Source organism: Paraburkholderia sp. RL17-337-BIB-A, from assembly GCF_046025895.1.
Taxonomy (GTDB): Bacteria; Pseudomonadota; Gammaproteobacteria; order Burkholderiales; family Burkholderiaceae; genus Paraburkholderia; species Paraburkholderia fungorum_C.
In genome coordinates this window covers 3,849,133-3,906,803 of the sequence record NZ_JARESY010000001.1, presented here as the reverse complement: position 1 = coordinate 3,906,803, position 57,671 = coordinate 3,849,133, and the positions used below count along the sequence as shown (strand labels likewise).

At 63.2% G+C, this 57,671-nt stretch carries 48 protein-coding genes and 1 pseudogene (2 of these 49 only partly in view); 20 read left to right on the top strand and 29 right to left on the bottom strand.

Annotation, left to right across the window (positions count from 1 at the left end; genetic code table 11):
- From secD to queA, 4 genes are all read right to left on the bottom strand, one after another.
- Window positions 1–482 carry the 5' end (the start) of a protein translocase subunit SecD gene (gene secD / locus P0D84_RS17505; protein ID WP_408338360.1) on the bottom strand. Its footprint begins 1,567 nt before the window's first position, so only the first 482 of its 2,049 coding nucleotides appear in the window; the start codon lies at window positions 480–482; the stop codon falls past the left edge of the window.
- A gap of 118 nt (window positions 483–600) precedes the next feature.
- On the bottom strand, window positions 601–930 hold the full coding sequence (yajC, locus tag P0D84_RS17500) for a preprotein translocase subunit YajC (protein WP_007179286.1): 330 nt from the start codon (window positions 928–930) through the stop codon (window positions 601–603).
- Between the two features lie 206 nt (window positions 931–1,136).
- Window positions 1,137–2,354 (bottom strand): tRNA guanosine(34) transglycosylase Tgt, encoded by a 1,218-nt coding sequence (tgt, locus tag P0D84_RS17495; RefSeq protein WP_408338358.1) that lies wholly within the window; start codon window positions 2,352–2,354, stop codon window positions 1,137–1,139.
- 262 nt (window positions 2,355–2,616) lie between these two features.
- The gene (queA, locus tag P0D84_RS17490) at window positions 2,617–3,675 is read right to left on the bottom strand and encodes a tRNA preQ1(34) S-adenosylmethionine ribosyltransferase-isomerase QueA (RefSeq protein ID WP_408338356.1); all 1,059 of its coding nucleotides are present in this window, start codon (window positions 3,673–3,675) and stop codon (window positions 2,617–2,619) included.
- A gap of 148 nt (window positions 3,676–3,823) precedes the next feature.
- On the opposite strand from queA, the gene recG reads away from it, so the two are divergent.
- The 6 genes from recG to P0D84_RS17460 all read left to right on the top strand — a co-directional run bounded on the left by recG (window position 3,824) and on the right by P0D84_RS17460 (window position 10,064).
- A complete protein-coding gene (gene recG, locus P0D84_RS17485) occupies window positions 3,824–6,130 on the top strand; it encodes an ATP-dependent DNA helicase RecG (protein ID WP_408338354.1) in 2,307 nt (768 codons plus the stop codon).
- A gap of 215 nt (window positions 6,131–6,345) precedes the next feature.
- Window positions 6,346–7,305, top strand: coding sequence for a hydrogen peroxide-inducible genes activator (locus P0D84_RS17480; RefSeq protein WP_408338352.1), 960 nt, complete (start codon window positions 6,346–6,348; stop codon window positions 7,303–7,305).
- Between the two features lie 205 nt (window positions 7,306–7,510).
- Entirely contained in the window at window positions 7,511–7,651 is a 141-nt protein-coding gene (locus P0D84_RS17475) for a hypothetical protein (RefSeq protein ID WP_408338350.1), read from the top strand.
- Between the two features lie 71 nt (window positions 7,652–7,722).
- Window positions 7,723–9,177 carry a catalase gene (locus tag P0D84_RS17470; protein ID WP_408338348.1) on the top strand — a complete coding sequence of 485 codons (1,455 nt, stop codon included), beginning with the start codon at window positions 7,723–7,725 and terminating at the stop codon, window positions 9,175–9,177.
- An 86-nt stretch (window positions 9,178–9,263) separates the two neighbouring features.
- The gene (locus P0D84_RS17465; RefSeq protein ID WP_408338346.1) at window positions 9,264–9,425 is read left to right on the top strand and encodes a hypothetical protein; all 162 of its coding nucleotides are present in this window, start codon (window positions 9,264–9,266) and stop codon (window positions 9,423–9,425) included.
- 150 nt (window positions 9,426–9,575) lie between these two features.
- The gene (locus tag P0D84_RS17460; RefSeq protein WP_408338344.1) at window positions 9,576–10,064 is read left to right on the top strand and encodes a Dps family protein; all 489 of its coding nucleotides are present in this window, start codon (window positions 9,576–9,578) and stop codon (window positions 10,062–10,064) included.
- A gap of 24 nt (window positions 10,065–10,088) precedes the next feature.
- Here P0D84_RS17460 and P0D84_RS17455 read toward each other — a convergent pair whose 3' ends face one another.
- Window positions 10,089–10,385 (bottom strand): hypothetical protein, encoded by a 297-nt coding sequence (locus tag P0D84_RS17455; protein ID WP_408338342.1) that lies wholly within the window; start codon window positions 10,383–10,385, stop codon window positions 10,089–10,091.
- A 15-nt stretch (window positions 10,386–10,400) separates the two neighbouring features.
- Here P0D84_RS17455 and ubiA point away from each other — a divergent pair, with 15 nt between their 5' ends.
- Window positions 10,401–11,264 (top strand): 4-hydroxybenzoate octaprenyltransferase, encoded by an 864-nt coding sequence (gene ubiA / locus P0D84_RS17450; protein WP_408338340.1) that lies wholly within the window; start codon window positions 10,401–10,403, stop codon window positions 11,262–11,264.
- 40 nt (window positions 11,265–11,304) lie between these two features.
- Here the strand turns inward: ubiA and proC are convergent, their stop codons facing one another.
- The 6 genes from proC to P0D84_RS17420 all read right to left on the bottom strand — a co-directional run bounded on the left by proC (window position 11,305) and on the right by P0D84_RS17420 (window position 18,522).
- The gene (proC, locus tag P0D84_RS17445; protein ID WP_408338338.1) at window positions 11,305–12,120 is read right to left on the bottom strand and encodes a pyrroline-5-carboxylate reductase; all 816 of its coding nucleotides are present in this window, start codon (window positions 12,118–12,120) and stop codon (window positions 11,305–11,307) included.
- Between the two features lie 51 nt (window positions 12,121–12,171).
- Window positions 12,172–12,870 (bottom strand): YggS family pyridoxal phosphate-dependent enzyme, encoded by a 699-nt coding sequence (locus P0D84_RS17440; RefSeq protein ID WP_408338336.1) that lies wholly within the window; start codon window positions 12,868–12,870, stop codon window positions 12,172–12,174.
- Between the two features lie 157 nt (window positions 12,871–13,027).
- Window positions 13,028–14,254, bottom strand: a complete 1,227-nt coding sequence (gene glcF, locus P0D84_RS17435; protein WP_408338334.1) for a glycolate oxidase subunit GlcF — start codon at window positions 14,252–14,254, stop codon at window positions 13,028–13,030.
- 8 nt (window positions 14,255–14,262) lie between these two features.
- Window positions 14,263–15,351 carry a glycolate oxidase subunit GlcE gene (gene glcE / locus P0D84_RS17430; protein ID WP_408338332.1) on the bottom strand — a complete coding sequence of 363 codons (1,089 nt, stop codon included), beginning with the start codon at window positions 15,349–15,351 and terminating at the stop codon, window positions 14,263–14,265.
- Window positions 15,352–15,500: 149 nt separating this feature from the next.
- Complete coding sequence (locus P0D84_RS17425; RefSeq protein WP_408338330.1) at window positions 15,501–16,994, bottom strand: FAD-linked oxidase C-terminal domain-containing protein; 1,494 nt, start codon at window positions 16,992–16,994, stop codon at window positions 15,501–15,503.
- A 112-nt stretch (window positions 16,995–17,106) separates the two neighbouring features.
- The gene (locus tag P0D84_RS17420) at window positions 17,107–18,522 is read right to left on the bottom strand and encodes an FAD-linked oxidase C-terminal domain-containing protein (protein WP_408338328.1); all 1,416 of its coding nucleotides are present in this window, start codon (window positions 18,520–18,522) and stop codon (window positions 17,107–17,109) included.
- 317 nt (window positions 18,523–18,839) lie between these two features.
- On the opposite strand from P0D84_RS17420, the gene P0D84_RS17415 reads away from it, so the two are divergent.
- Window positions 18,840–19,394: a cob(I)yrinic acid a,c-diamide adenosyltransferase gene (locus P0D84_RS17415; RefSeq protein WP_408338326.1), complete on the top strand. Its 555-nt coding sequence runs from the start codon at window positions 18,840–18,842 to the stop codon at window positions 19,392–19,394.
- 98 nt (window positions 19,395–19,492) lie between these two features.
- On the top strand, window positions 19,493–20,698 hold the full coding sequence (hmpA, locus tag P0D84_RS17410) for an NO-inducible flavohemoprotein (RefSeq protein ID WP_408338324.1): 1,206 nt from the start codon (window positions 19,493–19,495) through the stop codon (window positions 20,696–20,698).
- 51 nt (window positions 20,699–20,749) lie between these two features.
- On the opposite strand, the gene P0D84_RS17405 is transcribed toward hmpA, so the two are convergent.
- From P0D84_RS17405 to P0D84_RS17380, 6 genes are all read right to left on the bottom strand, one after another.
- Complete coding sequence (locus P0D84_RS17405; protein WP_063494819.1) at window positions 20,750–21,082, bottom strand: helix-turn-helix domain-containing protein; 333 nt, start codon at window positions 21,080–21,082, stop codon at window positions 20,750–20,752.
- 13 nt (window positions 21,083–21,095) lie between these two features.
- A complete protein-coding gene (locus tag P0D84_RS17400) occupies window positions 21,096–21,428 on the bottom strand; it encodes a type II toxin-antitoxin system RelE/ParE family toxin (protein ID WP_408338322.1) in 333 nt (110 codons plus the stop codon).
- 199 nt (window positions 21,429–21,627) lie between these two features.
- Entirely contained in the window at window positions 21,628–22,701 is a 1,074-nt protein-coding gene (gene aroG, locus P0D84_RS17395; RefSeq protein ID WP_408338320.1) for a 3-deoxy-7-phosphoheptulonate synthase AroG, read from the bottom strand.
- Window positions 22,702–23,104: 403 nt separating this feature from the next.
- Complete coding sequence (gene tldD, locus P0D84_RS17390; protein WP_408338318.1) at window positions 23,105–24,571, bottom strand: metalloprotease TldD; 1,467 nt, start codon at window positions 24,569–24,571, stop codon at window positions 23,105–23,107.
- A gap of 112 nt (window positions 24,572–24,683) precedes the next feature.
- On the bottom strand, window positions 24,684–25,571 hold the full coding sequence (locus tag P0D84_RS17385) for a carbon-nitrogen hydrolase family protein (protein WP_408338316.1): 888 nt from the start codon (window positions 25,569–25,571) through the stop codon (window positions 24,684–24,686).
- Window positions 25,572–25,708: 137 nt separating this feature from the next.
- Window positions 25,709–29,938: a YhdP family protein gene (locus P0D84_RS17380; protein WP_408338314.1), complete on the bottom strand. Its 4,230-nt coding sequence runs from the start codon at window positions 29,936–29,938 to the stop codon at window positions 25,709–25,711.
- A 187-nt stretch (window positions 29,939–30,125) separates the two neighbouring features.
- On the opposite strand from P0D84_RS17380, the gene glnE reads away from it, so the two are divergent.
- Window positions 30,126–32,918 carry a bifunctional [glutamate--ammonia ligase]-adenylyl-L-tyrosine phosphorylase/[glutamate--ammonia-ligase] adenylyltransferase gene (gene glnE / locus P0D84_RS17375; RefSeq protein ID WP_408338312.1) on the top strand — a complete coding sequence of 931 codons (2,793 nt, stop codon included), beginning with the start codon at window positions 30,126–30,128 and terminating at the stop codon, window positions 32,916–32,918.
- A 101-nt stretch (window positions 32,919–33,019) separates the two neighbouring features.
- Here the strand turns inward: glnE and recN are convergent, their stop codons facing one another.
- Together recN and P0D84_RS17365 are read right to left on the bottom strand one after the other, a co-directional pair.
- On the bottom strand, window positions 33,020–34,690 hold the full coding sequence (gene recN, locus P0D84_RS17370; RefSeq protein WP_408338310.1) for a DNA repair protein RecN: 1,671 nt from the start codon (window positions 34,688–34,690) through the stop codon (window positions 33,020–33,022).
- A gap of 151 nt (window positions 34,691–34,841) precedes the next feature.
- Entirely contained in the window at window positions 34,842–35,744 is a 903-nt protein-coding gene (locus P0D84_RS17365; protein ID WP_408338308.1) for an NAD kinase, read from the bottom strand.
- Window positions 35,745–36,047: 303 nt separating this feature from the next.
- On the opposite strand from P0D84_RS17365, the gene hrcA reads away from it, so the two are divergent.
- The 3 genes from hrcA (at window position 36,048) to P0D84_RS17350 (ending at window position 38,730) form a co-directional block, all read left to right on the top strand.
- Window positions 36,048–37,067 carry a heat-inducible transcriptional repressor HrcA gene (gene hrcA, locus P0D84_RS17360; RefSeq protein ID WP_120346113.1) on the top strand — a complete coding sequence of 340 codons (1,020 nt, stop codon included), beginning with the start codon at window positions 36,048–36,050 and terminating at the stop codon, window positions 37,065–37,067.
- Window positions 37,068–37,243: 176 nt separating this feature from the next.
- Window positions 37,244–38,314 carry a ferrochelatase gene (gene hemH, locus P0D84_RS17355; protein ID WP_408338306.1) on the top strand — a complete coding sequence of 357 codons (1,071 nt, stop codon included), beginning with the start codon at window positions 37,244–37,246 and terminating at the stop codon, window positions 38,312–38,314.
- An 8-nt stretch (window positions 38,315–38,322) separates the two neighbouring features.
- Window positions 38,323–38,730, top strand: a complete 408-nt coding sequence (locus P0D84_RS17350; protein WP_408338303.1) for an RNA-binding S4 domain-containing protein — start codon at window positions 38,323–38,325, stop codon at window positions 38,728–38,730.
- On the opposite strand, the gene P0D84_RS17345 is transcribed toward P0D84_RS17350, so the two are convergent.
- Window positions 38,702–38,863, bottom strand: a complete 162-nt coding sequence (locus tag P0D84_RS17345; protein ID WP_012431795.1) for a hypothetical protein — start codon at window positions 38,861–38,863, stop codon at window positions 38,702–38,704. The genes P0D84_RS17350 and P0D84_RS17345 overlap by 29 nt on opposite strands.
- A 377-nt stretch (window positions 38,864–39,240) precedes the next feature.
- On the opposite strand from P0D84_RS17345, the gene grpE reads away from it, so the two are divergent.
- The 5 genes and pseudogenes from grpE to P0D84_RS17320 all read left to right on the top strand — a co-directional run bounded on the left by grpE (window position 39,241) and on the right by P0D84_RS17320 (window position 45,974).
- A complete protein-coding gene (gene grpE, locus P0D84_RS17340) occupies window positions 39,241–39,825 on the top strand; it encodes a nucleotide exchange factor GrpE (protein WP_408338301.1) in 585 nt (194 codons plus the stop codon).
- A 112-nt stretch (window positions 39,826–39,937) separates the two neighbouring features.
- Window positions 39,938–40,366, top strand: a pseudogene (locus tag P0D84_RS17335) (thioredoxin family protein).
- A gap of 143 nt (window positions 40,367–40,509) precedes the next feature.
- On the top strand, window positions 40,510–42,468 hold the full coding sequence (gene dnaK, locus P0D84_RS17330) for a molecular chaperone DnaK (protein ID WP_408338299.1): 1,959 nt from the start codon (window positions 40,510–40,512) through the stop codon (window positions 42,466–42,468).
- Window positions 42,469–42,737: 269 nt separating this feature from the next.
- The gene (dnaJ, locus tag P0D84_RS17325) at window positions 42,738–43,880 is read left to right on the top strand and encodes a molecular chaperone DnaJ (protein WP_408338297.1); all 1,143 of its coding nucleotides are present in this window, start codon (window positions 42,738–42,740) and stop codon (window positions 43,878–43,880) included.
- Between the two features lie 24 nt (window positions 43,881–43,904).
- Entirely contained in the window at window positions 43,905–45,974 is a 2,070-nt protein-coding gene (locus P0D84_RS17320; protein WP_408338295.1) for a chorismate-binding protein, read from the top strand.
- Window positions 45,975–46,133: 159 nt separating this feature from the next.
- Here P0D84_RS17320 and panB read toward each other — a convergent pair whose 3' ends face one another.
- The 7 genes from panB to P0D84_RS17285 form a co-directional block, all read right to left on the bottom strand.
- On the bottom strand, window positions 46,134–46,949 hold the full coding sequence (gene panB, locus P0D84_RS17315; protein ID WP_408338293.1) for a 3-methyl-2-oxobutanoate hydroxymethyltransferase: 816 nt from the start codon (window positions 46,947–46,949) through the stop codon (window positions 46,134–46,136).
- 36 nt (window positions 46,950–46,985) lie between these two features.
- Window positions 46,986–47,666 carry a deoxynucleoside kinase gene (locus P0D84_RS17310; RefSeq protein ID WP_408338291.1) on the bottom strand — a complete coding sequence of 227 codons (681 nt, stop codon included), beginning with the start codon at window positions 47,664–47,666 and terminating at the stop codon, window positions 46,986–46,988.
- A complete protein-coding gene (folK, locus tag P0D84_RS17305; protein WP_408338289.1) occupies window positions 47,663–48,211 on the bottom strand; it encodes a 2-amino-4-hydroxy-6-hydroxymethyldihydropteridine diphosphokinase in 549 nt (182 codons plus the stop codon). The genes P0D84_RS17310 and folK overlap by 4 nt, the downstream gene beginning before the upstream one ends.
- Window positions 48,212–48,259: 48 nt before the next feature.
- On the bottom strand, window positions 48,260–49,843 hold the full coding sequence (gene pcnB / locus P0D84_RS17300; protein WP_408338287.1) for a polynucleotide adenylyltransferase PcnB: 1,584 nt from the start codon (window positions 49,841–49,843) through the stop codon (window positions 48,260–48,262).
- Window positions 49,840–50,526 (bottom strand): histidinol-phosphatase, encoded by a 687-nt coding sequence (locus P0D84_RS17295; RefSeq protein ID WP_408338285.1) that lies wholly within the window; start codon window positions 50,524–50,526, stop codon window positions 49,840–49,842. Before P0D84_RS17295 ends, pcnB begins: the two co-directional genes overlap by 4 nt.
- A gap of 6 nt (window positions 50,527–50,532) precedes the next feature.
- Window positions 50,533–51,303 carry a DnaA regulatory inactivator Hda gene (hda, locus tag P0D84_RS17290; protein WP_408338283.1) on the bottom strand — a complete coding sequence of 257 codons (771 nt, stop codon included), beginning with the start codon at window positions 51,301–51,303 and terminating at the stop codon, window positions 50,533–50,535.
- A 74-nt stretch (window positions 51,304–51,377) separates the two neighbouring features.
- On the bottom strand, window positions 51,378–52,454 hold the full coding sequence (locus P0D84_RS17285; RefSeq protein WP_408338281.1) for an AI-2E family transporter: 1,077 nt from the start codon (window positions 52,452–52,454) through the stop codon (window positions 51,378–51,380).
- A 109-nt stretch (window positions 52,455–52,563) separates the two neighbouring features.
- On the opposite strand from P0D84_RS17285, the gene purM reads away from it, so the two are divergent.
- A complete protein-coding gene (purM, locus tag P0D84_RS17280; RefSeq protein WP_408338279.1) occupies window positions 52,564–53,631 on the top strand; it encodes a phosphoribosylformylglycinamidine cyclo-ligase in 1,068 nt (355 codons plus the stop codon).
- An 84-nt stretch (window positions 53,632–53,715) separates the two neighbouring features.
- Here purM and miaA read toward each other — a convergent pair whose 3' ends face one another.
- Window positions 53,716–54,669 carry a tRNA (adenosine(37)-N6)-dimethylallyltransferase MiaA gene (gene miaA, locus P0D84_RS17275; protein ID WP_408338277.1) on the bottom strand — a complete coding sequence of 318 codons (954 nt, stop codon included), beginning with the start codon at window positions 54,667–54,669 and terminating at the stop codon, window positions 53,716–53,718.
- Window positions 54,670–54,712: 43 nt separating this feature from the next.
- The gene (gene mutL, locus P0D84_RS17270; protein WP_408338275.1) at window positions 54,713–56,797 is read right to left on the bottom strand and encodes a DNA mismatch repair endonuclease MutL; all 2,085 of its coding nucleotides are present in this window, start codon (window positions 56,795–56,797) and stop codon (window positions 54,713–54,715) included.
- Window positions 56,798–57,136: 339 nt separating this feature from the next.
- Between mutL and P0D84_RS17265 the strand changes: the two genes are divergently transcribed.
- On the top strand, window positions 57,137–57,671 hold the 5' portion of the coding sequence (locus P0D84_RS17265; protein WP_408338273.1) for a DedA family protein. 137 nt of this gene lie beyond the right edge of the window; only the first 535 of its 672 coding nucleotides appear in the window; it begins with the start codon at window positions 57,137–57,139; the stop codon falls past the right edge of the window.

Sequence of the window (57,671 nt, the reverse complement as noted above, 5' to 3'; positions counted from 1 at the left end):
GATGCGTCGGAGTCGAGCTTCTTGTTCAGCGCGCCGGCCATGTCGACCTGCAGCAGGAAGTGCACACCGCCGCGCAGATCGAGACCGAGGTACATCGGCAGCGCATGCAACGCGGTCAGCCAGCGCGGCGACGCGCTTTGCAGGTTCAGCGCCACGATGAACTGCGGATCGGTCGGGTCGCTGTTCAGCGACTTCTGCAGCAGATCTTTCACACGCAGCTGCGTGTCGGTGTCGAGAAGCCGCACGCGAATGTTCGCGTTGGTCGACGAGTTGTCGAACGTGACTTCGTCAGGCTTGATCTGATTGGCGGCAAGCGCCGTTTCGACTGCCGACAGCGTGGTCGAGTCGAGCTTGACCGTTGCCTTGCCGCTCGACACCTGCACCGCCGGCGCTTCGCCGAACAGATTGGGCAGCGTGTACACGAGGCCGATGACCAGAGCCACCAGCATCACGGCATATTTCCAGAGGGGGTAGCGATTCATGAGTGGTCCAACGGGAAGGTTGGCTTGGAAGCGATGCGTCCGGCGATGAGCGCGGGCAGTTCAGCGTGGTTCCGCGAGAACTGCCGGCGAGGCCGCGCCGGACGCGAGAGAGCAGGCCTTACAGCGACTTGATCGTGCCCTTCGGGAGAATCGTCGTGACCGACGCTTTTTGCACGGTGATTTCCGTGCCTTCCGAGATTTCGACGCCGACGTAAGCTTCACCCACCTTGGTCACCTTGCCGACGATGCCGCCATTCGTCACCACTTCATCGCCCTTGGCCATGGCGGCGAGCATGTTGCGATGTTCCTTCTGGCGCTTCATTTGCGGGCGAATCATGATGAAGTACAGCACGCCGAACATCAGGATCAGCGGCAGGAAGCTCATCAGGTTCGATTCAATGCCACCTGTTGCTGTGCCTTGGGCGAAGGCATTGGAAATGAACGACACGTTGGTCTCTCCGTTATAAGTCAAAACGATCAAAAAAATCAGCCGGTTATTCTACCACCGGCCTGACAGGCGTCGGCGCGGCGAATCGGCTTTGCGATCAACCGTTTAAAGCCTTTTTCGCTGTTCGCGAAAGTTTATTGTAAGGTTTTCCGCGTCAAGCCGACGGATTCCTCCGGCAAATTCGTCGGCTGATTGCCGATCGCCGACTAGTCTATGCCGCGCGCGCGATTCTCGTGAAAGCGCTTGCGGAAAGGCTCGAACAGTTTTGCGTCGATCGCGTCGCGCATTTCCTGCATCAATTCGAGGTAGTAGTGCAGGTTGTGAATCGTGTTCAACTGCGCCCCGAGAATTTCTCCTACACGATGCAGGTGATGCAGGTAGCCGCGGGTGAAATTTCGGCAGGTGTAGCAACCGCATTGCTCGTCGAGCGGGCGCAGCGAGTTCTTGTGCGCGGCATTGCGGATCTTGATGTCGCCGAAACGCGTGAAGAGCCAGCCGTTGCGCGCGTTGCGGGTCGGCATCACGCAATCGAACATGTCGACGCCGGCGGCCACGCCCGCCACCAGGTCTTCCGGCGTGCCGACGCCCATCAGGTAGTGCGGCTTGTCGGCTGGGAGCTTCGGGCCGATATGGTTCAGCACGCGCATCATGTCTTCTTTCGGCTCGCCGACCGAGAGGCCGCCGATCGCGAGACCGTGGAAATCCATCTCCGCGAGGCCCGCCAGCGACTCGTCGCGCAGGTCTTCGAACATGCCGCCCTGGACGATGCCGAAGAGGGCATTCGGGTTGCCGAGGCGGTTGAATTCGTCGATCGAGCGCCTGGCCCAGCGCATCGACATGCGCATCGAATCGGCGGCTTCCTGATGCGAAGTCGGCACGTTGTTGGTCGCGTACGGCGTGCATTCGTCGAACTGCATGACGATGTCCGAGTTCAGCACCTTCTGGATCTGCATCGACACTTCCGGCGACAGGAAGAGTTTGTCGCCGTTGATGGGCGACGCGAATGTGACGCCATCTTCGGTTATCTTGCGCAGATCGCCGAGCGAAAATACCTGAAAACCGCCTGAATCCGTCAGGATCGGCTTTTTCCAGGCCATGAAGCCGTGCAGGCCGCCATGCGCTTCGATCGTTTCCAGACCCGGGCGCAGCCACAAGTGAAAGGTGTTGCCGAGGATGATCTGCGCGTGCATTTCCTCGAGCTCGCGCGGCTGAACCGCTTTCACCGTGCCGTACGTGCCGACCGGCATGAAGATCGGTGTTTCGACCACGCCGTGGTTGAGCGTGACGCGACCGCGCCGGGCCTGACCGTCGGTGCCGAGCAGTTCGAATTTGAGGCCGTTGTCAGGGCGCGAAGGGGCGCTCTTGTCGTGGCTCGCGCAAGTGTTGCAGGTACCGCTTGTATCGTGGGTATGACCTTCGGTCATTGGGGGGACTCCTGTGCCACCGGAAAAACAGTCCGGCGCAAATGATCAACGCCGCCGGGTAAGCCACGGCGGCCGGGTAAAGAAAACTCAAGATGCAGCGCAAGTCTGCCGCTGCGCACGCGGTAAAAACACGTACAAGCACGTACAAGCGGTGCGGCAACGACTGCCGCTACATCAAAGCAGCAAGGAGCGGCAGACTACCGCGCGCGCTACCTGCACGCAACGCTATCGCACGGAACCTCGCCGCACGACACGGCACGTATCAGGCATCGCGCCGCGTCAGCAGCATCGCGTCGCCATAACTGAAGAACCGGTAACGCTGCTCGATCGCATGCCGGTACGCTTCGCGAATCGTCTCGACGCCCGCGAACGCCGACACCAGCATCAGCAACGTCGACTTCGGCAGATGGAAATTGGTCACCAGCCGGTCGACCACGCGGAATTGATAGCCCGGCGTGATGAAAATGTCGGTTTCCGTACTGGCCGCACCGAGCGGGCGTCCGGCCGCTTCGGCATCGCGCGCGGCGGCTTCGAGCGCGCGCATCGACGTCGTGCCCACCGCGATCACGCGGTTGCCGCGCGCGCGCGTCGCCGCGATCTTGTCGGCGAGCGCTTGTGGCAGGTGATACCACTCGCTGTGCATCTTGTGCTCGGCGAGGTTTTCGACCCGCACCGGCTGGAACGTGCCCGCGCCGACATGCAGCGTCAGCGTCGCGCGCTCTACGCCGCGGGCGTCGAGCCGCGCGAGCAGGGCGTCGTCGAAGTGCAGGCCGGCGGTGGGCGCGGCCACCGCGCCCGGGTTCTGCGCGAACACGGTCTGGTAGCGGGTTTCGTCGATCGCGTCGGGATCGTGCTCAATGTACGGCGGCAGCGGCAGACGGCCGAATTGTTCGATCAGCGTCAGACAGTCGTCGGGGAAATGCAGCGTGTAGAACGGCTCGACGCGTTCGCCGACCGTCACGTCGAATGCGTCGGCGAGACGGATCGCGGTGCCCGGCTGCGGGCTCTTGCTTGCGCGGATCTGCGCGAGCGCGGTGCGTTCGCCGGTCAGACGCTCTACCAGCACTTCGATCTTGCCGCCACTGGCCTTCTGGCCGAGGAAGCGCGCCTTCAGGACTTTGGTATCGTTGAAGACCAGCAGATCGCCGGCCTCGATGCACTCAGGCAACTCAGCAAAGCGGCGGTCGATCAGGCGCGCGGTGTCGGTGCCATCAGCTGTGTTGGCCACTTCGAGCAAACGGCTGGCGCTGCGCTCGGGCAGCGCGACTTGCGCGATCAGTTCGGGTGGCAGATCGAAATCGAAATCGGAAAGCGTAAACATGCGGACGACTGGAAGCGAATTGGGACTGAATTGAGCCGAAGCCGGAGCCGGGCGGCTATGATTGCGGGACGCCAGAGCGGCCCGCGAGCCCGCGCGCTGCATGGCGGCGACACCTTTGACAGCCGATATTGTACTTGCGAAGCAACCCATGCCTTTGTCCGACCGCCGATTGCCTTCCGCCACCGATGAAGTGAGCACCGCGCCGAAGCGCCGCGTCTCGCGGGGCGAAGCAGCGGCGGCGGGCGTGAACGACCGCAGCGCGGGTGTCGGGCGGGAGAGCGGCAAAGCCGCGCGTGAAGATGAAATGGTCGACCCATTCGGCGACAAGCCCGCCGGCAAACCCGCGGGCAAAGCCACCGGGAAGCCTGCTGCCAAGGCCGCCGCAAAACCCGCGGCCAAGCCCGTCGACAAGCTCGCCAAACTCGGCCTCACGCGCGACATCGATCTCGTCCTGCATCTGCCGATGCGCTATGAAGACGAGACCTCGCTGACGCCGATCGGGCATTTGCTGCCGGGCGGCATCGCGCAGACCGAGGGGGTGGTATTCGACAACGAGATCGCCTATCGTCCGCGCCGCCAGTTGCTGGTGAAACTGCGCGATGACGCCGGCGACGAACTCATCCTCCGGTTTCTGAATTTCTACGGCTCGCAGGTCAAGCAGATGGCAATCGGCGCGCGGCTGCGAGTGCGCGGCGACGTGCGCGGCGGCTTCTTCGGCATGGAGATGGTGCATCCGGCGGTGCGTGTGGTCGACGAAGATACGCCGCTCCCGCAGGCGCTGACGCCGGTGTATCCGAGCACCGCGGGCGTGACCCAGGCCTATCTGCGCAAATCGATCGATAACGCGTTGTCGCGCACGTCGTTGCCGGAGTTGCTGCCCGGGCCGATCGCACAAGCTTATATGCAGCCGCTCGGCGTGCCGACGCTGATGGACGCGGTGCGCACGCTGCATCATCCGGGCGTGCAATCCGATGAGACCGCGTTGATCGACGGCACGCATCCGGCGTGGGTGCGTATCAAGTTCGAGGAATTGCTGGCGCAGCAGATGTCGTTGAAGCGCGCACACGAGGAGCGCCGCACGCGTGCGGCGCCGGCCATGCCGCGCCGGAAGCTGGGCGATGAATCCGCGCTGGTGGCGCGTTTGCTAAAGGCGCTGCCGTTTTCGCTGACGGCGGCGCAGGAGCGCGTGGGCGGCGAGATCGCGCTCGATCTGACGCAGCCTCACCCCATGCAGCGGCTGCTGCAGGGCGACGTCGGCAGCGGCAAGACGATCGTCGCCGCGCTGGCCGCCGCACAAGCGATCGACGCCGGCTACCAGGCCGCGCTGATGGCGCCGACCGAAATCCTCGCCGAACAGCACGCGCGCAAGTTGCGCGGCTGGCTGGAGCCGCTGGGCGTGAGCGTCGCGTGGCTCGCCGGCAGTCTGAAGACGAAGGAAAAGCGTGCCGCGATCGAAGCGGCGGCGCTCGGCACGGCGCAACTCGTGATCGGCACGCACGCGATCATTCAGGAAGCCGTCGAGTTCGCGCGACTCGGGTTGGTGATCGTCGACGAACAGCATCGCTTCGGGGTGGCGCAGCGGCTCGCCTTGCGCGCCAAGGCGCGCAACGCCGCCGACGGCGCGCGCGATTTCCAGCCGCATCAATTGATGATGTCGGCGACGCCGATTCCGCGCACGCTGGCGATGACCTATTACGCCGACCTCGATGTCTCGACCATCGACGAACTGCCGCCAGGACGCACGCCGATTCTGACCAAGCTGGTCTCGGACGCGCGGCGCGAAGAGGTGATCGGTCGCGTGCGTGAGGCCGCGTTGACGGGGCGGCAGGTGTATTGGGTGTGTCCGCTGATCGAGGAAAGCGAGACCTTGCAGTTGCAGACCGCGGTGGAAACCTACGAGACGCTGGTGGCCGCGTTGCCCGAATTGAATGTCGGGCTGGTGCACGGGCGTCTCGCGCCGGCGGAGAAGGCGGCGGTCATGGATGCGTTCACGCGCAACGAAGTGCAGTTGCTGGTGGCGACGACGGTGATCGAAGTGGGTGTCGATGTGCCCAATGCGTCGCTGATGGTGATCGAGCATGCCGAGCGGTTTGGTCTCGCGCAGTTGCACCAGTTGCGCGGACGGGTGGGGCGCGGGAGTGCGGCTTCGGTTTGCGTGTTGTTGTATACCGGACCGCTGTCGCTGACGGCCCGGGCGCGCTTGCAGACTATGCGGGAAACGACTGACGGATTCGAAATCGCCCGGCGCGACCTTGAGATTCGCGGTCCTGGAGAATTTCTCGGTGCCCGGCAGTCGGGTGCGGCCATGTTGAGGTTTGCCGATCTCGAGAATGATCAGTGGCTCATCGAGCCGGCCAGAGAGGCCGCGGCGGTTTTGCTCGAGAAGTATCCCGAGGTGGTGATGCAGCATCTGGCGCGGTGGCTCGGTGCGCGAGAGCAATATTTGAAGGCCTAGGATTGGGCTGTTGGCCGCGGCATGGCTCGTATGCGTACGCGGCTAGCCTTTGCTTGTGTCTCTTCCGGCGCGGCGCTTCGCGGCCGTCTGTATGCCCGCGGCAGTGCTCCTCTTGCCCGGGACGCCAGCCGCCAGGAAGACCAAAAGGTTGGCGAACCGACCCTATAGGTGTATAACTAGAACCTATCGAACTCATCGCACTGATTGGTCCCTTAATGACGCTCACCGAATTGAAATACATCGTCGCGGTTGCCCGCGAGCGCCACTTCGGCCGGGCCGCCGAAGCCTGTTTCGTCAGCCAGCCGACCCTGTCGGTGGCCATCAAAAAGCTCGAAGACGAGCTCAACGTCCAGATTTTCGAACGCGGCACCAGTGAAGTCAGTGTCACGCCGATCGGCGAACAGATCGTCACGCAAGCTCAGCGCGTCCTCGAACAAACGCTCGCGATCAAGGAGATCGCCAAACAGGGCAAAGACCCGCTGGTCGGGCCGTTGCGCCTTGGCGTCATCTATACGATCGGGCCGTATCTGCTGCCTACGCTTGTCAAACAGATGATCAAGCGTGTCCCGCAGATGCCGTTGATGCTGCAGGAAAATTACACGATCAAGCTGATCGAACTGCTCAAGCAAGGGGAAATCGACGTCGCCGTCATGGCGCTGCCGTTCCCGGAAACGGGTCTGATGCTGCGCCCGCTCTATGACGAACCGTTCGTCGTCGCGCTGCCGTCCGGTCATGCGTGGGAAAACCGCGCGAAGATCGACGCCGAGGACCTCAAGCAGGAAACCATGCTGCTGCTCGGCAGCGGTCACTGTTTCCGCGACCACGTGCTGGGCGTGTGCCCTGAATTGATGCGTTTCTCGCAGAACGCGGACGGCATCCAGAAGACTTTCGAAGGTTCGTCGCTGGAAACTATTCGTCATATGGTGGCGAGTGGTGTCGGGATCACCGTGCTGCCGCGCATGTCGGTGAATGAAGTCAAGCCGCATGCCGGCGGTATCGACGCGGGCCTGCTTAGCTACGTGCCCTTCGGCGAGCCGGTGCCGGATCGCCGTGTCGTGCTCGCCTGGCGTAAGAGCTTCACGCGCATGCCTGCGATCGAAGCGATCAGCGACGCCATCAGCGCCTGCGATCTGACTGGCGTCAAAAAGCTCGATTTGCCGGTTGCCGTCAACTGAGTTCACACTCTTTAGCCGTTGGCGGCCGTTCCTCGCTCAATCCCGCCTCGGCGCTGTCACGCAGCGGCCTGGCGGACCAATCTCGCTAAGGGTCGAAAGACGCAATCCCTATTGAATAGATAAATTTAATCAAATACGATGATTCGATAGCTTTGTTATAGTTCCCTCCATGGATCGCCCGATCCCATCAGACCCGGAGGAAATCATGACGCAATCGAACTCCCAGCCAGCCCAAACCGTCGCCCCCCAATCCGCCCGCGCCACCATCGCCAGCTTCGCCGCCTCGGTGCGCGTCCTGCGCACGGCCGCATTGTCTCTGCTGGTCGATCGGGCCTTGTCCGCGTAAGCCGTAGGCATCGGCGCGCCGCAGCTATCTTCGCATTCTGTTTTCGATAAAAAGCCCCACTGGAGTCACGCATGTCCGAACGTAATCTCACCAATGCAGCCGGCGCACCCGTCGCCGACAACCAGAATTCGATGACCGCCGGCGCGCGCGGTCCGGTCGTCCTGCAAGACGTCTGGCTGCTCGAAAAACTCGCTCACTTCGACCGCGAAGTGATTCCGGAACGCCGCGTTCACGCCAAGGGTTCGGGCGCATTCGGCACACTGAAGGTCACGCACGACATCTCGCGCTACACGAAGGCGAAAGTATTCGCCCTGGTCGGCAAGGACACGCCGCTCTTTATGCGCTTTTCGACGGTGGCCGGTGAACGCGGCGCGGCCGACGCGGAACGCGACGTGCGCGGTTTCTCGATCAAGTTCTACACGGAAGAAGGCAACTGGGACGTGGTCGGCAACAACACGCCGGTGTTCTTCATTCGCGATCCGCTGAAGTTCCCGGACTTCATCCACACGCAAAAGCGCGACCCGTACACCAACATGCGCAGCAATATCGCGGCATGGGATTTCTGGTCACGTCACCCGGAGTCGTTGCATCAGGTCACCATTTTGATGAGCGATCGGGGTATTCCGCAGAACTACCGCCAGATGCACGGCTTCGGTTCGCACACGTATTCGTTCATCAACGCGAACAACGAGCGTTTCTGGGTGAAGTTCCACTTCAAGTCGATGCAAGGCGTCGAGAACTTTACTGATGCCGAAGCGGCGCAAGTGGTGGCACAGAACCGTGAAAGCGCGCAGCACGATCTGCTCACGAATATCGAAGCAGGCAACTTCCCGACATGGCGTTTTGCCATCCAGGTGATGCCGGAAGCGGACGCCGCGACCTATCGCTTCAATCCGTTCGACGTCACGAAGGTGTGGTCGCAGAAGGATTACCCGCTGATCGACGTCGGCACGATCGAGTTGAATCGCAACGCAGCGAACTACTTCGCGGATGTGGAGCAGGCAGCGTTCTCGCCGGCCAATGCCGTGCCGGGTATTGGCTTCTCGCCGGACCGTCTGTTGCAAGGCCGTTTGTTCTCGTACGGCGACACGCAGCGCTATCGCCTCGGCATCAATCACCATCAGATTCCGGTGAATGCGCCGCGTGTGCCGAGCCCGCATTCGTTCCATCGCGACGGTGCGATGCGCGCGGACGGCAACCTGGGTGGCAACGTGAACTACGAGCCGAACCGTTTCAGCGACTTCGCGCAGGACAGCAACGCGTCGGAGCCGCCGCTCGCAGCGGGGACGGTCGATCGTTACGACCATCGCCAGGACGGGGACTACTACACGCAGCCGGGTATGTTGTTTGCGCTCTTCGATGCGGCGCAACGTCAGCGTCTGTTCGGCAACATCGCGCGCCATATCAACGGTGTGCCGCAGGAGATCGTTGCGCGTCAGATCGAGCATTTCCGCCGTGCCGATCCGGCCTATGCGGAAGGTGTGATCGCCGCGCTGGCCGACCTTGCTGAAGGCGGCAAGAAGTAAGCAGTTGAAGTGTTCAGGAAGTCATGCAGCAAGGCGGGGCGCATCGGCGTCCCGCCGGAATTGATACGAATCGAGGAAGCACGATCATGATCCAGATGATGATGTCCACCATCGGCGGCTCGCCTGCCGCACGCAGCGCACGGCAGCAGCAAGCATTGATGTTGCGCAAGGCAGTGGGATTGGCGATCGTCTCGAGCGGACTCGCGGTGATCGTGGCACAAGCCCTGCAACACGCACTCGGCGCGTGATCGAGCCGAACTCCCGGGTGCGGCAAGCGGGCACGCGTCACACGAACGCAGCTGCTCTAGGCTAAACTGTCGAGCGTTCGATATGCCGGGTTTGCTACCGCACATCGTCACTCTACCGACCGGTTCGCATCACTCTTCAAAGGAGTCATCATGGCCAAGAAAGAAGCCGTACAGCACGTCAATATCGGTATCAACGACAAGGATCGCAAGAAGATTGCAGAAGGTCTGTCGCGACTGCTCGCCGACACCTACACGCTGTACCTCAAGACCCATAACTTCCACTGGAACGTGACGGGTCCGATGTTCAACACGCTGCACTTGATGTTCGAGACGCAGTACAACGAGCTGGCGCTCGCGGTCGATTCGATCGCCGAACGCATCCGCGCGCTGGGCGTGCATGCGCCGGGTAGCTACAAGGATTTCGCGAAGCTGTCGTCGATTCCGGAAGCGGACGGTGTGCCGGCTGCGGAAGAAATGATTCGCCAGCTGGTGGAAGGTCAGGAAGCCGTGGTGCGTACCGCACGCGAGATTTTCCCGTCGACGGAAGCTGCCAACGACGAGCCGACCGCCGACTTGCTGACGCAACGCATGCAGACGCACGAAAAGACGGCATGGATGCTGCGCTCGATGCTGGCTTAAGCGTTCTGGGCGTTTCGCCTGGGTTCAACGCAGCGCATCGGCATTTGCGTTGAACTGAAACACTAATAAAGCCTCCCCTTCGCGGGAGGTTTTGTTTTTTGCGGCACCGGTTTGCACGCTTAATGGGGGCTTCGGACTCGGCATCGGGCTCGGCTTCAGCGTCAGCATCCGCATTGGTTTCGGTTTCGGTTTCGGCTTCGGTTTCGGACTCAGCATCGGCATCGGCATCGTTTTCGATTTGCAAGTTAAGCTTTTCGAGCCTCGCCTGCCCAGCAGGCTGCCTGCCGCCCACATCCCGTAAAATAGCGGCACCGTCTGCACTTCACCGAATCCGCCATGTTCGCCCGACTTCCTCTGTATCTGCGCCTCGTCCGCATGGACAAGCCGATCGGCAGCCTGCTTCTGCTATGGCCGACGCTCAACGCGCTGTGGATTGCATCCGACGGTCATCCGTCGTGGCCGCTGCTGGTGATCTTCACGGTGGGCACGGTGCTGATGCGTTCGGCGGGTTGCGCGATCAACGACTACGCGGACCGCGACTTCGATCGCTACGTGAAGCGCACGGAAAACCGGCCGATCACGTCGGGCAAGATCAAGGCCTGGGAAGCGGTGGCACTGGCGGCCGGTTTGTCGCTGCTGGCGTTTCTGCTGATCTTGCCGCTGAATACGCTGACGAAGGAGTTGTCGGTGGCGGCGTTGTTCGTCGCCGGGTCATATCCGTTCACCAAGCGCTTCTTTGCGATTCCACAGGCGTATCTGGGCATCGCGTTCGGTTTCGGCATTCCGATGGCGTTTGCCGCGATTCAGGATCACGTGCCGATGGTCGCCTGGGTGATGCTGTTGGCCAACGTGTTCTGGTCGGTTGCGTACGATACCGAATACGCGATGGTCGATCGCGACGACGACATCAAGATCGGCATCCGCACTTCGGCGCTGACTTTCGGCCGCTTCGACGTGGCGGCAATCATGCTTTGCTATGCGGTGACGTTAGGGATTTACGTCGGCATCGGCGTGATGCTCGGTTTTGGCGTGTTGTACTGGTTGGGATGGGCGGCAGCAGCGGGCTGCGCGATCTATCACTACACGTTGATCCGCAACCGCGAACGGATGGCGTGCTTCGCGGCGTTCCGCCATAACAACTGGCTGGGCGGCGCGTTGTTTGTCGGTATTGCCGCGCATTACGCGTTGGCTTCGTTCTAATTCTTCCGCGCAAGCCCCAACCGCCACCCGCCACCCGCGCTTACAACTTGCCGAACTCGTCGCCCATTTCTCTCGCGCGCGCATCGGCGGCGAGCGCCCCGCGCACGATCGCGTCCTTGATCCCGTTTGCCTCGAACGACGCCAGCGCCGCCGCCGTGGTGCCGCCCTTCGACGTCACACGTTCGCGCAACAGGCTCGGCGGCTCATCCGAATTCGCGGCCAATTGCGCCGCGCCGGTGAAGGTCGCGACCGCCAGCGCGCGGCCTTGCGCTTCATCCATGCCGAGTTGGCGCGCGGCTTCCTGCAACGCTTCGATGAAATAAAACACGTAAGCGGGACCACTGCCCGAGATCGCGGTGACGGCGTCGATCTTCGCTTCGTCGTCGAACCAGACGGTTTCGCCGACTGCGCCCAGCACCTGCGACGCGAGCGCGCGGCCGCTTTCGTCAACGTTGCCGGTCGCGACGAGGCCCGTTACGCCCATGCCGATCAGCGCCGGCGTATTCGGCATCACGCGTACGATGCGGGCATGGCCGTTCAGCCAGCGCGACATGTCATCCATGCGAATACCCGCGACGATGCTGATCGCCAGTTGCGATGCGTTCAGATACGGCGCCAGCGCTTCAGCGACGCTCTTCAGAATCTGCGGCTTCACCGCCAGCACGACGGCGTCATACGACGCGAGCGCGGCGTCCGCGGCGGCGCCGGTCTTGATGCCGAATTGCTGCTCATTGCGCTTGCGCGCGTCCTCGTTGGGGTCGATTGCGTACAGGTCAGCGGGCGCGACGCCGCGTTTGATGAGGCCGCCGATCAACGCGGCGCCCATGTTGCCGCCGCCGATAAAAGCAATTTTCATGATGTTCCGAAAGAGGGTCCGTGAGGCGTCAAGAAGGAAAGGCCTGAACGGTCAGTTAGAGTAATCTCGCGCGCCGAAGATCGCGGTGCCGACGCGAACGATCGTCGCGCCTTCCAGCACGGCGGCTTCGAGGTCGCTCGACATGCCCATGGAGAGCGTATCGAGTTCGAGGCCATCATTGCGCAGACGCTCGAACAGTTCACACAGTTGCCGATGCGGCACGCGCTGTTCTTCGATGCTGCCGGCTGGTTCTGGAATCGCCATCAGGCCGCGCAGATTCAGCTTCGGCAGCGCGGCGATTTCCTGCGCGACCTCCACGGCCTCGGGAATACTCAGGCCGCTTTTCGACGCTTCACCGCTAATGTTGACCTGCAGGCAAACATTCAACGGCGGCAGGTTGTCCGGGCGCTGCTCCGAGAGCCGCTGCGCGATCTTCAGGCGGTCGACCGAATGCACCCAGTCGAAGCTCTCGGAGACCGGCCGTGTCTTGTTCGATTGCAATGGTCCGATGAAATGCCATTCGAGCGCTGCCCGCAGATCGGCCAGCGCTTCGATTTTGGTGATGGCTTCCTGCACGTAGTTTTCACCGAACGCGCGCTGACCGGCTGCATGAGCGGCGCGCACGTCTTCGGCGGGAAAGGTCTTCGAGACCGCGAGCAGGGTGATCGAACGCGGGTCGCGTCCGGCCACCTGCGCGGCGAGGGCGATGCGCTGCTGCACCGCTTCGAGGTTATGAATCAGATCGGGCATGGAACGGAACCGGAAGTCCAGCGAAAGGCAATGATCGAATTATACGGACGCCGCCGCTTGATGCCGCTTGATGCCGCTTGATGCCGCCGCAGGACGGCAAAGCCGCTCGTGGTGAGGTACCGCAGCCGAATGCCACGCTTGCATCAAATCGATCGCTTCAAGCGGACAGCATGTGCTCGACAAGTTCGATCCAGTGCGCGACCGGTGTGGACGTGCCGCTTTGCAGATGCGCAATGCAGCCGACGTTCGCCGACACGATCACCTGCGGCTCCTGCGCCTGCAGCCGCTCGAGTTTCTGATCGCGTAGCGCGTATGAGAGCTTGGGCTGCGTTAGCGAATAAGTGCCGGCCGAGCCGCAGCAGATATGATTGTCGGCAGGCAGACGCACTTCCACGCCGAGCGTTGCCAGCACATGTTCGACCTTGCCGCGCACCTGCTGACCGTGCTGCAACGTGCACGGTGGATGGAACGCCACCGTATGGATCGCGCGGCGGCGCGTCACGGCGACGAGCGCCTCTTCGAACTCCGGCAGGATCTCCGCGATGTCGCGTGTCAACTCGGTCACGCGGCGTGCCTTCTCCGCATAGGCGGGATCGTTGCGCAGCAGATGCGCGTATTCCTTGACCGTCGCGCCACAGCCAGACGCGTTCATCACGATCGCTTCCACACCCTGTTCAATATAGGGCCACCACGCGTCGATGTTGGCGCGCAGGTCGTCGAGCGCTTCGTCGTTGTAGCCCAGGTGCAGACGGATCGCACCGCAACAGCCGGCTTCGGGCGCGACCAATGTTTCCACGCCGAGCGCGTTGAGCACCCGCGCCGTCGCGACGTTGACGTTCGGCATCATCGACGGTTGCACGCAACCCGTGAGCATCAGCATCTTGCGCGGATGTTTCGCGGTCGGCCATTCGAGCGGACGCTGCCGCGCGGGCACCTTGTCGCGCAGTTTCTTCGGCAGAAGCGGGCGAATATGCTGACCGATGCGCATGATCGGCGTGAACAACGCGCTGTTCGGCACGAAGCTCGCGAGCAGCCGGCGCAGCATCCGCTGACCGAACGGACGCGTGACCTGTTCCTCGGTGATCTTGCGGCCGATCTCGACCAGCCTGCCATATTGGACACCGGACGGGCAGGTCGTTTCGCAGCTGCGGCAGGTGAGGCAGCGGTCCAGATGCAGCTGCGTGCTGCGCGTGACGGCGGCGCCCTCCACCATTTGCTTGATCAGATAAATGCGACCGCGCGGACCATCGAGTTCGTCGCCGAGTATCTGATAAGTCGGGCAGGTGGCCGTGCAAAAACCGCAATGCACGCAATTGCGCAGAATGGCGTCGGCTTCGACGCCATCGGGCGTGTTGCGAATGAAGTCCGCGAGGTTGGTTTGCATCGCGTCGCTCAGAAGTCGGGGTAGAGGCGGCCGCGGTTGAAGATGCGGGCCGGGTCGAAGGCGCTTTTCAGGCCGCGATGGATTTTCATCAGCGGTGCGGGCAGCGGCGTGAAGATGCCGGCGCTGCGGTCGTAGCCGAGGCCGGTACGAAAGATGGTGGCATGGCCACCGGCCTGTTTGGCGCTGATACGCACGGTTTGCGCGTCGGTATCGGTGATCCACCAGCGTTGGCCGCCGCCCCATTCCATCAGTTGCGCGCCGGGCAATTGCAGCGGCTCGGTGATCGACGGCAGCGCGAGACGCCAGAGCGCGGCCTTTGGCGGGATGCCTGCAAAGAACGAGTCGGTCTGCTCACGCAGGCCGGCCCAGAAGCGCTCCGCCTCCACGGCATCGACGACTTCGCCGCCGAGCGCCGTGCGTGCCGCTTTGACCGCGGCTTCCGCGCCGCCCATCCGCACGGCCAGCGTGCCGTGACGCCACGCGCTCGCGGTGATCGGCAGTGGCCGGCCGCCCCATTCGTTGAGCTTGCGGACCGCATCGGTGCCATTCATCTCGAACTTGAGCGTGGCTTCGGCCTGCGGCAGCGGCAGCACTTTGACCGACAGTTCGAGGATCAACCCAAGGGTGCCGAGCGAACCTGCCATCAAACGGGAGACGTCGTAACCGGCGACGTTCTTCACGACCTGGCCGCCGAAATGCAGCTTCTGGCCCTGGCCGTTGATGATGACGGCGCCAAGCACGAAGTCGCGCGCCGCGCCGGCGGCCGGGCGGCGCGGACCGGCGATGCCCGCCGCGATGCAGCCGCCGAAGGTAGCCTGGGGCCCGAAGTGGGGTGGCTCGAAGGCGAGCATCTGGTGGTGTTCGGCGAGCGCGGCCTCGATCTCCAGCAGGGGCGTACCCGCGCGCGCCGTGATGACCAGTTCGGCTGGATCGTAGGCGATGATGCCGCGATAAGCGCGCGTGTCGAGGATGTCACCTTCCAGCGTCTGACCGTACCAGTCTTTGGTACCGCCGCCACGGATGCGCAATGTGCGCCCTTCTGCGCTGGCCGAACGTACGCGTTCGGACCAAACGGCGACGATGTCGTCCTCTTCCATGGTGCCCTGCTTCGTTGTGTTTCGACTGATTGTACCGGGCGGGGGCGCGCTGGCAAGCCGGAGCGGACCCGCATCGGGTAATCAGGGTGGAAGCCGGGAAGCGGCGCCGGCGCGCGCTATGCGCGCTGCGCTGGAGGGGTGCAGGCGCCTTAAAACCGCGGCAGGTCCGGATGCGGCAGCAGGCCGCCGCGCACATGCATCTTGCCGTACTCGGCGCAACGAGCGCGGGTGGGGATGCCCTTGTCGGGATTGAGCAGGCCCGGCGCGTCAAAGGCGCGTTTGACCGCATGGAACGCGTCGCGCTCTTCGGGCGAGAACTGCACACACATCGAATTGATTTTTTCGATGCCCACGCCATGCTCGCCGGTCACCGTGCCGCCCAGTTCGACGCACGCTTCGAGAATGTCGCAACCGAACGCCTCAGCGCGATGCCACTCGTCCATATCGTTGCCGTTGAACAGAATCAGCGGATGCATGTTGCCGTCGCCGGCGTGGAACACGTTGATGCAGCGCAGCCCGTATTTCTTCTCCATCACTTCGATGCGCGTCAGCAGCGGCCCGATACTGCGGCGCGGCACGGTGCCGTCCATGCAGTAATAGTCGGGTGAAATGCGGCCGGCGGCCGGAAACGCGTTCTTGCGCCCGGACCAGAAGCGCAGCCGTTCATTTTCCGAGCGCGAAATCTGGATGCGGGTTGCGCCCTGTTCGCGCAGCACGGCGGTCATGCGCACGATTTCGTCGGCGACTTCTTCAGACGTGCCGTCCGATTCGCACAGCAGGATCGCCGCCGCGTCGAGGTCGTAGCCGGCATTGACGAACTCCTCGACGGCGCGTGTGGCCGGTTTGTCCATCATCTCCAGACCGGCCGGAATGATGCCCGCTGCAATGATGCCGGCGACCGCGTCGCCGCCTTTCACGACGTCGTCGAAACTGGCCATGATGACCTGCGCCGTTTGTGGCTTCGGGATCAGCTTGACGGTGACTTCCGTGACGATGGCGAACATGCCTTCGCTGCCGATCAACACGGCGAGCAGATCGAGCCCCGGCGCGTCGGGCGCGAGCGAACCGAATTCGACCACTTCGCCTTCCATGGTCACGGCGCGCACACGCAGCACGTTGTGGACGGTGAGGCCGTATTTGAGGCAGTGCACGCCGCCCGAATTTTCGGAGACGTTGCCGCCGATCGTGCAGGCGATCTGCGACGAGGGATCGGGTGCGTAGTAAAGGCCGTATGGCGCGGCGGCTTCGGAAATCGACAGATTGCGCACGCCCGGCTGCACGGTCGCAGTACGCGCATACGGATCGACTTCGACGATCTTGCGAAAGCGCGCGAGCGACACCACCACGCCGTGACGAATCGGCATCGCGCCACCGGACAAGCCGGTGCCCGCGCCGCGCGGCACGATCGGCACGTCAAGCCGGTGACAGATCTGCACGATGCGCTGTACCTGCGATTCCGTTTCCGGCAAAGCGACCGCGAGCGGCAGACGCCGGTAGGCGGCGAGGCCGTCGCACTCGTAGGCGACGGTGTCTTCTTCGCGATACAGCAGACAGTGGGTGGGCAGCACGGCCATCAGCGCCTGCACGACTTCGCGCTGGCGCTGGGCGAGAACTTCGGCCGTCAGTTCGACGGGTGCGTTCATATGACTTGTCTCCTCGTGTCTTTCACGCTGCGTGCCCCGTCAAGCCCTGGTTGTGTGGCAGCAGGCGTGGCCGCTGCCTGCTGCTCTAACTGAGTTGAGCTTCGACGACGCCCTATGCCGCCCAGGAAAAGATCTTGCCCGGGTTCATCAGATTGCGCGGATCGAGCGCGTGTTTGATGGAGCGCATCGTATCGACGGCGACTTCGCCGTGTTCCTCGAGCAGGAAGTTCATCTTATGCAGACCGACGCCGTGCTCGCCCGTGCAGGTGCCGTCCATGCGCAGCGCGCGTTGCACGATGCGATGGTTCAGTCGCTCGGCTTCGGCGAGCTCTTCCGGCTTGTTCGGATCGATCAGGATCGCGACGTGGAAGTTGCCGTCGCCGACATGGCCGACGATCGGGCAGGGCAGCGGCGACGCATTCAGATCCTGCTCCGTTTCCACCACGCATTCGGCGAGGCGCGAGATCGGTACGCAGACATCGGTCGTCACGGCGCGGCAGCCGGGCTTCAGTTGCAGCATCGCGAAATAGGCGTTGTGGCGCGCGTTCCACAGGCGGCTACGGTCTTCCGGGCGGGTCGCCCATTCGAAGCCTTCGCCGGCATTCTGCGCGGCGAGTTCCTGCACCAGTTCGGCTTGCTCTTTGACACCGGCTTCGGTGCCATGGAATTCGAAAAAGAGCGTGGGCGCCTCGCGCAACGTCAGATTCGAATGACGATTGATTGAGCGGATCGCGAGCGAGTCGACGAACTCGACACGCGCGATCGGCACGCCCATCTGGATCGTTTCGATGACCGCGCGCACGGCATCGCCCATCGACGGGAACGTGCACACCGCAGCCGAGACCGCTTCGGGCTGCGGATACAGACGCACGGTGATCTCGGTAATCACACCGAGCGTGCCCTCCGAGCCGACGAACAGACGCGTGAGGTCGTAACCCGCCGACGACTTGCGCGCCCGCGTGCCCGTTTTGATCACGCGGCCATCGGCGAGAACTACCGTCAGCCCGAGGACGTTTTCGCGCATCGTGCCGTAACGCACGGCATTGGTGCCCGAGGCGCGCGTAGCCGACATGCCGCCGATGCTCGCGTCAGCACCCGGGTCGATCGGGAAAAACAGGCCGGTGTCGCGCAGCGCTTCGTTCAACTGCTTGCGCGAGATGCCGGGTTCGACGGTGACGGTCAGGTCTTCGGCATTGATCGACAACACGCGGTTCATTTCCGACAGATCGATCGACACACCGCCTTGCACGGCCAGCAGATGCCCTTCGAGCGACGAGCCGTTGCCATAGGGGATGATCGGCACGTTGTACTGACCGCATAGTTTGACGATGGTTTGCACGTCTTCCGTATTGCGTGCGAATACGACGGCGTCGGGAAGTTGGGGGTCGAACGGCGATTCGTCGCGGCCATGATGGGCACGCACGGCTTCTGCCGTGGACACGCGTTCGCCAAAAGCGGCCTTGAGCGCAGTCAACAGCTCGGCGGGAAACGGTCGGCGCAGCGGGGCCGGCGGCACGGGATGGTTCACGCATGTCTCCTGATAATGGGGCGGAACTGTTCTACAGCATGTGCTTCATTTTACGCCGATCGCCTGCGGGTCGGCGTCGAGGACCGCTACCGCTCCTATAATGGCGGCGACCGTACGATGCGCGCAATATGGATAAACGCGGGTGGTCAACGCGGTGGCGAACTCAGCGGCTATTCGGCGGCTCTCCGCGGCTCACATGGCGGCTATTCGGCGGCCAATCCGGTAGCAAACCTGCGGCTTGCTTACGGACTTGCCGGATGGCTTCGCTGCCGCCGCTGACGCAGCGTCGCTGAATGATTGAATGGATGGGAGACATCATGGGCAACCGCTTGAGCAAGATCGCCACCCGTACGGGCGACGACGGCACTACCGGCCTTGGCGACGGCCGCCGTGTACGCAAAGACAGCGCGCGCATTGCTGCAATCGGCGATGTCGATGAACTCAATTCGAATCTCGGCGTGCTGCTGTGCGAATCGCTGCCCGACAACGTGCGAGCGGCGCTGGTAGCGATTCAACACGACCTGTTCGATCTTGGCGGCGAACTCTGCATCCCCGGCCATACGATGATTACCGACAAGCATCTCGGCCAACTCGACGACTGGCTGGCCGACTACAACGCGACCTTGCCGCCATTGAAGGAATTTATTCTGCCGGGCGGGTCGCGCGCGGCGGCCTTGGCGCATGTGTGCCGTACGGTGTGCCGACGCGCCGAACGATCAATCGTCTCGCTGGGCGAAGGCGAGGCGATCAATGAGGCGCCGCGTCAGTATGTGAACCGGCTGTCCGACCTGCTGTTCGTGCTGGCGCGCGTGCTCAATCGCGCCGACGGCGGCAGCGACGTGTTATGGCAACACGATCGTAGCGCCGGCTGACACCCTGTTTTTTTCCTCTTGATCGCTGTGACAATCTGTCCCGGGCAAAACGTCTCCTTAAAGATGTATTGTAAATGAATCTTTAAGGAGACGTAGTTATGACCACTCTCACCGCCGACCAGATCGCCCGTGTCAAAGCCACCGTTCCCGTGCTCGCCGCACACGGCACAACCATTACCAAACACTTCTACAGGCGCATGTTCGCGCACCATCCTGAGTTGAAGAACGTGTTCAACCAGACGCACCAGAAGAGCGGCACCCAGCCGGAAACGCTGGCTAAAGCGGTGTACGCGTACGCCGCGAATATCGACAACCTCGGCGCGCTGGGGCCGACTGTCTCGCGGATCGCTCATAAGCATGCGAGTCTGAATATCCGGCCGGAGCAGTACCCGATCGTGGGACGCCACCTGTTGGGCGCAATCGTTGATGTGCTCGGCGACGCAGTCGATCAGGAGACGCTTGGCGCATGGCAGGTTGCTTATGGGCAGCTTGCGGATATCTTCATCGGTGCGGAGGCGAAGCTCTACGGTGGCGCGGCTTGGAGCGGCTTTCGGCCGTTCAAGGTTGCGCGCAAGGAAGTGGAGAGCGATGAGATCACGTCGTTCTATCTGACGCCTGCCGACGGCTCGCCGGTTTGCGGCTTCGAGCCCGGCCAGTATCTGAGCGTGAAGCGTTTCGTGAATGAACTTGGCGTCGATCAGCCGCGGCAATACAGTTTGTCGGATGCGCCGAATGGTAACTGGCTACGTATTTCGGTGAAGCGCGAGGCCGGTCGCGAAGACACGGCGCCAGGCCATGTATCGAACCTCCTGCACGACGGCGTGGACGCGGGCGCGGTAGTGCATGTCAGCGCGCCAATGGGCGATTTCACGCTGGACCGCAAGAAGACGACACCGGTGGTGCTGATGAGCGGCGGCGTTGGCGTGACGCCGATGACCTCAATGCTCGCAACGTTACTGGCCGACCGGAGCGAGCGCAGCGTGAGCTTCGTGCACGCCTGCCGTAACGGCCGCGTGCATGCGTTCCGGCAGTGGCTTAATGACACGGTCGCAGCGCATCCCAACGTCACGCGCGCGGTGTTTTACGAGGCCATTGAAGCGTGCGATCGCGCCGGTGCCGACTACGACTTCGAAGGCCGCCTGGACCTCGCGAAAATCGCCGACAAGGTGATCGTTCCCGACGCGGATTACTACATCTGCGGGCCAGTACCGTTTATGCACGCGCAATGCGAGGCGTTGGCTGCACTCGATGTGGATGCGGCGCGGATTCACACGGAAGTGTTCGGTTCCGGCGTGGTGCAGTGAGGCGGAGGCGCATGGCAACCCGAGCGCGCAAGCACGCGGAGCCCGTGCGCCTTACCCAACCGCCAGCGTGACCGGCTTGCCAATCCTGCTCATCATTTCGACCAGGGTATCGATAGTGAACTTGGTGGTTTTCTTGTTGACCACGTCTGAGACGCGCGGACGCGACACCATCAGGATCTCGGCTGCCTCGGCCTGTTTCAGATGATGCTGTTCGATCCAGCTGGAGAGCTCGGTCATCAACTGTTCCTTGAGCAGCCGCGTGTCGTTGATCTGTTTTTGCGACGCGGCATGCAAGCGCTTTGCCTCCTCGGCGGAAAAGCCGAGTTCGAGAAACAGGTTAGCGCCGGGTTTTGTCACGTGACGGATTTTTGTGTCGATCGTCATTTGTCAAGTTTTCCTATCTATCATTAATAATGGCGCGGTACCGCGTCTCGGCAATCTTTCTATCGTGCGGGCTGAGCTTCTGCGTTTTCTTCTGGAAGCAATGCAGCACATACAGCGCTTCCACAAACTTGGTGATGTACATCACGCGGTAAATGCCGTCAGCCTCCCTGATGCGAATCTCGCGCGTTCCGGCGCCGATCGAATCAAACGGCTTCCAATCATCAGGGTCCAGACCAGCCTGAATCTTGCCAAGCTGAAATCCTGCACGGCGACGCGGCTCTTCGGGAAAGGCGAGTAAATCGTGATAACTGGAGCCCATCCAGCGAATTTCTTTTTCCTGCTGCATAGCCGCCTTTCATGTACAAAATATTATACGCAACACCCATCCAGGTCAAGTCGTATCCGACCCGGCAACGAGTTGTTACGGTACAGAGGCGGCTCGTCGAGCACCATTCGTCCGTTCGGCTAATAAAAAAACCCGGCTCGACGAGCCGGGTTTCCGATGAAGCCACTACGACAATCGTGCAGGTGCGAGAAGCGCGCAGTTAATTGCCGCTGCCACGCGCCACACGCCGTTGCTTGACCGCTTCGGCGAGACCTTCCAGCACGGCGACGCTTTCATCCCAGCCGATGCACGCGTCGGTGATGCTCTGGCCGTACGTCAATGCGCAGCCTTCCTGCAGATCCTGACGGCCCGCCATCAGATGCGACTCCACCATGACGCCGACAATCCGTTCGTCACCCGAAGCAATCTGGCGGCCGATGTCCGCGCACACAGGAATCTGGTTCTCGTGCTTCTTCGAGCTGTTCGCATGGCTCGCGTCGATCATCAGACGCGCCGCGAGACCCGCCTTGCCGATGTCGGCACATGCCGCATTGACGCTGTCCGCATCGTAGTTCGGCGTCTTGCCGCCGCGCAGGATGATGTGGCAGTCTTCATTGCCGGCGGTCGAGACGATCGCCGAGTGGCCGCCCTTCGTGACCGACAGGAAATGATGCGGCTGAGAAGCGGCCTTGATTGCGTCGACGGCGATCTTGACGTTGCCGTCCGTGCCGTTCTTGAAGCCGACCGGGCACGACAATCCCGAAGCCAGTTCACGGTGCACTTGCGACTCGGTCGTACGCGCGCCGATTGCCCCCCACGAGATCAGATCGGCGATGTACTGCGGGCTGATCATGTCGAGGTACTCGGTGCCGGCCGGCAGGCCGAGTTCGTTGATGCGCAGCAGCAGCTCGCGCGCGGTGCGCAGGCCGTCATTGATCTTGAAGCTGTTGTCCATGTGCGGGTCGTTGATGAGACCCTTCCAGCCCACCGTGGTACGCGGCTTTTCGAAGTACACCCGCATCACGATTTCGAGTTCGCCAGCGAAGCGTTTGCGCTGCTCGACCAGACGCCCGGCGTATTCCATCGCCGCCTTGGTATCGTGAATCGAGCACGGTCCGATGATGACGATCAGACGGTCTTCCATGCCGTGCAGGATGCGATGCATTGCGTTGCGCGAGTTGTAGATCACGTCGGACACCGTTTCGTCGCAAGCGAATTCGCGGATCAGGTGAGCGGGCGGCGTGAGTTCTTTCAATTCGCGGATGCGGACATCGTCGGTGTTGTGCGGGGGCATGCTTGTTCTCCTGAATCGGGTCATGGCGTGTTCGCGCGGGCAACGAAGGCTGCGATCAGACAACAATCAGGCAGCGATGCCAGGGCGGACAACAATCAAAAGGGTTTCAACGGCAAAAGGTTCAAAGACGTGAGGCGAAAAAAAACCGCCAGGCTAGCTGGCGGTTTTCGTGAATTCTGAGTGTCTTGCGTGCACTAACACCCCTCTCGATCCGCCAGCGGTCTGAGATGCCAAAAAAAGTAAAAGTAAAACTTGGCGGACATGGCGAATTAGGTCGCTGGTCAAAAAGGGTGAGTGACTTTATAACCCGGGCAAGCTCGGTTGACAAGCTGCGGGGTATAAAAATGCGGAAAATCCGCATACTTCGCGCGTTGTATGCACGAAGTATGCGTCTACACCAAAATCAGGCGGTGCCGCCGACCGTCATCCGGTCAATGCGCAGGGTCGGTTGACCGACACCCACCGGCACGCTCTGGCCTTCCTTGCCGCACACGCCGACGCCCGAATCGAGCTTCATGTCGTTGCCTATCATGCTGACGTACTTGAGCGATTCCGGGCCGCTGCCGATCAGCGTCGCGCCCTTGACCGGGTAGGTGACCTTGCCGTTTTCGATCATGTACGCCTCGGAGGCCGAGAACACGAACTTGCCGTTCGTGATGTCGACCTGGCCGCCGCCGAAGTTCACCGCGTACAAACCGTTCTTCACGGAAGCGATGATTTCCTGCGGGTCCTTGTCGCCGTTGAGCATGTAGGTGTTGGTCATGCGCGGCATCGGCAGCGCGGCGTACGACTCGCGGCGCGCGTTGCCGGTGACCGGCATTTTCATCAGGCGCGCGTTCAGCGTGTCCTGGATGTAGCCCTTCAGGATGCCGTCCTCGATCAGCGTCGTGCACTGGGTCGGATTGCCTTCGTCGTCGATATTCAGCGAGCCGCGGCGATTCGGCAGCGTGCCGTCGTCGACCACAGTCACGCCCTTCGCCGCAACCCGCTCGCCGATTTGACCCGCGAACGCCGACGATCCCTTGCGGTTGAAGTCGCCTTCGAGGCCGTGGCCGATCGCTTCGTGCAGCAGCACGCCCGGCCAGCCCGGCCCGAGCACGACGGACATCGCGCCCGCCGGAGCCGGGCGGGCGTCGAGGTTCACCAGCGCCGCATGCACGGCGTCGTCGACGTAACCCGACAGCACTTCGTCAGTGAAATATCCGTAGTCGAAGCGGCCGCCGCCGCCGCCGCTGCCGATTTCGCGGCGGCCGTTCTGCTCAGCGATTACTGTGACCGACACGCGCACGAGCGGACGGATATCAGCCGCAAAGCCGCCGTCGCTACGCGCGACCAGCACCACGTCGTATTCACCGGCGAGGCCTGCCATCACTTGCTGGATGCGCGGGTCGCGGCCGCGCGCCATCTGTTCGATGCGCTCGAGCAGCTTGACCTTGGCGGTGGCGTCGAGCGAATGGAGTGGGTCGGCGGGCAGGTACAGATCGCGCCCGGCAATGCCGGTCAGCGACGAGGCCGCCTTGATCTTCTGCTTGCCGCCACCCGCCTTGGCAATCGAACGGGTGGCGAGCGCCGCCTGACGGATCGCTTCGGGCGACAGATCGTCCGAATACGCGAACGCCGTGCGGTCGCCCGACACGGCGCGCACGCCGACGCCCTGGTCGATGCTGAAGCTGCCCGACTTCACGATACCTTCCTCGAGACTCCACGCTTCACTGCGCGTGTATTGGAAGTACAGGTCGGCGTAGTCGATCTTGTGCGTGAAGATTTCGGCGAGCGTGCGGGTGAGCAGGGATTCGTCGAGACCGTAGGGCGTCAGGAGGATGTCCTTGGCGGTGGCGAGATTACGGATACCGGGTTCGATGATGTTCATGCGAAGTATGTTCTGCTCGATACGAAGGATTCGGTTAGCGCCGCTGTCACGATCACTATATGAGTGAGCGGCGCCGCAGTTTCAATGTCGACTTCTGGATTCAGCGGATCACTCAACTCAGCACGCGGTGACGCCAGGCGGGCAGACTCTGCCGCACTTCGTCGATGCGCGCACGTTCGAGATTGCCGGCCACCACGCCGGCGCCTTCGTCGCGCACCGCGACGATTTCGCCCCACGGGTCGATCAGCATGCTGTGGCCCCATGTCCGGCGGCCGTTTTCATGTTTGCCGCCTTGCGCGGCGGCCAGCACGTAGCACTGGTTTTCGACCGCCCGGGCGCGCAGCAGCATTTCCCAATGCGCGCGGCCGGTGGTGTAGGTGAACGCCGACGGCACCACGATCAGCGCGCAGTCGCCCATGCGCCGGTACAGCTCCGGAAAGCGCAGATCGTAGCAGACCGACAGGCCGACCCGGCCGAACGGCGCCTCGAAGGTGCGGACTTCGCCGCCGGGGCAGATGGTGCGTGCCTCGTCGAACGATTCCTTGCCCTTTTCGAAGTTGAACAGATGGATCTTGTCGTAGCGCGCGGCCTCGTTGCCTTGCGGGTCGAACACCAGCGTGGTGTTCAGCACGCGCGACGGTTCCGCTGACATCAACGGCAAAGTGCCGCCGATCACCCACACCTTGTGGCGGCGTGCGGCATCGGCGAGAAAGCGCTGGATCGGGCCGTCCTGGTAGGGCTCGCGCACGGCGAGCTTGTCCGTGTCCTTGAAGCCCATGAAGCAGAAATACTCGGGCAGCAGGACCAGTTGCGCGCCCTCGGCGGCGGCTTGCCCGATCAGGCGTTCCGCTTCGGCCAGATTGCGCTCGCGATCCGGCGTGCTGACCATTTGCAGCGCGGCCACGCGGAAGGTGCTGCCGGAAGACCCGTTGGACGCTACGGCGGATGAGGCCGCGGACGAAGCGGTGCACGAGGAGGAAAAGACGTGTGTTTCGCTCATGAGCGTTTCGAAAAACTCCCGGCAAAGGCGGCGGCGCGAGAACTGCTCATGCCGCATACGTCGTTCAAGGCTGGCTGGGGCCTGTGGCGCGGCACTGCGCTCTATCATGATCAACGGCCCCAAAGGCTGCTGAAGGCTCAGTGCACTTCCACGGTCGAAGCCGGAACATCCATCTTACCGCGATCGCTCTTCACCCGCTCAATGTGCGGTTTCGACCACGGACCGGTGATCGCGTACTCGCGCGCAAACGCCGTGGAGACTGACTTGCTGAACGCCAGATCGGCCACCAGCGCGCCCAGCCCGAGCAGCGGATTGATCACGGTTGCGGCGATCACGGCGGCGCCGGCGCTGACGGTCGGCACGATCCGCACGTGCAGGTCCTGGGTCTCCTGCGCCAGATCCACCGAGCCCTTCATCTCAGCACGGGCCGGCGCCGTCACCATCTCGAAGTTCTCGGTACGGCCAATGCCATTGTGGATTTGACCCGTGCCGGTGACGCGCTCGAACGGCAGCCCTTCGCCGATCACATCGCGGAAATTGAGCGTGGCGAAGCGCGCGAGGCTTTGCAGGCTGAGCACGCCGAGCAGTTTCGCGACGCCCGGATCGACCTTGAGAATCTGTCCGTGGCGCAGATCGACGGCCAGATTGCCGTTGAGCGTCGGGTAGTCGATGGCGGTCGGGCCGCCGTGCCACACGACCCTGCCCGACAGCGTGCCGCTGCCGGCTTTGAGCGTGCGCGGCTGGCCGAAGCGCTCCAGCAACGCGCCGGCGTCCTTGATGTCGAGTTTGAAATCGAACAGGGTACGGCGCTGTGTCGTTTCGTCGGCGGCGTTGCCGAGGCCGCTCGAGGTGCGCCAGTTCGCGGTGGCGGTCAGCGTGGCGGCGGGGTTCGTGATGTCGAGCTTGTCGAGTTGCCAGACCGGTCCGCCGTCTTCCACGAAGTTGTGCGCGTCGACTTCGAGCCGGCCAATGTTGCGATCGCGCACGATCAACTCGTTGACCACCAGATCGATGGACGGCATGTTCTGCGCCGGCGCCGACATCGCCTGGCCGAGCAGGTCCTTGTCGGTGGCCGAAGGGATCACCACGCGGGCAAAGCGCGCCTGCAACGTGCCGGGCGATTCCTTGCTGGCGCCCGGCAGCCACGAAACGTGCCCCGACACCTGGTTCGACGCGATGTTCGCCTGCCATTTGCCGTCCGCGTGCGATGCGCCGACGATCACGCTGTCCCAGTGCCGCTTGAGCAGCGTCAGCGACTCGATGTGCAGCGCGAAGCGGCTCGGCAGAAATTGCGCGACGGTCGGATTCGGCGCAGCCGGCGCGGCGGCGGGAGCGGCTGCGGGTACGCCAGCGGAAGCCGGCGTCGGCGCTTCCTTGTTGCGCATCTGCGTGACGAGCGCGCGCCAGGCGTCGGCGTCGAACGCTTCGACGTCGACCGCGGCGATCACGCCGTTGGACGGCAAGTCGGCGGGCTTGTTGACGCCGATCGCGCCGCGCACCACTGTCGGCGGCGTTTTCGGCTGCGCTTTTGGCTCATAACGCAGCAAATAGGTGGCGGCGATCGGGCCGAAGGTGAGGTCGGCGCGTTCCAGACCGGCTTCGCCCGCGTCGGTGGCGGGGCTGAGCGCGAAGTGCAGCGGCATCGGGGTGCCGACCGGTTTGTTGAACGGCGCGGGGAAGTCGAGCCCGAGGCCGGTCAGATCGGAGTTCGCCGTGACCTCCGGCAATCGCCCTTTGGCGCCGCGCACGTTGAGCGCGTAGGGCGCGCTGCCGTTCATGCGTGTCAGCACCTGCGTGGCCGGTCCATGCAGATTCAGACCGCGCGCGGCGTCGACGGCAATGTGGCCGCCCAGCTCGAGCGCATACGTACCGTCCTGCTTCAGGCCGCCATTCGCGTGCACGTCGCCGCCGAGGAACTGGCCCGAGAGCCGCTCGACCTGGGCCGTGTGTTCGGTGAAGCGCACCTTGCCGTTCAGTTGCGACAGCGGCGGCACGTTTTCGACAGTCAAGCGATTGTTCTGAAAACCGACCGCGCCTTCCACGCCGATATGGGGCTTCGGCGTGCGCGGCACGGTCAGTTTGAGCGCCAGCGACGCGGATCCTTCGGCGCGCACCTTCTCGGTCTCATGTTTGGCCATGATGCCGAGCGAGCTTTCATTGACGTAGTCGAGCATGTCGGCGAGCGGCCCGCGGCCGTCGCCATCGATCACGAGGTTGGACGCCCTGGTGCCGAGATCGTCGATCTTGCCGTTGACACGCGTCAGTGCGACCCGCTTGTAGTGGGCGCGGTCGATATCGAAGCGCAGCACGTTCTGCTTGAGTTCGAACACGCCGTCGATGCCATCAAGCGGCGGCCACACGTTCGGCGTGCCGTTCCTCATCCTGCGCGGCGGGTATGGCGAAGGGTCGAACTTGCCGCCCTTGAACGGCGCGACGATACGGAAAATCCCGGCTTCCGGGGCGCGGGAGTAGGGGAATTTGGTCAGATCGCCGTGTATTTCGATCGTCGCACCGCGCGACGTGCCGGCTTGCAGCCCGTGGCCAAGGTAGGTGCGCAGCTTTTCGCTGATGCTGGTCGGCAGATAGCGGACGATGCGCGTGACCTGGGCGCGCTGGAAGTCGGCTTTCAGGTCGAGCGAACCGCGCCCGTGGCCTGGATTGCTGTAGTTGGCGGTGGCGGTGGCGTCGGCGTCCCTGTTCGAGACGCCGAAGTTGGCCAGCTTGACGGTGAAGGCCGGGTGATTTTCCCCCGGCGCCTTCGCCGTGATGGTCCAGTCTGCCTGGCCGCGCAGACGGTCGAATTTCAGGCGCGGGTCGTCGAACACACCCGGCAGCGTAATCGCGACGTTGGAGGTGTCGAGCGTCGCCGTACCGTGGTTTTCGTCGGCGTCCACGCTGCCCCACAGGTTTTCGATACCGGGAATGCCCGCGCGCGGGTGATTCAGCGGGGTGAGCCCCGGCGGCGGTTCCTGCGCGGCGACGCTGATGCCCTGCAGATCGCCCTTGAAACGATAGCGCTCGATCGGCTCGGCGCCACTCGGTGGATGCTCGACGCCCGCTTCGCCCGACTCCGGTTTGCCGCGCTCGACCTCGATCAGATAGTTCGCCACCAGCCCGCGTGGATTGAAGCGCACGAGATTGTTCAGGAGATGCCGCGGCAAAGGCAGTGCGCGGCTGAATTCGGCGAGGATGCCCAGGTCGACGCGGTCGCCGCTGACGCTGACGAGCTGCCCATGCTGCTGCGAGGCGGTTCGGTAGCGGCCGTTCAGCGTGGCTAGCGTAAGGGTGCGGGTGAGCGGCGTGCCGTCGTCGAGCGGCGGCTGGCCCAGTTCCGCGCGCAAGTCGTTCAGTTGCAGCTTGTAGTCGCCCTGATCGACCTCGAGACGCCACCCGAAATGGGCCACCGGCACGTCCAGCCTGGGCTGGGTCGGGCGCACCCGCATCGACACATTCGTGCCGGCCAGTTGGCCGCCGGCGGACTTCATCCGGCCATCGGCGAAGTCGGCCCAGATCGCATTGTCGATCCGGCCGGCGAACATCTCGATCGGAAAATTGATGTAGCGCGCAAGGGTCGGCAGATCGACCGGGCCGGTCGACATATAAACCTGGCCGGTCCAGTTGACCGGTTTGCCGATCGCGGACAGCCGGGCGTGCCTGAAATGCGTGCGGAAGTCGAGCGGACCGTGCAGGACCTGACCGTCGGCGGGCGCCTGCAACGCGAGCCGGTGATCGTAGCCGTCGTTGAGAATGGCGATGCGGATGTCGCGCAGGGCCAGTTCCGGCGCGTCATGCTGGGCATCGCGCCAGCGCAGCGTGCCGCCGCGCACCACGATCGCCTGTTGCCGCAATAGCCACGTGGACAGGGCGTCGTTGCCGCTGTGCCGGGTCGGCACCGGCACGCCCGCCACCGAAATCACGCCGTCGCTGCTGCGCGACACCAGCACGTCGGGCTGGTCGACGATCAGGCTGGAAAGTGCGGGATGGAACTGCCAGAGCGACTTCCACGAGAGCGTGGCGGTGGCGTGCGGAATGGTCAGCGCCGCTTTGCCCTCGGCGTCGCGGATGACGATATCGGTGACGTCGAGGCCCGGCTGAAACCCGCTCCAATGCGGCGCCAGCTTGCCGATCGTGAACTGCGCGTGCAGCTTGTCGGAGACGGCGGCTTCGATGCGCGGCCGGAACGACTCGACGCGTGGCAGCACCACGTAACGCAAGCCGAGAAAGAGACCTGTCGCGATGAAGTACAGGACGAGTGCGAGCGCGAGGACGACATGAAAGGTCCGACGCAGCACGATGTGGTCGCTTCCGCTCACAGGCCGGACCTGCCCGGTTTCGTGCGGGTCGGCGGATTCGTTTCGCTCGGACATGCTGCGGCGGGTGGGCGTATGGTAGTTTTGCGAATTAACGACGAAATGTAACACACGGGAAAGCCTCGGCGGACTTCCGGCAAACCCTTTGTACATGCCGCCTCGCGACCTGCGCGAGGCGCGCCGTACCCCTGTGTTACAGCGAACTGAACCACGCTGATAAAGCAACGAGCGAGCCAGACCTTTGATGACTGACGCCACTCTCCTGAGTTCCAGCTATTCACATTACGCGGCGCGCGCCGCGGCGGCTCGTCCGCAAATCGTGGCGCACGTGGCGGCACTGGCGTGCGCGCCGCTCACCCGCGAACGGATCGACGCACGTCTTGACGCGCTGTGCGCCGAGGCCGCCGGCGCGGGCGGCGGTCCATTGAGTGAGGATGCACTCAAACGGGCCTTGCGTCAGTTGCGTACCGAGGTGTTTTGCGCCGTGATGGAGCGCGACCTGGCGGGTGAGGCAGATGTTGCCGAAGTCACCGGCACCATGACCGATCTGGCGGAGACGACGATCCAGCGTGCGTTGGCCGTTGTGTCCACCGAGCTCGAAACGCTTTTTGGCGAACCGCGCGGACCGCAGGGTGAGCGCCTCGCACTTGGCGTCGTCGGGATGGGCAAGCTGGGTGGGCGTGAGCTGAACGTGTCGTCGGATATCGACCTGATCTTCGTCTATGAAGAGGACGGCGAGACCGCGGGCGCTCAGCGTGCGCCGATCGCGACGCAGGACTTTTTTGCGCGGCTGGGCAAACGCCTGATCGGCGCATTGGCCGAGGTGACCGCCGACGGTTACGTGTTTCGGGTCGATATGCGCCTGCGGCCGAATGGCGATTCGGGACCGCTCGTGTGCAGCCTCGGCATGCTCGAAGAGTATTTCTACGTGCAGGGCCGCGAGTGGGAGCGCTATGCGTGGATCAAGGGCCGGCTCGTCTCCGAAGGCGCGAGCGAAGCGGCCGAGCGGCTGCAGAAGCAGCTCGACGCGATCGTCACGCCGTTCGTTTATCGCCGTTATCTCGACTTCGGCGTGATCAGCGCGATTCGCGCGCTGCATCTGCAGATTCGCCAGGAAGCGCAGCGGCGCGCCTCGATGCGGCCCGACAAGGCCGACGACATCAAGCTCGGCCGCGGCGGCATCCGCGAAATCGAATTCAGTGCGCAGGTGTTTCAGCTGATTCGTGGCGGCCAGGATGCCGGCTTCCGCGTGCGGCCGACGCTTGCCGTTTTGCGGCACGCGGCCACGCATGGGCTGATCGATAGCTCGGTCTGCGTGAAGCTTTCCCAGGCATACCGCTTCTTGCGCGAACTCGAGCACCGTCTGCAATACCGCAACGACGCGCAGACCCACGCGATGCCGGTCGATCCTGAGGACCGTGTGGCGCTCGCGCACGCCATGGGTTGCGTTGACTATGCCGAGCTGATGCTCAGGCTCGACACGCATCGCGAGTTCGTCGAGCAGCAGTTCGACCAGATTTTCGCCGACAAGGTGAGCGGCCGCGACGGCTGCGGCGCACCGGAAGACGGCGCGGCGGCGTGGGTGTGGAGCAGCGCGCTCGCCGACGACAGCGCCGACGAAGCGCTTCAGGCGCGCCTCATCGAACTCGGCGTGCCGCAGCCGGGCGAACTGCTGGCGCGCTTGCGCGCGGTGTGGCAGTCGTCGCGTTATGCGGGGCTCGCCGAGCGTAGCCGGCAACGCTTCGACATCGTCGCGCAGCGTGCGCTGGAGGCCGCGCGTACGCTGGAGCCGCCCGAACGGCGCGGTGACACGGTGGCGCGTCTGTTCGACCTGCTCGAAGCCGTGGGCCGGCGCGGCGCGTACCTCGCGCTGCTGACCGAATATCCGCAGGCGCTGCATCGGGTGCTGTCGGTGCTGGGCGCGTCGCGCTGGGCCGCCGGCTATCTGATTCGCCACCCGCAATTGCTCGACGAACTCCTCGATGACGAGGCGATGGACAGTCCGTTCGACTGGCCCGAATTCAAGCGCACGCTGCGCCTGCGCCTGGCCGCCGCCGACGGCGTCGAACAGCAGATGGATCTGCTGCGCCACGCGCACCACGCCGAGGTGTTCCGCATCCTGCTGATCGATCTGGCCGGCCGGCTGAGTGTCGAGCATGTGAGCGACCGTCTGTCCGAGCTCGCCGACGCCGTGCTCGATGTCACGCTCGAAGCGGTCTGGAAGCAACTGGCCAAACGCCACCGCGAGGTGCCGAAGTTCGCGGTGATCGCATACGGCAAGCTGGGCGGCAAGGAACTGGGTTACGCGTCCGACCTCGACGTGATCTTTCTCTACGACGATCCGGACGATGCCGCCGCCGACGTCTACGCCACCTACACCCGCCGGCTCATCAGTTGGCTGACGACGGCGACCGGCGCCGGCACCTTGTTCGATGTCGACTTGCGGCTGCGGCCGAACGGCGAGTCGGGCCTGCTCGTCACCGATCTGGATGCGTTCCGTCGTTATCAACTGCGCGAGGGCGATGCCGCCAACACGGCGTGGGTGTGGGAGCATCAGGCATTGAGCCGGGCGCGTTACTGCGCGGGCGACGCCGAAATCGGCGCGAAATTCGAGCAGATCCGCGAACAGGTGCTGACCACGCCGCGCGAAGCCGCGCCGCTCGCCAGGGAAATCGTCGAGATGCGCGAGCGCGTCGAGGCGGGACATCCGAACCATACGGCGTTGTTCGACCTGAAGCACGATCGCGGCGGCATGGTCGATATCGAATTCACCGTGCAGTACTGGGTGCTGCTGCATGCGGCGAGCGATCCTGAACTGATCCGCAATACCGGCAACATCGCGTTGCTGCGCGAAGTGTCGCGCTTCGGCTTGATGAGCGAGGAGGAAGCGGAGACGGTCGGGGCGGCTTATCGGACCTACCGGAAGTTGCAGCACACGCTGCGGCTGGACGGGATGGAGAAGGCGCGGGTCGTTCCGGCGCAGGTGGTGACCGAGCGTGAGGCGGTGTTGGGGCTGTGGAAGCGGGTGTTTGGGTGACGGCTGATGGCGCGAGGTGTGAGCGGCGTCGCACAAGTTGCGCGGCCCGCAGAGCTTGCCTTGCGTTTCCCGAGGGCCGCGATGATTCCCGGCCTGAGTTTCTACGCCGCCAGCATTTCCTTCGCGTGCTTGCGGGTGGTCGCGGTGATCTCCAGTCCGCCGAGCATCCGCGCGACTTCTTCGACGCGGCTTGCGCGGTCCAGCGAAGTCACGCTGCTAACCGTGCCGCCCTTGCCGTTGCCCGCCTTCGCCACCTGGAAATGATGGTCGCCGCGCGCGGCGACTTGCGGCAAGTGGGTGACGCACAGCACCTGACGCGCCTGTCCCAGTTGATGCAGCAGCCGTCCGACCACTTCAGCGACGGCGCCGCCGATCCCCGTGTCCACTTCGTCGAAGATGAGGGTTGGTATGGGACTCGCGGCGCTCGCAATGACAGCCAAGGCGAGACTGATCCGCGCCAGCTCCCCGCCTGAGGCGACCTTCGCGAGCGGCCGCAACGGCACGCCGGCGTGACCGGCGACGCGGAATTCGACCTGTTCGAGCCCGTGCGCGCCACCTTCCGGCAACCGCACCAGCGCGACTTCGAAGCTGCCGCCTTTCATCGACAGTTCCTGCATGCCAGTGGTGACAGCAGAGCCCAGAGCCTTACCGGCCTTGGCGCGCGCCTTCGACAGTTTGTTTGCTTCGGTGAGGAAGGCTTCTTCGGCTTTGGCGACGGCCGCGTGCAGGCTGTCGAGATCGGCTGCGGCGTCGAGCGCGGCAAGCTGTGCGCGCCGAGCTTCGTGTTCTTCGGGCAGCGTCTCCGGCTGCAGGCGGAATTTGCGTGCGGCCGAATGCAACGCGTCGAGACGCTTTTCGACCTGGGCAAGCCTGTCCGGATCGAGGTCGAGCTTCTGCGCGTAGTGACTGAGCGAGTAGGCCGCTTCCTGCAACTGGATCTCGGCCGGTTCCAGTGCTGCCAGCACGTCGTTCAGCGCTGGGTCGATCTCAGCCAGGTCACGCACCTTCGATACGATCGAGGCGAGATGCGTGATCATCGCTTCGTCGGATTCGGACAACGCGCTGAGTGCCCCTTGAACGCCGTCGATCAGATTCGCCGAATGCGACAGGCGCCGGTGCTCGGCGTTGACCTCTTCCCATTCACCCGGTTGCGGCGAAAGTTTGTCCAGTTCGGTGAGCTGCCAGGCGAGCCGCTCGCGCTCCAGTTGCAGTTCCCGGTCGCGCGTTTGCGCATGCTCGACGGCCTGAACCTTTTGGCGCCACGCCCGCCAGGTCCGCGTGACAGTTGCAGCGGTTTCGGTCAGACCGGCATGGGTGTCGAACAGCTCGCGTTGTGCGTCCGGACGCATCAGCAACTGGTGTGCATGCTGGCCATGAATATCCACCAGCATTTCGCCGACTTCGCGCAACTGCGCAAGCGTCGCCGCTGTGCCGTTGATGAACGCCCGCGAGCGGCCGTTCACGTCCACCACGCGCCGCAGCATCACGGTGGCGCCGTGATGGCCGTCGTCGCCGGACGTGCCGAGCGCCTGCTCATCGAGCCATTGCTCGACTTGCGCATGCGCCTCGAACTCCGCGGTGATGTCGGCGCGGCTCTCGCCGGTGCGCACCACGCTCGCATCGGCGCGGGCGCCGAGGGCGAGGGCCAGCGCGTCGATCAGGATCGACTTGCCGGCGCCTGTTTCGCCCGAGAAAACGGTAAAGCCGCTGTCGAATTCGAGATCGAGCGCGGCGACGATGACGAAGTCGCGTATCGAGAGGTGGCGAAGCATGGAGGTCGTCTGATGAGCTTGAGGTTCAGGGTTCGACAGCGGTGGTGTTCGCGTTCCGGTGTTCTGGCGGCCCGGCGATCCGGCGATCCAGTGGTCCAGTGGTCCAGTGGTCCAGTGGTCCGGCGCTCAGGTGCACCGGTGTTCGGGCCGCTCAGGGCTTGGAATCTTCTTCGTGCGACGGATATTCGTTCCAGTGCAGCTTCTTGCGCAGCGTGGCGTAGTGGCTATAACCGACCGGGTGCAGCATTGGCACCGTATGACGCGAGCGGCGCACTTCGATCGTGTCGCCCAATTCCAGCGACGTGAACGACTGCATGTCGAAATTGACGTTCACTTCGCGCCCCGAGACGATCTGGATGCTCACCTTCGAGTCGTCCGGCAGCACGATTGGCCGGTTCGACAGCGCGTGCGGCGCGATCGGCACCAGTACGATGCCTTGCAATTGCGGATGCAGGATCGGCCCCTGCGAGGACAGCGCGTAGGCGGTCGAACCCGTAGGCGTGGCGACGATCAGGCCGTCTGAGCGCTGGTTATACATGAAGCGGCCGTCCACCGAGACATGCAGTTCCGCCATCCCCGAGAAACCGCTGCGGTTGACCACCACGTCATTGAATGCCAGCGCGTGATAGATCGGGTTGCCGCCGCGCATGATGCGCGCCTCGAGCAGCACACGCTCTTCGCGCTCGAAGTTGCCGGAGAGCATTTGCGGCACGATCTCGCGCATGTCGGAGATCGGAATGTCTGTAATAAAGCCGAGCCGCCCGTGGTTGATGCCGATGAGTGGCGTGCGGTAGGGCGCTAGCTGGCGGCCAATGCCTAGCATCGTGCCGTCGCCGCCTAGCACCACGGCCACGTCGGCGCGCGCGCCGATCTCGGCGGGACGTAGCGCCGGGTAGTCGGTCACGCCGATTTCGGCGGCGGTTTCTGCTTCGAACACGACGTCGAAGCCACGCTTTGCGATGCACGAGGCGAGCGCGGTCAGCGGCTCGCCGATGCCCGGCGTATTGTTGCGCCCAACGAGCGCGACGGTCTTGAACTGGCTGGTCACTTGCATGCCGGCATTACACCATAGGTAGGGCCTGAAAAGAACCGCAGACAGACCCGGTAGCGGGCCGGCGCACGCGGGCTGCCAGTGCATTGCACGATTATCGTTAGAATGGTGAAGCCTTGATGACATACGCGCCGGTTATAGTCCGGCGGCGTGCCGCCAGCGGACTCGCCGAATCGGCGGCCGGCGAGGCGTTGGGCCCGAAGCACAGAATAACAGGCGCCGCCCCGCCAACCGGCGGCGCGATAGTCAGGGGTTGGCGCCGTTAGCGCTCGCTGTAGTCGCGTCATTGAGCTAAAATTTTCCGTCATGCTAGATCCCCGCGCACAAACCCTCCTCAAAACGCTGATCGAGCGCTACATCGCCGAAGGTCAGCCGGTCGGCTCACGCACGTTGTCACGCTATTCCGGCCTCGAACTGAGTCCGGCAACGATCCGCAACGTGATGTCCGATCTCGAGGACCTGGGGCTCGTGATCAGTCCGCATACTTCAGCGGGCCGGATCCCGACGCCGCGCGGCTACCGCTTGTTCGTCGATACCATGCTGACGGTGGAATCCGCCGCGGACGAAGAAGCGGTGATGCGCACCGTCAAGACTACGCTGCAGGCGGGCGAACCACAGAAAATCGTCGCCGCGGCGGCCAGCGTGCTGTCCAATCTGTCGCAGTTCGCCGGTGTGGTGCTCACGCCGCGCCGCAGCCACGTGTTCAAGCAGATCGAATTCATGCGCCTGTCGGACAAGCGCATTCTGCTGATCATCGTGACGCCCGAGGGCGACGTGCAGAACCGTATCATGGCCACCCAGCGCGACTTCTCGCCGTCGCAACTGGTGGAAGCCTCCAATTACATCAACGCGCATTTCGCCGGCCTCTCGTTCGACGACGTGCGCCGCCGCCTGCGCGAAGAAATCGACGAATTGCGCGGCGACATGACCACGCTGATGCATGCCGCGGTCACGGCCAGCACAGATGAATCTGACACTGGCGAGACCGTGCTGATTTCCGGCGAGCGTAACCTGCTCGAAGTTGCCGACCTTTCGTCGGACATGGCGCGCTTGCGCAAGCTGTTCGATGTGTTCGACCAAAAGACCAGTCTCCTTCAATTGCTCGACGTGTCGAGTCACGCCGCGGGTGTGCAGATTTTTATCGGCGGCGAGTCGAATCTCGTCCCGATCGAGGAGATGAGCGTGGTGACCGCGCCGTATGAGGTAAACGGCAAGATCGTCGGCACGCTCGGCGTGATCGGGCCGACCCGCATGGCCTATAACCGCGTGATTCCGATCGTGGATATCACCGCGCGGCTGCTTTCCCTGACCCTCAGCCAGCAGTAACACCCGCGGTCACGGCGGGCTGCGGCCGCTGATGTTGCAAATGATGCGCGAGGGCGCGCGGCTTGCCAATTGGCCGAATGGCCAGGGGTCCCTGGCGAACCCGCAATGGAGCGCGCCGCTATAATGAATCCCACCTTGAATCAACTTTCCGCCTAAAGCGGTTATGCCTGCTGCCTATGCGCTTTGACCTCGAGCGGCCCTCGCAGAACGCCACGTCACACCGTGTCGCGGTGCTGCTGATCAATCTCGGCACGCCCGACGCGCCGACGCCGCGCGCGGTCCGTCGCTATCTCGCGCAGTTTCTGTCCGATCCTCGCGTGGTCGAAATTCCAGCGCTGCTCTGGCAGGTGATCCTGCGGCTGATGATTTTGCCGTTCCGGGGCCGCGCGTCAGCGAAGAAGTACGCAGCCGTGTGGATGCCGGAAGGCTCGCCGCTGCGCGTCTTCACAGAAAAGCAGGTAGAAGGCTTGCGCCATCTGCTGCAGCTGAACGACTACACCGTGCTGGTCGACTACGCGATGCGTTATGGCACACCCGGCATTCCGGCCATGCTGAACCAGCTCAAGCTGGCGGGCGTCGAGCGCGTGCTGCTGATGCCCATGTATCCGCAATATTCCTCTTCGACCACGGCAACGGCCTTCGACGATGCCTTTTCGGCCCTCAAGCGCATGCGCAATCAGCCGGAAATCCGCACCGTGCGCCAGTACGCTGATCATCCGGCGTATATCGCCGCGCTCGCTGCCCAAGTGCATCAGTACTGGCATCAACACGGCAAGCCGGATTTTGCAGCGGGCGACAAACTGGTGCTCAGTTTTCACGGTGTGCCCAAGCGCACCTTGGATCTGGGCGATCCGTACCACGAGCAATGCCAGCAGACCGGCGCGTTGTTGACGCAGGCGCTGGGATTGACCCAGGTGGAATGCCGTATCACGTTTCAGTCGCGCTTCGGCAAGGCCGAATGGTTGCAGCCGTACACCGCCCCCACGCTGAAGGAACTTGGCTCGGCGGGCGTGCGGCGTGCCGACGTGTTCTGCCCGGGTTTTACCGCCGATTGCCTTGAAACGATTGAAGAAATCGGCATGGAAGTGCGTGACGAGTTCCTGCATGCGGGCGGCAAGGAGTTTCACCGGATTCCCTGCGTGAACGCCTCACAGCCGTGGATCGCCGCGCTAGGAGAAATCGTCGCGCAGAATCTGCAGGGCTGGCCCGTGCAAGCGGTGTCGGTGCCGCACACGAGCGGGGCTTAAGCAGGCTTATGAATTACAGGATTGCAACGGAACCGGGCGCGAAGCTGCGCATCGACAAATGGCTTTGGGCGGCGCGCTTCTTCAAGACCCGCTCGCTCGCGGCGGATGCGGTCGAGAAAGGCCATGTGCGCATTAACGGCGCCAGCGTCAAGCCGGCGAAAGATGCGCGCGTCGGCGACCTGGTCGAGATCGAGATCGAGCGGATGGTGTGGCAGGTGGAAGTGCTGGGCGTGTGCGACGTGCGTGGCCCAGCCAGCGTCGCGCAGACGCTTTACGCGGAAACCGAAGAGAGCAGGGTGAAGCGGCAAGTCGAGCAGGAACGGCGCAAGACGTACCGCGAACCGGCTGCCGCTTTGCACGGCAGGCCGACCAAGCGCGACCGGCGCACTATCGACAAACTTTCAGGTGGGGATTGAACAACTGTTCCATCGTCGCGTGCACACCGCCGTACTCGGTGGTGTGATCGTTGACGGCCCCGGACATGCAGATGGTCGTGGTGCCCGCGATCAGTACCAATGCGACCACCGATATTGCAAAGGTCAGTTTCACGGTACTCCCCTCGGGAAGGATTCAGGACGGAAACAGGCTAATCAGGTGGAATTGAAAAGTGTCGGTAAGGCTTACGTCAGATTAGGGTTAACGTGCCTTTTCCGATGCTTTATTGGAGCATAGGCCACTTGTAGGACGCACTCAATCTCAATCTGATTGCGACGCACTAGTGGTTGTAACGGGGCATTTCTGCCGCACGTCCTTGGTGCGAAAAGTTCCGGGAGAGGCGCTTGAAATGGGTCTTTCCGGCCCCATCTGCCGTTTCGATACGCATTAAGCACCGAGTTGTCTGTCGTAATTTTGCAACGCACAAATTGCGCGCGCCTTGATGCGTTGCCGCCACTGTTAGCTTCAACTTTTTAACGACTTTCAGCGACATGGAAAACACGCAAGAGAACCCGACGAGCCAGAATCCCACGCCCGCCGACGAAACCGCGCGCCAGGCCGCAGAGGCCGCAGCACCCCAGCAGGAAGCGGCTGCAAACGCTGCTCCTGAAGCGCCGGCAACGGGCGCGGAAGCCGCACTGGCCGAAGCAGAAGCGAAGATCGCCGACCTGCAGGAAAGCTTCCTGCGAGCGAAGGCTGAGACCGAGAACGTGCGCCGCCGCGCCCAGGAAGATGTCGCCAAGGCCCACAAGTTCGCGATCGAAAGCTTCGCTGAGCATTTGCTGCCAGTGATCGACAGCCTCGAAGCGGCGGTTGCTCACTCGTCCGACGATCTGCAGAAGGTGCGCGAGGGCGTCGAGCTCACGCTGCGTCAACTCACCGGCGCGCTGGAAAAGGGCCGCGTCGTCGCACTGAATCCGGTTGGCGAGAAGTTCGACCCGCACCGTCACCAGGCTATTTCGATGGTGCCGGCGGATCAGGAACCGAACACCGTCGTTGCGGTGCTGCAAAAAGGCTTTGTGATCGCTGAGCGCGTGCTGCGTCCGGCCCTCGTAACCGTCGCGGCGCCGAAGTAAGCAGCACAAGCAGTGTTTTAAAAAGAAGCCGTTTATCAGCCGTTTCGCCTGACAGGCATCGTCGTCGTGGCCAACATTACCCGTCGACGCTGCCGCGTTTGCTGTCTTCGGCATGCAGGCGCTCAGCGCTGAGCTGTTCGGCACCGTGCTGGCTGAAGGCCGGATGAGCTGGCCATGGTGTTTTTCTGGGGCCCAGCTGCTTTAACCGCGAGATCGCCAGGAAGAGGGCGACGCTGGTTGCGGCCGGACGCGATCCGTGCGCTCGGTTTCAGATGGTTTCACAGCAACGTCTACGCACATCGCAAACCAGGCCGGCGTTTCGTGTTTCACGGCGTGGCCGCCCGTGCTTCTTTGCCGTGGCGAGTGGCACCGTGACAAGCTGCTGGGCCGGGCAACCGGCTGGCATGGCGCTGAATGGTTCGAGGCGGCGGTAGCAGCCGCGCGGGCAACGATTCGGGGCGACCCGGGCGGCCAAATGCGGCCGGCATCGCGACGAACGGTGAAAAAAGCGGCAAAAGTTCGGCTAATTGAAAAAAATTAAAGACCGCATCGTAAAAGAGGTCTTGAAAACGATGCGGACGCACTTATGTTGAGTGCAGGTAGGAATTGAGAGCGGATCGCCGTACCGCCAGATAGGCAAAAACGGCGATTACCGCAGCGATCAAAGTCAGGAGATTAGTAAAAATGGGCAAAATCATCGGCATCGACCTCGGCACGACCAACTCGTGCGTGGCGATCATGGAAGGCAATTCGGTCAAGGTGATCGAGAACTCGGAAGGCGCGCGTACTACGCCGTCGATCATCGCTTACATGGAAGACGGCGAGATTCTCGTCGGCGCGCCTGCGAAGCGTCAGTCGGTTACGAACCCGAAGAACACGTTGTACGCGGTCAAGCGTCTGATCGGCCGCCGCTTCGAAGAAAAAGAAGTGCAGAAAGACATCGCCCTGATGCCGTACAAGATCATGAAAGCCGATAACGGCGACGCATGGATCGAAGTGCGCGATCAGAAGCTTGCGCCGCCGCAAATTTCCGCGGAAACGCTGCGCAAGATGAAGAAGACCGCTGAAGACTACCTTGGCGAGCCGGTCACGGAAGCTGTGATTACGGTTCCCGCGTACTTCAACGACAGCCAGCGTCAGGCTACCAAAGACGCAGGCCGCATCGCCGGTCTGGAAGTGAAGCGCATCATCAACGAACCGACTGCAGCCGCGCTGGCATTCGGTCTGGACAAGGCCGAAAAGGGCGACCGCAAGATCGCGGTGTACGACCTGGGCGGCGGTACGTTCGACGTGTCGATCATCGAAATCGCGGATGTCGACGGTGAAATGCAGTTTGAAGTGCTGTCCACGAACGGCGACACGTTCCTCGGCGGTGAAGACTTCGACCAACGCATCATCGATTACATCATCGGCGAGTTCAAGAAGGAACAAGGCGTCGATCTGTCGAAAGACGTGCTCGCGCTGCAACGCCTGAAAGAATCGGCTGAAAAGGCCAAGATCGAGTTGTCGTCGAGCCAGCAAACCGAAATCAACCTGCCGTACATCACGGCCGACGCGTCGGGTCCGAAGCACTTGAACCTGAAAATCACGCGCGCCAAGCTGGAAGCGCTGGTTGAAGAGCTGATCGAACGCACTATCGAACCGTGCCGCACGGCGATCAAGGACGCAGGCGTGAAGGTCGGCGAAATCGACGACGTGATTCTGGTCGGCGGTATGACCCGTATGCCGAAGGTGCAGGACAAGGTTAAGGAATTCTTCGGCAAGGAACCGCGCCGTGACGTGAACCCGGACGAAGCCGTGGCTGTTGGCGCCGCGATTCAAGGCCAGGTTCTGTCGGGTGACCGCAAGGACGTTCTGCTGCTCGACGTGACCCCGCTGTCGCTCGGCATCGAAACGCTCGGCGGCGTGATGACGAAGATGATCAACAAGAACACCACGATCCCGACCAAGCACGCACAGGTCTACTCGACGGCTGACGACAATCAGGGCGCCGTGACGATCAAGGTGTTCCAGGGCGAACGCGAAATGGCAGCGGGCAACAAGCTGCTGGGCGAGTTCAACCTCGAAGGCATTCCGCCGGCACCGCGCGGCACGCCGCAGATCGAAGTGAGCTTCGACATCGACGCGAACGGCATTCTGCACGTCGGCGCGAAAGACAAGGCGACCGGCAAGGAAAACCGCATCACGATCAAGGCGAACTCGGGTCTGTCCGAAGCCGAAATCGAAAAGATGGTGAAGGACGCCGAAGCGAACGCGGAAGAAGATCACAAGCTGCGTGAACTGGCCGATGCCCGCAACCAGGGCGACGCGCTGGTCCACAGCACGAAGAAGGCGCTCACCGAATACGGCGACAAGCTGGAAGCGGCTGAGAAGGAAGCGATCGAAACCGCGCTGAAGGACCTGGAAGAAACGCTGAAGAGCGGTTCGAGCGACAAGGCCGCGATCGAAGCCAAGATCGAAGTGGTGGCCACGGCTTCGCAGAAGATGGGCGAAAAGATGTACGCCGACATGCAGGCTGCGCAAGGTGCCGAAGCTGCGGCAGCAGGCGCGGCAGGTGCAGGTGCAGGTGCTTCGGCCGGTGGCGCGAGCCAGCAGCAGGACGACGTGGTCGACGCCGATTTCAAGGAAGTGAAGAAAGACTAAAGCCAGGTCGCAATTTGACCGTAAAGCCGCGCACAGCAATGTGTGCGGCTTGGCTGCAAAACGGTTTTGCTCCCGTCCGGGCGCATGAGCCTGCAAAGCGGTTATCGCGCCTGGTGAGCCTGTTTGGGCTCTCCGGGCACATTTGTTTTATGGAGGGCGTTGTTTTGAGTCGCGTGAAAGCGGCGGAAAACAGCGGCCGGACGAGTCGCAAGACTCCAGCATTCAAGAGGAGCCACCGCGCCCCATTGCGCGAGTGGCGTTGAACCGATATGGCGAAACGGGATTACTACGAGTGCCTGGGCGTCGCAAAGAACGCGAGCGACGACGAAATCAAGAAGGCTTATCGCAAGCTTGCGATGAAGCATCACCCCGACCGCAATCCGGGCAACAAGGATGCGGAAGAGCATTTCAAAGAGGTGAAGGAAGCCTATGAAATGCTGTCGGACTCGCAAAAGCGCACCGCGTATGATCAGTACGGCCACGCGGGCGTCGATCCGAACATGGGCGGAGCCGGTGCGCAAGGCTTCGGCGGATTTGCCGATGCGTTCGGCGATATTTTCGGCGACATCTTCGGCCAGGCGGCCGGCGGTGCGGCACGCGGCGGTGGCGGCCGTGCAGGCCCGCAGGTGTATCGCGGCGCCGATCTGCGCTACAGCATGGAAATCACGCTGGAACAGGCTGCACACGGCTACGACACGCAAATTCGCGTGCCGAGCTGGGTGTCGTGCGAAATCTGTCACGGTTCGGGCGCGAAGCCCGGCACCAAGCCGGAAACATGCCCGACCTGTAGCGGTTCGGGTCAGGTGCGGATGTCGCAGGGTTTCTTTAGCATCCAGCAAACCTGCCCGAAGTGCCACGGCACCGGCACCTATATTCCTGAACCGTGCGGCCACTGCCACGGCGCGGGCAAGGTGAAGGAAACCAAGACGCTGGAAGTGAAGATCCCGGCCGGTATCGACGACGGCATGCGCATCCGCTCGGCCGGCAACGGTGAACCGGGTATCAATGGCGGTCCGTCGGGCGATCTGTACGTCGAGATTCATATCAAGCAGCACTCGGTGTTCGAACGCGACGGCGACGACCTGCATTGCCAGATGCCGATTCCGTTCACCACGGCAGCACTTGGCGGCGAAATCGAAGTGCCGACCCTCGCGGGCCGCGCGAGCTTCACGGTGCCGGAAGGCACGCAGTCGGGCAAGACGTTCCGTCTGCGTGGCAAGGGCATCAAGGGGCTGCGTTCGAGCATCGCCGGCGATCTGTATGTGCACGTGCAAGTCGAAACGCCGGTCAAGCTCACCGAGCCGCAGCGCGATCTGCTCAAGCAATTCGAAAAGGCGCTGGTCGAGGGTGGCGCGCGGCATAGCCCGCAGAGCAAGAGCTGGTTCGATCGGGTGAAGAGCTTCTTCGATTAACAGCGGTTTGATTTGGCGGTAAGCATGACGGCAGATGAACGCGACGCAGTGTTCGCGTTGCTCGACGATTGCGGCGCGACGGCGGCGCGCCGTTCGAGTCGTCTGTACAAGGGCTTTGTGCAGGAACGGGTTTGCGCGCACGCTGCGCAACTCGAAGCCGTGTGCGAGACCGTGTCCGCGGACACGCTGCGGGGTTTGCATGCCGTCGTGCTCGCCGACTACGAGTTTGGCCGGAGACTTCTCGACAGCGGCCTTCCTCACCGGGTATTGAAAGAAACGCAGCGTGGCGATGCCACGCTGCGTTTTTTATTGTTTGACCGTTGCGAGAAACTGTCGCGCGACGAGGTGGATGCGTGGCTCGTGGAACGCGACGGCGGCGCGCCCGAGGCGTCGGTGGCGGGCACGGCGAACGTGCGCGAGAGCGTCGATCCAAAGCAATTCAACGAAGCGATCGAGGCGATCCATGCCGCCCTGCGCGCGGGCGATTCCTATCAGGTCAACTTCACGTATCGGCTGGGTTTCGATGTATTCGGTTCGCCGCCCGCGCTTTATCGACGCCTGCGGGCGCGTCAGCCGGTGCCGTACGGTGCGCTGATCGCGCTGCCGGACGACGAATGGGTGCTGTCGTGCTCGCCCGAATTGTTCATTCAGAAAGAGGGCGCCACGTTGCGCGCCCGGCCGATGAAAGGCACGGCGCCGCGATCAGCCGATCCCGTGGCCGATCGTCATGCCGCTGAGTTCCTTGCAAACGACCCGAAGAATCGCGCCGAGAACGTGATGATCGTCGACCTGTTGCGCAATGATTTGTCGCGCGTGGCGCAGACGGGCTCGGTCAATGTGCCGGCGCTGTTTTCGGTCGAGCCGTATGCGTCGGTGTGGCAGATGACGTCGACGGTGCATTCGACGCTGCGCGCCGGCACGTCTTTCGCTGAGATCATGCGCGCGCTGTTTCCGTGCGGCTCGATCACCGGTGCGCCTAAGCATCGCACAATGCAATTGATCGACGAGCTCGAAAGCACGCCGCGGGGTCTTTACACCGGCGCAATCGGCTGGCTCGATGCGCCCGCGGTTGTTGCGGAAGTCGCCGCCGCCTCCAGTGGCAACACTGCTGTTGGTGCCGGCATCACCCCAGCCCCAGCCCCAGCCCCAGCCCCAGCCCCAGCCCCAGCCCCAGCCCCAACCCCAACCACAGTCCCAACCACAGTCCCAACAGTCCCAACAGCCCCAACCACAACCACAACCACAGCCGCAGCAAGCCACGCCACCTGCGGCGACTTCTGCCTGTCCGTCGCGATCCGCACATTGACCTTGAGCCCAGCCGCGCAGCCAGGCGGCGAACGGCAAGGCAAGATGGGCGTCGGCGCGGGCATCGTGCTTGACAGCGTCGCCGCTGACGAATATGCGGAGTGCCAATTGAAGGCCAGCTTTCTAACCGGCGCCGAGCCGGGTTTCGAGCTCTTCGAAACGATGTATGCGACGCGGGACGAGGGCGTGCGGCATCTATCGCGCCATCTCGCACGACTCTCAGCCAGCGCCGCGACGCTCGGTTTCAAACTCGACGGCGAAACTGAAATTCGCGCGCAAATCGCAGAGAAATGTGCGGCGTTGCCAGCACCAAGCCCGCACCGTATGCGCCTCGCGTTGAGCAAAAACGGCACGGCGCAAATAACCGCTGCAGTGCTGACGCCGCTGGTTGACTCAGCTGTCGGTGTCCTGCTCGGACCGGACCACGGTTTTTCCGCGACGGATGCCAATGATCCACTGATGCGGCACAAAACCACGCGCCGCGCCGAATACGATCGCGGCTGGCGCGAAGCGGAAGCGAAGGGTGCTTTCGACACGCTGTTCTTTAACGAGCGCGGGGAGTTGACCGAGGGCGGTCGGTCGAATGTGTTTGTGAAGCTCGACGGCCGATGGTGGACGCCGCCGCTGGCGTCGGGCGTGCTGCCCGGGGTCATGCGGGGTGTACTGCTCGACGACACCGATTTTCACGCTGCCGAGCGCGTGCTGACGCGAGCCGATGTGCAGAAGGCCGAAGCGCTCCTGGTGTGCAATGCACTACGCGGCGCGGTGCGGGCACGGGTGATGGATTGAGGTCGAACGTACGCGCTGTGGCCGTTGCGCGGCGCGTGCCCTGCGGCGGCTCAACGATGTCGAACGTGCAGTAAGCGGGCAATCCATCCGGTCAGGCCTGCATGCCATGTGGAATCCCGCATGTCATGCTGTTGGCTATCAGATCGTGTGTTCAGAATGTCAGAACGTATGCTCTGGCCCAGGGAACGAGCCGTCCTTCACCGCTCGTACATACGCTTCAACCGCAGCCTGAATGTTCGGCTGCCCTTGCATGAAATCCTTCACGAAGCGCGGCCGCTTGCCGGGGAAAATTCCCAGCATATCGTGCAGCACCAGCACCTGGCCCGAGCAGTCGAGGCCCGCGCCGATACCGATTGTCGGAATCCGCAATTGCTTCGTCACTTCCGTCCCGAGCAGCGTTGGAATCGCTTCGAGCACGATCAGTTGGGCGCCTGCGTTCTGCACGGCGAGCGAGTCGCGCAATACCTGGCTTGCGCCGGCATCGGTCTTGCCCTGCACCTTGAAGCCGCCGAACGCATGCACCGATTGCGGCGTCAGACCGACGTGCGCGCACACCGGAATCGACCGCTCGACCAGAAAGCGCACCGTGTCGGCGAGCCACACACCGCCCTCGAGCTTCACCATCTGCGCGCCGGCACGCATGAGCTCCACCGAACTCCTGAAGGCGTCCTCCGGCGTGCCGTACGTGCCGAACGGCAGGTCGGCCACTACCAGCGCCGAGGGCCGCGCCCGCGCGACACTCGCCGTGTGATACGCAATGTCCGTGAGCGACACCGGCAGCGTGGTCGTCTGGCCTTGCAGCACGTTGCCGAGCGAGTCGCCGATCAGCAACACGTCGACACCCGCGCGATCCAGCAGCGCGGCGAAGCTCGCGTCGTAACAGGTCAGCATGGCGATCTTTTCGCCGGCGTCGCGCATCGCCTGCAGTTTCGGCACGGTGATGGCGTTCCGGCTCGCTTCCTGCAAATAGGTCATGAGGAAATCCGTTGGAAAAGAGAGGGGACGCGCCGCTTAGAGCGACGTGCCTTTGACAAAGAATTCCTTGCGGCCGCGCATGGTTTCGATGCGTTCGGCGAGTAGCGCAAGGTCCGCGTCCGAGTCGAGCGGATTCAGATGTTCAGCGTTGACCGTCAGCACGGGCGCGCGGTCGTAGTGATAGAAAAACTGATTGTAGGCGTCGCAGAGCGCGTGCAGATACGCATCGGAAATCTGCAGTTCCATGGGCACGGCCCGCTTCTGGATGCGCGCAAACAACACTTCAGGACTGGCTTGCAGGTAGACGACGAAATCCGGCGCGGGCGCGCTCACGTCAAGTCGCGCGGCGAGGGCGCGGTATAACTGCCACTCGTCTTCCTGCAGCGTCAGACGCGCGAAGATGTCGTTCTTCTGCGTCATGAAATCGGCGATCAGCGGTGTGCCCGCCACATGCACTGCGACCACTTCCTGGGCCTGCTGCGCGCGCTGCAAGGCGAAGTGCAATTGTGTGGGCAGAGCATAACGCGCGGTGTCGCGATAAAAGCGTTCGAGAAAGGGATTGTCCTGGGGCCGCTCGAACAGTTCCTGCATCGACCAGCGTTGGGCGAGCCGCCGCGCGAGTGAGGTCTTGCCGACGCCGATCGGCCCTTCGATCGCGAGATAGCCGAAGGGCGGCCGTAGTTGCGGCGCGGTGACGGTAAGCGGCGGCGAATTCATTCGCAGCGACCCCTGGCCCCAGTAGGAGCGCCGGCAGTCAATGCATTGAGCATGGGGCACTGGCAGGGCCCCTTCACCTTTTCGATGCGTTGATCGCTTACGCGGTCGAGCAGCGCCTCGGCACGACCGTGTTGCGGGATGATCAGCGCTGGGTCGATCTCGACGAGCGGCACGAGTGCAAAGGCACGCTCGATCAAACGGGGATGCGGCACGATCAGATCGGCTTCGTCGATCGATTGATCGCCGAACAGCAGGATGTCCAGATCGAGCGTGCGCGGGGCGTTGCGAAACGGCCGTTCACGACCGAACTGATGCTCGATCTTGTGGCACAGCGCGAGCAGATGCCGCACGGGGAGCGTCGTATCGACCTTCACGACGCAGTTGAAATAATCATCGCCGCCTGCGTCGATCGGGGCGGTGCGATACAGGCTCGACTTGGCGAGCACGTTGATGGTGTGCTGTTGTGCCAGGCACACCACCGCGTCTTTCAGGGTCTGGCGCGCGTCCCCGAGATTCGCGCCGAGGCCGAGATAAGCAACCGTCATGGCATAACTTCCTACGACTATCGTTCGACGACTTCAGCGAACGCCGCGTCAGTCTTCGTGCGAGCCGTCATGGCCCACGTCGTTGGCTGTGCGTTCGGCTGGCGTGCCGCCCTCCATTCCGTCGCCGGGTTTGCGGTTTCTGGCGCCACTGCTGCGCCGCCGTCGTTTCCTGGGGCTTCGGTCCTTCCCGCCTTGCGTAAGCAATGTCTCACGCGCCGCGATGTCTCCTTCGATGAATTCCGTCCACCACGCACCCACCGACTCATCGAGTTCGCCCGATTCGCAGCGCAACAGGAGGAAATCATACCCCGCTCTAAATCTTTGGTGTTCCAGCAGCTTCAGCGCACTTCTTCCCGAGCGTTTCTCGAGGCGCAGTTGCAGGCCCCAGATCTCGCGCATATCCGACGAAAAGCGCTTGTGGATCGCGAGTTTCTCGGTTTGCATGTCGAGGACTTCGTCCATCGCGCGATGCAGGGCCGGCACCGGATATTCGCCGTTCGCCTCAAATTGTTGCCAGCGCGTCTGGACGTCGTGCCACAGTAGCGTGGCGAACAGGAAGCCCGGCGAAACCGGCTTGCCGGCGCGCACGCGGGCGTCCGTGTTGGTCAGCGCGAGCGTGATGAATTTCTCGCCGATCGGCTGTTCCAGCACCACGTCGAGCAGCGGCAACAGACCGTGATGCAGGCCTTCCTGACGCAGACGTTTCAAACAGGCGAGCGCGTGGCCGGACAGCATCAGCTTGAGCATCTCGTCGAACAGACGCGCGGCCGGCACGTTGTTGATCAGATCGGCCATTTTGGCGATCGGCGCGCGGGTCGTGTCTTCGATCTCGAAGTCGAGCTTGGCGGCAAAACGCACCACGCGCAGCATGCGCACCGGATCCTCGCGATAACGCGTGGCCGGGTCGCCGATCATGCGCAACAGACGGGCGCGCATGTCGGCCATGCCGTTGTGATAGTCCAGCACGGTTTGCGTGGCCGGGTCGTAGTACATCGCGTTGATCGTGAAGTCGCGCCGCGTGGCGTCTTCGTGCTGCTCGCCCCAGACGTTGTCGCGCAGCACGCGGCCGCTGGCGTCCACCGCGTGGGTGCGGCGATCGAGTTCGTCGCGCTTCAGACGGCGCGGCGGCGCTGCGTCGGCGGCGGGCGGATCGACCAGCGCGCGGAAGGTCGAGGTTTCGATGATTTCCTGGCCGAACTGCACATGCACGATCTGAAACCGGCGGCCGATGATGCGCGCGCGGCGAAACAGCTTCTGCACCTGCTCGGGCGTGGCGTCGGTCGCGACGTCGAAGTCTTTCGGCTTGATGCCGAGCAGGAGATCGCGCACCGCGCCGCCGACGATGAACGCGCGATGCCCCGCTTCCTGCAGGCCTTCGGTGACGCGAATCGCGTTGCGCGAGATCAGCGACTGATCGATGCCATGCACGTCATGCGGAATGATGACCGGCACGTCGGGGTCCCGCACGGCTTTGGCGGCCGGGCGTGCCGGTTTGCGGCGCGCCTTGCCGGCGCTGGACGCGTTGCGTGCCGACGCCTCGTCGGCTACGTCTGCTTCGGCCTCGGCGGGCGGGATGTCGTCAGCGGGCGCCGAGTCCTGGCCGAATAGCTTGCGGATAAGTTTTTTGATCACGAGGGTTGAAAGAGTTCGAGGATGCGCCAGCCTTTGGCCTGCGCATGGGCGCGCAATGTGTCGTCGGGATTGGTCGCGATCGGATCGGTGACCTTTTCGAGCAGCGGGATGTCGTTGTGCGAATCGCTATAGAAATAGCTGTGCTCGAAATCGGTCCAGCTCTTGCCGAGCGAAGCCAGCCATGCCTCGGTACGGACGATCTTGCCTTCCTTGTAGCTCGGCGTGCCGGTGGGGCGGCCGGTGTACGGCGAATGCGGCTGGCCGTCGACGGTTTCCGCTTCGCAGGCGATCAGCGCATCGACGCCGAACGCCTGGGCGATCGGGCGGGTGATGAATTCGTTGGTGGCGGTGACCACGCAGCAGAGGTCGCCGGCTTCGCGGTGCTCTCTGACCAGTTCCAGCGCGACCGGAAAGATCGCCGGTGTGATGACTTCATGCATGTACTGCGCGTGAAGGTCGGCAAGCTGCGCGCGCGAATATTTTGCGAGCGGCGTGAGCATGGCGATCAGATAAGCGTGAATGTCCAGCTTGCCGGCCTTGTAGTCGGCGAAAAAGCGGTCGTTTTCACGGGCGAAATTGTCAGCGTCGACCATGCCTTGTTTCACCATGAAGCGGCCCCATTCGTGGTCGCTGTCGGTGGGAATGAGCGTGTGGTCGAGATCGAAGAGTGCGAGGTTAGCCATGGGGGCCTATTTTACTTGAAGCGGCGGCGGGGACGCGGATGATGCGGCGGGCGACGTTGAGGCGGTGGGCGCCGTGCGCCGTTCCTCGGCGTCGGGCGAGTTCAGCATGATGCGCAGAAGCGGCAGCGTGACCGCGCGTTTCTGTTCGAGCGAGAAGCGGTCGAGCGCGTCGAGCAAGCCCATCAGGCTCGGCATATCGCGGCGAAAATGCGTGAGCAGGTAAGCGGGGACGTCGTCGGCGAGCATGATGCCGCGCTCGCGCGCCGCGTGTTTCAGCACCGCGGCCTTGCCTTCGTCCGGCAGCGGCGCGAGGTGAAACACGAGGCCCCAGCCGAGGCGCGTGCGCAGATCTTCGCGCACCGTCATGCCGATCGGCGCCGCGTTGCCTGCGGCGACGAGCGCGCTGGTGGGATGCGCGCGCACTTCGTTGAACAGGTTGAACACGGCGATTTGCTGCGCCGCGGAGAGGCTGTCGCAATCGTCGATCGCATACAGCGCGACGCGCGGGTCGAACGAGAAGGCGGCGAGGCTGCTCTGCGGACCGGCAAAGCGTGCATGACCCGGCGCCGCTTCGTGAACCAGCGCCTGCAGCAGATGGGTGCGGCCGCTGCCCGCCTCGCCCCAGATGTAGAAGGTGCGATCGGGCACTGGCCCGGCCGCGAGCGCGTTGTCGAGCTCGCGCAGCCGCGTGACCAGCTCGGCGTTGGCGCCGGCGAAGAAATTGTCGAATGTCGATGGCGGCGGGGTGCCGAGATCGAGCGTCAGTTGACGAAGCACAGTAGGTTAATGCCGAAAATGAAGCTTGGGCCGCAGATGGCCCGGACCTCGGGCCGTAAAAATTCGATGAGCGGTCAATTGTTGTAAAGCGTGCTCGCCAGATAGCTTTGGCGCAACTCGCGCATCGCCACCGAGAGAATCGCGCTGACCGGCAGCGCCAGCAACACACCGAAAAAGCCGAACAGCTGACCGAACGCGAGCAACGCGAAGATGACCGCGAGGGGGTGCAGTCCGATGCGTTCGCCGACGAGGCGCGGCGTGAGATAAAAGCTCTCCACGATCTGGCCGGCGCCGTAAATCAGCGCGACCGCGCCGAAGCCGTACCAGTCGCCGAACTGCAGCAGTGCCGCGAGCAGCGCCAGCGCGAGACCGGTGGCAAAGCCAATGTACGGAATGAACACAGCGAGGCCCGTGAAAATACCCACCGGCAGCGCGATTTCAAACCCGGCGACGGTCAGCGCAATCGCATAGTAGAGCGCCAGCACCCCCATCACGAGCAACTGGCCGCGCAGGTATTGCGACAGCATCTGGTCCATGTCGCGCGCGAGCTGCAGCGTCTTGTCGAGCCAGCGGCGCGGCACCACGCTCTGCACGCGGGCGAGCATGCGGTTCCAGTCGTACAGCAGATAAAACAGCACGAGCGGCACCAGCACGGCGTTGCCGACCACCGTCATCATCACGTTGCCGCTGGTGCGGATGTAGGCCCATGCATACGCAGCGACGGTCTGCGCGCTGCCTTCCAGCTGCCCCATCACGAGATCGCGGATGCTGGCGAAATCGAGCGAATCGGCAAGTCCCAGCACGGCGAGCTTGGGGTGCAGCCACGTGTTGACATGTGTGAAAAACACCGGCACCTGCTGCCTGAGTTGCGGCCCCTCTTTCTGGATCACGGCCAGCACCAGCAGCACGAGCAGCGTTATCAGCAGCGAGAACAGCAGCATCATCAGCAAGGCGGCGAGTGCGCGCGGCACTCGCCGGCGCACCATCCATGCGACGCCCGGTTGCAGAATGTACGCGAGAATGGCGCCCAGCAGGAACGGTGTCAGCACCGGACTCAGGAGCCACAGCAGAATGCCGATGCCCAGCGCGATTGCCAGCCAGATGAAGGCGCGGCGCTGCACGGGTGTCAGGATCGAGGGGGTTTGTTGCAAAGTTGTTTCCCTGGTGTCGTCGCGACAGGATGATCAGGACGATTCAAATTCCAGCCAGCCGGCCAGCATCGGGTAAAATCGCATTTTACCGACCTTCGAGCTCTTCCCCATGAATCAACCGAAATCCGCCCCGAATTCAACTGATTCGGCCCAAGGGTTGTCGTATCGCGACGCCGGCGTGGACATCGACGCGGGCGACGCCCTTGTCGACGCGATCAAGCCCTTTGCCAAAAAGACGATGCGCGACGGCGTGCTGGGTGGCATCGGCGGGTTTGGCGCGCTGTTTGAAGTGCCGAAGAAATACAAGGAACCGGTGCTGGTTTCGGGCACGGACGGTGTCGGCACCAAGCTGCGCCTCGCGTTTCAACTGAACAAGCATGACACGGTCGGCCAGGATCTGGTCGCGATGAGCGTCAACGACATTCTGGTGCAGGGCGCCGAGCCGCTGTTTTTCCTCGATTACTTCGCTTGCGGCAAGCTGGACGTCGGTACCGCGGCAACGGTCGTGAAGGGGATCGCGCAGGGTTGCGAACTGGCGGGTTGCGCGCTGATCGGCGGCGAGACGGCTGAAATGCCGGGCATGTATCCGGACGGTGAATACGATCTCGCCGGCTTTGCGGTCGGCGCGGTGGAAAAGAGCAAGATTATCGACGGCAGCACGATCGCCCCGGGTGACGTGGTGCTGGGTTTGGCTTCCAGCGGCATCCATTCGAATGGGTTTTCGCTGGTGCGCAAGATTATCGAGCGCGCGCAACCTGATCTGAATGCGGACTTCGATGGCCGTTCGCTGGCTGATGCCTTGATGGCGCCTACGCATATTTATGTGAAGCCCTTGCTGGCCTTGATGCAGCAGATCGCTGTAAAGGGTATGGCGCACATCACGGGCGGCGGCCTCGTCGAAAATATTCCGCGCGTTTTGCGTGAAGGTCTGACGGCTGAACTCGATCATCGCGGCTGGCCGATGCCGCCGCTGTTCGCGTGGTTGCAGAAGCACGGCGGCGTGGCGGATGCGGAAATGCACCGTGTGTTCAATTGCGGAATCGGGATGGCGGTGGTTGTGTCTGCCGCTGATGCCGATGCGGCGATCGGGCTGTTGTCGGCTGCCGGCGAGCAGGTCTGGAAGATCGGCGTGATTCGCGAAAGCGCGGCCGGTGAAGCTCAGACGGTCGTGGTTTAAACAGCCAGCTTGAACAACCAGCTTGAAGATCGGCTGGTTTGCCTGCGCGGTGTACAGAAAGAAAGCGCCGCGCGGGCGAACACCTCAAATCAAATCTTCAATTAAGCCGACAACCTGCGCGGTCGCGCCGGGATCGCAGCAATCCACCACAACCCGCTCTGTCATGCCGCGCAGCCACGTGAGCTGCCGCTTGCACAATTGCCGGGTGGCAAAGACCCCCTTGTCCCGCATCGTCGAATAGTCGACCGCTCCGTCGAGATATTCCCAGGCCTGCCGGTATCCCACGCAGCGCATGGATGGCATCTCGGGCAATAAATCCCCGCGTTCTCGCAATTTCACCACTTCGTCGATGAAGCCTTCAGCCAGCATGGCATCGAAGCGCTTTTCGATGCGTGCATGCAGCACGCTCCGCTCGGATGGCTCAAGCGCGATCGGCACGAAGCGCCAGGCTTGCGCCGCACGATCGACGCGAGCGGGCGCGGCCAGCAAAGCGGACATCGCTTGCCCGCTCAGCATGAAAACCTCGAGCGCCCGCTGAATCCGCTGCGAATCGTTCGGCGCGAGGCGCGCGGCCGTAACAGGATCGACAGCGGCAAGCCGCGCATGCAGCGCCGGCCAGCCGTCGCGTGCGGCGTCGGCATCGAGCGCTGCACGCACGTCGGCATTGGCGGCGGGCAGGTCGTTCAGTCCTTGCGTGAGGGCCTTGTAGTACAGCATCGTCCCGCCGACCAATAACGGCAGCCGCCCGCGCGTGCTGATCTCACCGATCAGGCGTAACGCGTCGCTACGAAATTCCGCCGCCGAATACACATCCGCCGGATCGACGATATCGATCAGATGATGCGGCGCCACCGCGCGCTCTTCAGGCGTCGGCTTGGCCGTGCCGATATTCATCTCGCGATATACCAGCGCAGAATCGACGCTGATGATTTCGACTGGCCGCCGTGCCGCCAGCGCCAGCGCGGCAGCGGTCTTGCCGGATGCGGTCGGGCCCAGCAGGCAAGGGATCGGCGTGGGAGTGTGCGTGTGCGAGGTCATAGGCAAAACGGGGCGCACCGGACCAGCGTAAGCAGGCGCACCGTCATTGCCCACGCATGAACAGCCGATCGAGATCGGACAGCGTCAACTGGTACCACGTCGGACGGCCGTGGTTGCACTGGTCGGCGCGCTCGGTCGCCTCCATCTGGCGCAGCAGCGCGTTCATCTCATCGAGCGTGAGACGCCGGTTCGCGCGCACCGCGTGATGGCACGCGAGCGTGCCTAGCAGTTCGTGCTGACGCTCGGTCAACACGCGTGAACCGCCGAACGCATGCAGATCGGAGAGAACCGCGCGGGCCAGCGCCTGCAGATCGGAGTCTTTCAGCAACGCAGGCACGGCGCGGATCGCGAGCGTGGTGGGCGACAGCACGGCGAGGTCGAAACCGAGTGCATCCAGCGTGTCGCGCTCTTCTTCGACCGTGCCGATTTCGACCGGATCGGCCTGCATGGTCTGCGGGATCAAGAGCGGCTGCACGGCAATCGTGCGATCGGCCAGTGCGTTCTTGAACTGCTCGTACAGGATGCGCTCGTGCGCGGCATGCATATCGACAATCACGAGTCCATGCGCGTTCTGCGCGAGCACATAGATGCCGTGAATCTGGCCGAGGGCGAAGCCGAGCGGCTGCTCGTCGACCGCATTGAAAGCGGGCGATGTGTAGGGTGTGGACGTGTTGTATGGCGCGGGTGCCTCGGCGGCCGAGTCGCGCGCTTCGAAGAGCGTCGCGCCTTCTGCTGTCCCTGCGTTGGTGTCTTTGCGGCCGAAAAGGGCGTCGTAGAACGCCAGCGGTTGGGCCACCGGCAGCGTGCCTTGTGTCATGCGCGCCTGGCGCATCCACGTATTGCCGGGCTGCTGCGAGGATCCAAATGCGCCACCGATCCCGCCACCGGGGCCGCTAGCACCCGCGGCTGCATTCGAGCCCGTGCCGAAGCTGCCGCCCGTACCGCCTACACCGCCCGCACCGCCCGCACCGCCCGCACCGCCCAGCGGCGTAGCGCCGAACGAGGCCGGCCCACCTGCCGATGCATGCAGATGCGCTGCATGCCCACCAGCGGTCGTTTCTGGCGACGCGCCCGCGTGCCGCGCCAACGCGCGCTGCACGGCGTGAAACACGAACTGGTGAATCGAACGTGAATCGCGAAACCGCACTTCGATTTTCGACGGGTGCACGTTCACGTCGACCGCTTCTGGCGGCAGATCGAGAAACAGCACGTAGGACGGATAGCGATCGCCGTGCAGCACGTCTTCGTAAGCGGCGCGCACCGCGTGCGTGAGCAGCTTGTCGCGCACGAACCGGCCATTGACGAAGAAATACTGTTGATCGGCGCGCCCGCGGCTCGCGGTCGGCAGACCGGCGCAACCGTAGACGGCGAGCGGTCGGGCGGATTCGTCGAGCGGCAAATGCGCCGTCGCGAAGGTTTCGCCAAGAATCTTCGCGACCCGCGCGGGCGGCTCGCTGGCGTTCCAGTGTTCGACCGCCTTGCCGTTATGCAGCACCGAAATCGCCACATCCGGCCGCGCCAGCGCAGCGCGGCGAATCTGTTCGAGGCAGTGACCGAGTTCGGTCTGCTCGCTTTTCAGGAATTTGCGGCGCGCGGGCGTGTTGAAGTACAGCTCGCGGACTTCGATTGTGGTGCCCTGGGTGCCGGCGGCGGGGCTCAGCACACCGGTTTGCGCGTCGACGCGCACGGCGTGCGGCGCCTCGGCGGTGCGGCTCGTGATGCTCATCTGCGCGACCGACGCAATCGACGCCAGCGCCTCACCGCGAAACCCCAGCGTCGCGACCGCTTCCAGTTCGGCAAGCGAGCGAATCTTGCTGGTCGCGTGACGCATCAGTGCGAGCGCGAGTTCGTTCTCGGGGATGCCGGAACCGTCGTCGGTGATCGAAATGCGTTTGACACCGCCTTCGTCGAGCAGAATACGCAGCGTCTGCGCGCCGGCGTCGAGCGCATTCTCCAGCAATTCCTTGACCACTGAGGCCGGCCGCTCGACCACTTCGCCGGCGGCAATCTGGCTGATCAGCTGATCGGGAAGGGGCTGGATCGCCCGCAACGGGCGTGGGACGGGCGCGGCGGCGGAAACCGCGGCCGCGTCGGTGGTGCCGGCTGGTGTTTCGGAGAATTCTGACATGGCGAAATTATAGCGATTCGGCGCGAGCCGGCTCGATGTGGGTCGACGCTATCGGTCGGCGCGGTCTTGCGGCCGGCAGCCGCTGAACCGGAACCGCCGACATGGCGCCCAGTTGGCGATGTGATCGACCTGCGCGGCATGCGTTCGGTGCGGACCGCAGAACCGCCGCACAGCCTCGAAGTGTCGATACCCGGCAGATTTTTAATCGCAGCCGGGCACTTTCGGTATCATGACGCGGTCAATTTGCGGCGGCGAGCACGTGCTCGCCGCCCGCCGCCTGCAAGGCTGCTGACGCGGCCACTCCCGCCACGCTCGCATTCGCTCAATAAAGGACGCTTTTTGGACACGTTGCTACACTTCGTCAACCTTGTCTTGCACATCGACAAGTTCCTGGGTGACTTCATTCACGTGTACGGCACCTGGGTCTACGCGGTCCTGTTTCTGATCGTGTTCTGCGAAACCGGGCTGGTCGTGCTGCCGTTTCTCCCGGGCGATTCCCTGCTGTTCATCGGCGGCGCTTTTTGCGCGAGCGGTGAAATGAATCTCGGCCTCCTGATCGTGCTGTTGCTCGTTGCGGCGGTCGCCGGTAATACGGTCAACTACATGATCGGGCGGGCCATTGGGCCACGGGTGTTCAATTCGCATATCCCTTTCCTTGAGCGCTTCCTCGACCGCGCCGCGCTGCAGAAGACTCATAACTTCTATGAAAAGCATGGCGGCAAGACCATCGTGCTGGCGCGTTTCATTCCGGTGGTGCGTACCTTCGCGCCGTTCGTTGCCGGTGCATCGGAGATGACGGTGAGTCGATTCCAGCTCTTCAACATTCTCGGTGCGCTGTTGTGGGTGTTGCTGCTGGTGTTGCTCGGTTACTTCT

Bases quoted from the DNA above. Each gene is read 5' to 3' on its own strand.
- mutL (WP_408338275.1), bottom strand. From the start codon at position 56,797: ATGTCAGAATTCTCCGAAACACCAGCCGGCACCACCGACGCGGCCGCG.
- P0D84_RS17460 (WP_408338344.1), top strand. From the start codon at position 9,576: ATGGCCAAGAAAGAAGCCGTACAGCACGTCAATATCGGTATCAACGAC.
- hmpA (WP_408338324.1), top strand. From the start codon at position 19,493: ATGACCACTCTCACCGCCGACCAGATCGCCCGTGTCAAAGCCACCGTT.
- glnE (WP_408338312.1), top strand. From the start codon at position 30,126: ATGACTGACGCCACTCTCCTGAGTTCCAGCTATTCACATTACGCGGCG.
- hemH (WP_408338306.1), top strand. From the start codon at position 37,244: ATGCGCTTTGACCTCGAGCGGCCCTCGCAGAACGCCACGTCACACCGT.
- P0D84_RS17480 (WP_408338352.1), top strand. From the start codon at position 6,346: ATGACGCTCACCGAATTGAAATACATCGTCGCGGTTGCCCGCGAGCGC.
- P0D84_RS17295 (WP_408338285.1), bottom strand. From the start codon at position 50,526: ATGGCTAACCTCGCACTCTTCGATCTCGACCACACGCTCATTCCCACC.
- aroG (WP_408338320.1), bottom strand. From the start codon at position 22,701: ATGCCCCCGCACAACACCGACGATGTCCGCATCCGCGAATTGAAAGAA.
- P0D84_RS17365 (WP_408338308.1), bottom strand. From the start codon at position 35,744: ATGCAAGTGACCAGCCAGTTCAAGACCGTCGCGCTCGTTGGGCGCAAC.
- hrcA (WP_120346113.1), top strand. From the start codon at position 36,048: ATGCTAGATCCCCGCGCACAAACCCTCCTCAAAACGCTGATCGAGCGC.
- P0D84_RS17405 (WP_063494819.1), bottom strand. From the start codon at position 21,082: ATGACGATCGACACAAAAATCCGTCACGTGACAAAACCCGGCGCTAAC.
- miaA (WP_408338277.1), bottom strand. From the start codon at position 54,669: ATGACCTCGCACACGCACACTCCCACGCCGATCCCTTGCCTGCTGGGC.
- grpE (WP_408338301.1), top strand. From the start codon at position 39,241: ATGGAAAACACGCAAGAGAACCCGACGAGCCAGAATCCCACGCCCGCC.
- ubiA (WP_408338340.1), top strand. From the start codon at position 10,401: ATGTTCGCCCGACTTCCTCTGTATCTGCGCCTCGTCCGCATGGACAAG.
- P0D84_RS17470 (WP_408338348.1), top strand. From the start codon at position 7,723: ATGTCCGAACGTAATCTCACCAATGCAGCCGGCGCACCCGTCGCCGAC.
- tldD (WP_408338318.1), bottom strand. From the start codon at position 24,571: ATGAACATCATCGAACCCGGTATCCGTAATCTCGCCACCGCCAAGGAC.
- P0D84_RS17465 (WP_408338346.1), top strand. From the start codon at position 9,264: ATGATCCAGATGATGATGTCCACCATCGGCGGCTCGCCTGCCGCACGC.
- purM (WP_408338279.1), top strand. From the start codon at position 52,564: ATGAATCAACCGAAATCCGCCCCGAATTCAACTGATTCGGCCCAAGGG.
- glcF (WP_408338334.1), bottom strand. From the start codon at position 14,254: ATGCAAACCAACCTCGCGGACTTCATTCGCAACACGCCCGATGGCGTC.
- P0D84_RS17440 (WP_408338336.1), bottom strand. From the start codon at position 12,870: ATGCCCGATCTGATTCATAACCTCGAAGCGGTGCAGCAGCGCATCGCC.
- dnaJ (WP_408338297.1), top strand. From the start codon at position 42,738: ATGGCGAAACGGGATTACTACGAGTGCCTGGGCGTCGCAAAGAACGCG.
- queA (WP_408338356.1), bottom strand. From the start codon at position 3,675: ATGTTTACGCTTTCCGATTTCGATTTCGATCTGCCACCCGAACTGATC.
- P0D84_RS17380 (WP_408338314.1), bottom strand. From the start codon at position 29,938: ATGTCCGAGCGAAACGAATCCGCCGACCCGCACGAAACCGGGCAGGTC.
- folK (WP_408338289.1), bottom strand. From the start codon at position 48,211: ATGACGGTTGCTTATCTCGGCCTCGGCGCGAATCTCGGGGACGCGCGC.
- P0D84_RS17385 (WP_408338316.1), bottom strand. From the start codon at position 25,571: ATGAGCGAAACACACGTCTTTTCCTCCTCGTGCACCGCTTCGTCCGCG.
- tgt (WP_408338358.1), bottom strand. From the start codon at position 2,354: ATGACCGAAGGTCATACCCACGATACAAGCGGTACCTGCAACACTTGC.
- recN (WP_408338310.1), bottom strand. From the start codon at position 34,690: ATGCTTCGCCACCTCTCGATACGCGACTTCGTCATCGTCGCCGCGCTC.
- P0D84_RS17425 (WP_408338330.1), bottom strand. From the start codon at position 16,994: ATGAACGCACCCGTCGAACTGACGGCCGAAGTTCTCGCCCAGCGCCAG.
- glcE (WP_408338332.1), bottom strand. From the start codon at position 15,351: ATGGAAGAGGACGACATCGTCGCCGTTTGGTCCGAACGCGTACGTTCG.
- P0D84_RS17320 (WP_408338295.1), top strand. From the start codon at position 43,905: ATGACGGCAGATGAACGCGACGCAGTGTTCGCGTTGCTCGACGATTGC.
- recG (WP_408338354.1), top strand. From the start codon at position 3,824: ATGCCTTTGTCCGACCGCCGATTGCCTTCCGCCACCGATGAAGTGAGC.
- dnaK (WP_408338299.1), top strand. From the start codon at position 40,510: ATGGGCAAAATCATCGGCATCGACCTCGGCACGACCAACTCGTGCGTG.
- P0D84_RS17415 (WP_408338326.1), top strand. From the start codon at position 18,840: ATGGGCAACCGCTTGAGCAAGATCGCCACCCGTACGGGCGACGACGGC.
- P0D84_RS17400 (WP_408338322.1), bottom strand. From the start codon at position 21,428: ATGCAGCAGGAAAAAGAAATTCGCTGGATGGGCTCCAGTTATCACGAT.
- P0D84_RS17310 (WP_408338291.1), bottom strand. From the start codon at position 47,666: ATGAATTCGCCGCCGCTTACCGTCACCGCGCCGCAACTACGGCCGCCC.
- P0D84_RS17475 (WP_408338350.1), top strand. From the start codon at position 7,511: ATGACGCAATCGAACTCCCAGCCAGCCCAAACCGTCGCCCCCCAATCC.
- panB (WP_408338293.1), bottom strand. From the start codon at position 46,949: ATGACCTATTTGCAGGAAGCGAGCCGGAACGCCATCACCGTGCCGAAA.
- proC (WP_408338338.1), bottom strand. From the start codon at position 12,120: ATGAAAATTGCTTTTATCGGCGGCGGCAACATGGGCGCCGCGTTGATC.
- P0D84_RS17350 (WP_408338303.1), top strand. From the start codon at position 38,323: ATGAATTACAGGATTGCAACGGAACCGGGCGCGAAGCTGCGCATCGAC.